The 57279-nt window shown below is 71.9% G+C and carries 52 protein-coding genes (1 of these 52 only partly in view); 36 read left to right on the top strand and 16 right to left on the bottom strand.

Annotated features, from left to right (window positions below; genetic code table 11):
- The 8 genes from carB to CF165_RS34375 all read left to right on the top strand — a co-directional run.
- A protein-coding gene (gene carB, locus CF165_RS34410) for a carbamoyl-phosphate synthase large subunit (protein WP_093951758.1) crosses the window boundary here: on the top strand, positions 1-3251 show its 3' portion. The gene continues 79 nt to the left of window position 1, outside the view; 3251 of the gene's 3330 nt are visible here — the last part of the coding sequence; its start codon lies beyond the left edge, outside the window; its stop codon occupies positions 3249-3251.
- On the top strand, positions 3248-4096 hold the full coding sequence (pyrF, locus tag CF165_RS34405) for an orotidine-5'-phosphate decarboxylase (protein WP_093951757.1): 849 nt from the start codon (positions 3248-3250) through the stop codon (positions 4094-4096). Before carB ends, pyrF begins: the two co-directional genes overlap by 4 nt.
- A gap of 107 nt (positions 4097-4203) precedes the next feature.
- Positions 4204-4521: an integration host factor, actinobacterial type gene (gene mihF, locus CF165_RS34400; protein WP_003096398.1), complete on the top strand. Its 318-nt coding sequence runs from the start codon at positions 4204-4206 to the stop codon at positions 4519-4521.
- On the top strand, positions 4518-5186 hold the full coding sequence (gene gmk, locus CF165_RS34395; RefSeq protein ID WP_093951756.1) for a guanylate kinase: 669 nt from the start codon (positions 4518-4520) through the stop codon (positions 5184-5186). Before mihF ends, gmk begins: the two co-directional genes overlap by 4 nt.
- A complete protein-coding gene (rpoZ, locus tag CF165_RS34390; RefSeq protein ID WP_005152353.1) occupies positions 5183-5452 on the top strand; it encodes a DNA-directed RNA polymerase subunit omega in 270 nt (89 codons plus the stop codon). Before gmk ends, rpoZ begins: the two co-directional genes overlap by 4 nt.
- A complete protein-coding gene (gene coaBC / locus CF165_RS34385; protein ID WP_167441642.1) occupies positions 5445-6665 on the top strand; it encodes a bifunctional phosphopantothenoylcysteine decarboxylase/phosphopantothenate--cysteine ligase CoaBC in 1221 nt (406 codons plus the stop codon). The genes rpoZ and coaBC overlap by 8 nt, the downstream gene beginning before the upstream one ends.
- A gap of 93 nt (positions 6666-6758) precedes the next feature.
- Positions 6759-7970, top strand: coding sequence for a methionine adenosyltransferase (gene metK / locus CF165_RS34380; RefSeq protein WP_167441648.1), 1212 nt, complete (start codon positions 6759-6761; stop codon positions 7968-7970).
- A 90-nt stretch (positions 7971-8060) separates the two neighbouring features.
- Positions 8061-10160, top strand: coding sequence for a primosomal protein N' (locus CF165_RS34375; protein WP_093951754.1), 2100 nt, complete (start codon positions 8061-8063; stop codon positions 10158-10160).
- Positions 10161-10365: 205 nt separating this feature from the next.
- Here CF165_RS34375 and CF165_RS34370 read toward each other — a convergent pair whose 3' ends face one another.
- Positions 10366-11718 carry a pyroglutamyl-peptidase I gene (locus tag CF165_RS34370; protein WP_093951753.1) on the bottom strand — a complete coding sequence of 451 codons (1353 nt, stop codon included), beginning with the start codon at positions 11716-11718 and terminating at the stop codon, positions 10366-10368.
- 137 nt (positions 11719-11855) lie between these two features.
- On the opposite strand from CF165_RS34370, the gene ggt reads away from it, so the two are divergent.
- The 4 genes from ggt (at position 11856) to CF165_RS34350 (ending at position 16701) form a co-directional block, all read left to right on the top strand.
- Positions 11856-13652: a gamma-glutamyltransferase gene (gene ggt, locus CF165_RS34365; RefSeq protein WP_093951752.1), complete on the top strand. Its 1797-nt coding sequence runs from the start codon at positions 11856-11858 to the stop codon at positions 13650-13652.
- A 207-nt stretch (positions 13653-13859) separates the two neighbouring features.
- Complete coding sequence (gene fmt, locus CF165_RS34360; protein WP_093951751.1) at positions 13860-14786, top strand: methionyl-tRNA formyltransferase; 927 nt, start codon at positions 13860-13862, stop codon at positions 14784-14786.
- Complete coding sequence (locus CF165_RS34355; RefSeq protein WP_093951750.1) at positions 14783-16207, top strand: RsmB/NOP family class I SAM-dependent RNA methyltransferase; 1425 nt, start codon at positions 14783-14785, stop codon at positions 16205-16207. The genes fmt and CF165_RS34355 overlap by 4 nt, the downstream gene beginning before the upstream one ends.
- Complete coding sequence (locus CF165_RS34350) at positions 16204-16701, top strand: flavoprotein (RefSeq protein WP_093951749.1); 498 nt, start codon at positions 16204-16206, stop codon at positions 16699-16701. The genes CF165_RS34355 and CF165_RS34350 overlap by 4 nt, the downstream gene beginning before the upstream one ends.
- Before the next feature lie 61 nt (positions 16702-16762).
- Here the strand turns inward: CF165_RS34350 and CF165_RS34345 are convergent, their stop codons facing one another.
- The 3 genes from CF165_RS34345 to CF165_RS34335 form a co-directional block, all read right to left on the bottom strand.
- Positions 16763-17863 carry a serine hydrolase domain-containing protein gene (locus CF165_RS34345; RefSeq protein ID WP_093951748.1) on the bottom strand — a complete coding sequence of 367 codons (1101 nt, stop codon included), beginning with the start codon at positions 17861-17863 and terminating at the stop codon, positions 16763-16765.
- A gap of 108 nt (positions 17864-17971) precedes the next feature.
- Positions 17972-18631 (bottom strand): response regulator transcription factor, encoded by a 660-nt coding sequence (locus tag CF165_RS34340; RefSeq protein ID WP_093951845.1) that lies wholly within the window; start codon positions 18629-18631, stop codon positions 17972-17974.
- A complete protein-coding gene (locus tag CF165_RS34335) occupies positions 18628-19827 on the bottom strand; it encodes a sensor histidine kinase (protein WP_093951747.1) in 1200 nt (399 codons plus the stop codon). Before CF165_RS34335 ends, CF165_RS34340 begins: the two co-directional genes overlap by 4 nt.
- Positions 19828-20010: 183 nt before the next feature.
- Here CF165_RS34335 and rpe point away from each other — a divergent pair, with 183 nt between their 5' ends.
- The 5 genes from rpe (at position 20011) to CF165_RS34310 (ending at position 23648) form a co-directional block, all read left to right on the top strand.
- On the top strand, positions 20011-20682 hold the full coding sequence (gene rpe / locus CF165_RS34330; RefSeq protein WP_093951746.1) for a ribulose-phosphate 3-epimerase: 672 nt from the start codon (positions 20011-20013) through the stop codon (positions 20680-20682).
- A gap of 68 nt (positions 20683-20750) precedes the next feature.
- Entirely contained in the window at positions 20751-21380 is a 630-nt protein-coding gene (locus CF165_RS34325; protein WP_093951745.1) for a riboflavin synthase, read from the top strand.
- Positions 21377-22705: a bifunctional 3,4-dihydroxy-2-butanone-4-phosphate synthase/GTP cyclohydrolase II gene (locus tag CF165_RS34320; protein ID WP_093951744.1), complete on the top strand. Its 1329-nt coding sequence runs from the start codon at positions 21377-21379 to the stop codon at positions 22703-22705. Before CF165_RS34325 ends, CF165_RS34320 begins: the two co-directional genes overlap by 4 nt.
- Positions 22702-23208 (top strand): 6,7-dimethyl-8-ribityllumazine synthase, encoded by a 507-nt coding sequence (gene ribH, locus CF165_RS34315; RefSeq protein ID WP_093951743.1) that lies wholly within the window; start codon positions 22702-22704, stop codon positions 23206-23208. Before CF165_RS34320 ends, ribH begins: the two co-directional genes overlap by 4 nt.
- On the top strand, positions 23205-23648 hold the full coding sequence (locus CF165_RS34310; RefSeq protein ID WP_093951742.1) for a PH domain-containing protein: 444 nt from the start codon (positions 23205-23207) through the stop codon (positions 23646-23648). The genes ribH and CF165_RS34310 overlap by 4 nt, the downstream gene beginning before the upstream one ends.
- A gap of 6 nt (positions 23649-23654) precedes the next feature.
- Here CF165_RS34310 and CF165_RS34305 read toward each other — a convergent pair whose 3' ends face one another.
- Positions 23655-24431: an exodeoxyribonuclease III gene (locus CF165_RS34305; RefSeq protein WP_093951844.1), complete on the bottom strand. Its 777-nt coding sequence runs from the start codon at positions 24429-24431 to the stop codon at positions 23655-23657.
- Positions 24432-24497: 66 nt separating this feature from the next.
- Complete coding sequence (locus CF165_RS34300) at positions 24498-25220, bottom strand: S1 family peptidase (protein WP_093951741.1); 723 nt, start codon at positions 25218-25220, stop codon at positions 24498-24500.
- Between the two features lie 165 nt (positions 25221-25385).
- Between CF165_RS34300 and uvrC the strand changes: the two genes are divergently transcribed.
- Genes uvrC through whiA form a run of 4 tightly spaced genes read left to right on the top strand, consistent with a single transcriptional unit; the run spans position 25386 to position 30236 of the window.
- On the top strand, positions 25386-27350 hold the full coding sequence (gene uvrC, locus CF165_RS34295) for an excinuclease ABC subunit UvrC (RefSeq protein ID WP_093951740.1): 1965 nt from the start codon (positions 25386-25388) through the stop codon (positions 27348-27350).
- Positions 27351-27392: 42 nt separating this feature from the next.
- Entirely contained in the window at positions 27393-28250 is an 858-nt protein-coding gene (rapZ, locus tag CF165_RS34290; RefSeq protein ID WP_003101350.1) for an RNase adapter RapZ, read from the top strand.
- 1 nt (position 28251) lies between these two features.
- Positions 28252-29244 carry a gluconeogenesis factor YvcK family protein gene (locus CF165_RS34285; RefSeq protein WP_093951739.1) on the top strand — a complete coding sequence of 331 codons (993 nt, stop codon included), beginning with the start codon at positions 28252-28254 and terminating at the stop codon, positions 29242-29244.
- The gene (gene whiA / locus CF165_RS34280) at positions 29244-30236 is read left to right on the top strand and encodes a DNA-binding protein WhiA (RefSeq protein WP_093951738.1); all 993 of its coding nucleotides are present in this window, start codon (positions 29244-29246) and stop codon (positions 30234-30236) included. The genes CF165_RS34285 and whiA overlap by 1 nt, the downstream gene beginning before the upstream one ends.
- Positions 30237-30240: 4 nt before the next feature.
- On the opposite strand, the gene CF165_RS34275 is transcribed toward whiA, so the two are convergent.
- Complete coding sequence (locus CF165_RS34275) at positions 30241-30762, bottom strand: hypothetical protein (protein ID WP_240521925.1); 522 nt, start codon at positions 30760-30762, stop codon at positions 30241-30243.
- Complete coding sequence (locus CF165_RS34270) at positions 30759-31625, bottom strand: hypothetical protein (protein ID WP_205661045.1); 867 nt, start codon at positions 31623-31625, stop codon at positions 30759-30761. The genes CF165_RS34275 and CF165_RS34270 overlap by 4 nt, the downstream gene beginning before the upstream one ends.
- 178 nt (positions 31626-31803) lie before the next feature.
- Here CF165_RS34270 and CF165_RS34265 point away from each other — a divergent pair, with 178 nt between their 5' ends.
- Positions 31804-32802: a glucosyl-3-phosphoglycerate synthase gene (locus CF165_RS34265; RefSeq protein ID WP_093951737.1), complete on the top strand. Its 999-nt coding sequence runs from the start codon at positions 31804-31806 to the stop codon at positions 32800-32802.
- Positions 32803-32818: 16 nt separating this feature from the next.
- On the opposite strand, the gene CF165_RS34260 is transcribed toward CF165_RS34265, so the two are convergent.
- Complete coding sequence (locus CF165_RS34260) at positions 32819-33679, bottom strand: sterol desaturase family protein (RefSeq protein WP_093951736.1); 861 nt, start codon at positions 33677-33679, stop codon at positions 32819-32821.
- A 70-nt stretch (positions 33680-33749) separates the two neighbouring features.
- Here CF165_RS34260 and CF165_RS34255 point away from each other — a divergent pair, with 70 nt between their 5' ends.
- Together CF165_RS34255 and CF165_RS34250 are read left to right on the top strand one after the other, a co-directional pair.
- Entirely contained in the window at positions 33750-34358 is a 609-nt protein-coding gene (locus CF165_RS34255) for a TetR/AcrR family transcriptional regulator (RefSeq protein ID WP_240521924.1), read from the top strand.
- Between the two features lie 252 nt (positions 34359-34610).
- A complete protein-coding gene (locus CF165_RS34250; protein ID WP_093951734.1) occupies positions 34611-34979 on the top strand; it encodes a hypothetical protein in 369 nt (122 codons plus the stop codon).
- Between the two features lie 98 nt (positions 34980-35077).
- Here CF165_RS34250 and CF165_RS34245 read toward each other — a convergent pair whose 3' ends face one another.
- The 3 genes from CF165_RS34245 to CF165_RS34235 form a co-directional block, all read right to left on the bottom strand.
- Positions 35078-37642, bottom strand: coding sequence for a PQQ-dependent sugar dehydrogenase (locus CF165_RS34245; RefSeq protein WP_093951733.1), 2565 nt, complete (start codon positions 37640-37642; stop codon positions 35078-35080).
- Positions 37643-37827: 185 nt separating this feature from the next.
- Positions 37828-38661 (bottom strand): coproporphyrinogen III oxidase, encoded by an 834-nt coding sequence (locus CF165_RS34240; RefSeq protein WP_093951732.1) that lies wholly within the window; start codon positions 38659-38661, stop codon positions 37828-37830.
- Positions 38662-38699: 38 nt separating this feature from the next.
- On the bottom strand, positions 38700-39137 hold the full coding sequence (locus CF165_RS34235; protein ID WP_093951731.1) for a PPOX class F420-dependent oxidoreductase: 438 nt from the start codon (positions 39135-39137) through the stop codon (positions 38700-38702).
- 86 nt (positions 39138-39223) lie between these two features.
- On the opposite strand from CF165_RS34235, the gene CF165_RS34230 reads away from it, so the two are divergent.
- Genes CF165_RS34230 through CF165_RS34215 form a run of 4 tightly spaced genes read left to right on the top strand, consistent with a single transcriptional unit; the run spans position 39224 to position 46781 of the window.
- Positions 39224-40681 (top strand): hypothetical protein, encoded by a 1458-nt coding sequence (locus tag CF165_RS34230; protein ID WP_093951730.1) that lies wholly within the window; start codon positions 39224-39226, stop codon positions 40679-40681.
- Complete coding sequence (locus CF165_RS34225; RefSeq protein WP_093951729.1) at positions 40681-41481, top strand: hypothetical protein; 801 nt, start codon at positions 40681-40683, stop codon at positions 41479-41481. The genes CF165_RS34230 and CF165_RS34225 overlap by 1 nt, the downstream gene beginning before the upstream one ends.
- Before the next feature lie 10 nt (positions 41482-41491).
- On the top strand, positions 41492-45952 hold the full coding sequence (locus CF165_RS34220; protein ID WP_093951728.1) for a coiled-coil domain-containing protein: 4461 nt from the start codon (positions 41492-41494) through the stop codon (positions 45950-45952).
- Between the two features lie 37 nt (positions 45953-45989).
- A complete protein-coding gene (locus tag CF165_RS34215; protein ID WP_093951727.1) occupies positions 45990-46781 on the top strand; it encodes a TIGR03620 family F420-dependent LLM class oxidoreductase in 792 nt (263 codons plus the stop codon).
- Here CF165_RS34215 and CF165_RS34210 read toward each other — a convergent pair.
- Positions 46778-47260, bottom strand: a complete 483-nt coding sequence (locus CF165_RS34210) for a YybH family protein (RefSeq protein ID WP_093951726.1) — start codon at positions 47258-47260, stop codon at positions 46778-46780. The genes CF165_RS34215 and CF165_RS34210 overlap by 4 nt on opposite strands.
- Positions 47261-47295: 35 nt before the next feature.
- Between CF165_RS34210 and CF165_RS34205 the strand changes: the two genes are divergently transcribed.
- Positions 47296-47640 carry an ArsR/SmtB family transcription factor gene (locus CF165_RS34205; RefSeq protein ID WP_093951725.1) on the top strand — a complete coding sequence of 115 codons (345 nt, stop codon included), beginning with the start codon at positions 47296-47298 and terminating at the stop codon, positions 47638-47640.
- Here CF165_RS34205 and CF165_RS34200 read toward each other — a convergent pair.
- The gene (locus tag CF165_RS34200; protein WP_093951724.1) at positions 47621-48265 is read right to left on the bottom strand and encodes a LysE family translocator; all 645 of its coding nucleotides are present in this window, start codon (positions 48263-48265) and stop codon (positions 47621-47623) included. The two genes, CF165_RS34205 and CF165_RS34200, sit on opposite strands and share 20 nt — an antisense overlap.
- A gap of 72 nt (positions 48266-48337) precedes the next feature.
- Here CF165_RS34200 and CF165_RS34195 point away from each other — a divergent pair, with 72 nt between their 5' ends.
- The 6 genes from CF165_RS34195 (at position 48338) to CF165_RS34170 (ending at position 53812) form a co-directional block, all read left to right on the top strand.
- Positions 48338-49519, top strand: coding sequence for a winged helix DNA-binding domain-containing protein (locus CF165_RS34195; protein WP_093951723.1), 1182 nt, complete (start codon positions 48338-48340; stop codon positions 49517-49519).
- 458 nt (positions 49520-49977) lie between these two features.
- Positions 49978-50982 (top strand): type I glyceraldehyde-3-phosphate dehydrogenase, encoded by a 1005-nt coding sequence (gap, locus tag CF165_RS34190; protein WP_093951722.1) that lies wholly within the window; start codon positions 49978-49980, stop codon positions 50980-50982.
- A 5-nt stretch (positions 50983-50987) separates the two neighbouring features.
- On the top strand, positions 50988-52217 hold the full coding sequence (locus CF165_RS34185) for a phosphoglycerate kinase (RefSeq protein WP_093951721.1): 1230 nt from the start codon (positions 50988-50990) through the stop codon (positions 52215-52217).
- The gene (gene tpiA, locus CF165_RS34180) at positions 52217-53002 is read left to right on the top strand and encodes a triose-phosphate isomerase (RefSeq protein ID WP_093951720.1); all 786 of its coding nucleotides are present in this window, start codon (positions 52217-52219) and stop codon (positions 53000-53002) included. The genes CF165_RS34185 and tpiA overlap by 1 nt, the downstream gene beginning before the upstream one ends.
- A gap of 127 nt (positions 53003-53129) precedes the next feature.
- Complete coding sequence (gene secG, locus CF165_RS34175) at positions 53130-53360, top strand: preprotein translocase subunit SecG (protein WP_013224669.1); 231 nt, start codon at positions 53130-53132, stop codon at positions 53358-53360.
- A gap of 107 nt (positions 53361-53467) precedes the next feature.
- The gene (locus tag CF165_RS34170) at positions 53468-53812 is read left to right on the top strand and encodes an RNA polymerase-binding protein RbpA (RefSeq protein ID WP_043788280.1); all 345 of its coding nucleotides are present in this window, start codon (positions 53468-53470) and stop codon (positions 53810-53812) included.
- A 237-nt stretch (positions 53813-54049) separates the two neighbouring features.
- Here the strand turns inward: CF165_RS34170 and CF165_RS34165 are convergent, their stop codons facing one another.
- Positions 54050-55249: a sensor histidine kinase gene (locus tag CF165_RS34165; RefSeq protein WP_205661044.1), complete on the bottom strand. Its 1200-nt coding sequence runs from the start codon at positions 55247-55249 to the stop codon at positions 54050-54052.
- A 291-nt stretch (positions 55250-55540) separates the two neighbouring features.
- On the bottom strand, positions 55541-56635 hold the full coding sequence (locus tag CF165_RS34160; protein ID WP_093951718.1) for an FAD-dependent oxidoreductase: 1095 nt from the start codon (positions 56633-56635) through the stop codon (positions 55541-55543).
- 80 nt (positions 56636-56715) lie between these two features.
- Here CF165_RS34160 and CF165_RS34155 point away from each other — a divergent pair, with 80 nt between their 5' ends.
- Positions 56716-57279: a TetR/AcrR family transcriptional regulator gene (locus CF165_RS34155; protein WP_093951717.1), complete on the top strand. Its 564-nt coding sequence runs from the start codon at positions 56716-56718 to the stop codon at positions 57277-57279.

Genomic DNA, 57279 nt, shown 5'->3' with positions numbered 1-57279 from the left:
ACTACTCCGGTACCCAGGCCTGCCGGGTGCTGCGCAGCGAAGGCCTGCGCGTGTCCCTGGTGAACTCGAACCCGGCCACCATCATGACCGACCCCGAGTTCGCCGACGCCACCTACATCGAGCCGGTGACGCCGGACTTCGTCGAGAAGGTCATCGCCAGTGAGAGTGAACGCGGGCAGCCCGTCGATGCTCTTCTGGCGACGCTCGGCGGGCAGACCGCGCTGAACTGCGCCGTCGCGCTGCACGAGCGTGGCGTGCTCGACAAGTACGGCGTCGAGCTGATCGGCGCCGACATCGACGCCATCCAGCGCGGTGAGGACCGGCAGAAGTTCAAGGACATCGTGCGCACCATCGGTGCCGAGGTCCCGCGCAGCCGCGTCTGCCACGACATGGACGAAGTCCGGGAGACGGTGAAAGACCTCGGCCTGCCGGTCGTCATCCGGCCGAGCTTCACCATGGGCGGGCTCGGTTCCGGCATGGCGCACACGCCGGAGGACCTCGAGCGGCTCGCCTCCACCGGGCTCGCGGAGTCTCCCGTCACCGAGGTGCTCATCGAGGAGAGCGTGCTCGGCTGGAAGGAGTACGAGCTCGAGCTGATGCGCGACAAGCACGACAACGTCGTGGTCGTCTGCTCGATCGAGAACATCGACGCGATGGGCGTGCACACCGGCGACTCGGTCACCGTCGCGCCGACGATGACCCTCACCGACCGCGAGTACCAGGTGATGCGGGACGTCGGCATCGCCGTGCTGCGCGAGGTCGGCGTCGACACCGGCGGCTGCAACATCCAGTTCGCGATCAACCCGCGTGACGGCCGGATGGTCGTCATCGAAATGAACCCGCGCGTGTCGCGAAGCAGTGCCCTGGCGTCGAAGGCGACCGGGTTCCCGATCGCCAAGATCGCCGCGAAGCTCGCCATCGGCTACACGCTCGACGAAATCCGGAACGACATCACCGGCGAGACGCCGGCGGCGTTCGAGCCGACTTTGGACTACGTCGTCGTGAAGATGCCGCGGTTCGCCTTCGAGAAGTTCCCGGGCGCGGACCCGACGCTGACCACGACGATGAAGAGCGTCGGCGAGGCGATGTCGTTCGGCCGCAGCTTCCCCGAGGCGCTCGGCAAGGTGATGCGGTCGATCGAGACCAAGGCGACCGGGTTCTGGACGCTGCCCGACCCGGAAGGCGCGACGGTGGAGTCCACTTTGGACGCGCTGCGCACGCCGCACGAGGGCCGGCTGTACGAAGTGGAGCGTGCCCTGCGGCTCGGCGCCACCGTCGAGCAGGTGCACGAAGCGAGTGGCATCGACCCGTGGTTCATCGACCAGATCGCCCTCGTCGGCGAGGTCGGCGCCGAAGTCCGCGACGCCCCGGTCCTGGACGGCGACCTGCTGCGGCGCGCCAAGCGCACGGGGCTGTCCGACCGCCAGATCGCCGCGCTGCGGCCGGAACTGGCCGGCGAGGACGGCGTGCGCGCCCTGCGCCACCGCCTCGGCGTGCGGCCGGTGTTCAAGACCGTGGACACCTGTGCGGCCGAGTTCGCGGCCAAGACGCCGTACCACTACTCGGCCTACGAGTCCGACCCCGACGCCCAGTCCGAAGTGGCCGTCCAGTCGGACAAGCCGAAGGTGCTCATCCTCGGCTCGGGCCCGAACCGGATCGGCCAGGGCATCGAGTTCGACTACTCCTGCGTGCACGCGGCGATCGCGTTGCGGGAGGCCGGGTTCGAGGCCGTCATGGTCAACTGCAACCCGGAAACCGTGTCCACCGACTACGACACGTCCGACCGGCTGTACTTCGAGCCGCTGTCCTTCGAGGACGTCCTCGAGGTCGTGCACGCCGAGCAGGCGTCCGGCACGGTCGCCGGCGTGATCGTCCAGCTCGGCGGCCAGACCCCGCTGGGCCTGGCGAAGAAGCTCGCCGACGCCGGTGTCCCGGTCGTCGGGACGCCGCCGGAGGCCATCCACCTGGCCGAGGACCGCGGCGCGTTCGGCGAGGTGCTCACGCAAGCCGGCCTGCCCGCGCCGCGCTACGGCACGGCGACGTCGTTCGAGGGCGCCAAGCGGATCGCCGACGAGATCGGCTACCCGGTGCTCGTCCGGCCGTCGTACGTGCTCGGCGGGCGTGGCATGGAGATCGTCTACGACGAGGAGTCCCTGGCCGGCTACATCCGCCGCGCCACCGAGGTCACGCCGGAGCACCCGGTGCTGGTCGACCGGTTCCTCGACGACGCCATCGAGATCGACGTCGACGCGCTGTTCGACGGCGAGGAGCTCTACCTCGGCGGCGTCATGGAGCACATCGAGGAGGCCGGCATCCACTCCGGCGACTCCTCGTGCGCGCTGCCGCCGATCACGCTCGGCCACACCGACCTGCAGGCCGTCCGCCGCTCCACCGAGGCGATCGCGCGCGGCGTCGGCGTGCGCGGGCTGCTGAACGTCCAGTACGCGCTCAAGGACGACGTCCTGTACGTCCTGGAGGCCAACCCGCGCGCGTCGCGGACGGTCCCGTTCGTGTCGAAGGCGACGGCCGTGCCGCTGGCCAAGGCCGCCGCGCTGATCATGACCGGCTCGACGATCAAGGACCTGCGGGAGAGCGGGGTCCTCCCGGCCGACGGCGACGGCGGGCAGATGCCCGCGGACTCGCCGGTGGCGGTCAAGGAGGCCGTGCTGCCCTTCCACCGCTTCCGCACGCCCGAAGGTCACGGCGTGGACTCCCTGCTGGGCCCGGAGATGAAGTCCACCGGCGAGGTGATGGGCGTCGACGTCTCCTTCGGCAAGGCGTTCGCGAAGTCCCAGAGCGGCGCGTACGGCTCGCTGCCGACGTCCGGCCGGGTGTTCGTCTCGGTGGCCAACCGCGACAAGCGCTCGCTGGTGTTCCCGGTGAAGCGGCTGGCGGACCTCGGGTTCGAGATCCTCGCCACGTCCGGCACCGCGGAAGTGCTGCGGCGCAACGGGATCCCGTGCACAGTGGTGCGGAAGCACTACGAGGGCTCGACCGAAGCCGAGCCGAACATCGTGGACGTCATCCTGAACGGCGATGTCGACATGGTGATCAACACGCCCTACGGGAACAGCGGTCCGCGCATCGACGGCTACGAAATCCGCACCGCCGCGGTGTCGCGCGACATCCCGTGCGTGACGACCGTCCAGGGCGCCGCGGCGGCCGTGCACGGCATCGAAGCGCTCATCCGGGGCGACATCGGCGTCAAGTCGCTGCAGGAGCTCCAGGCGGCCCTCAAGGCGAAGTCGTGAGCACGCCGGAGCGGTTCGGGGCGCGGCTGGCGAAAGCCGTCGCGGCCCGGGGCCCGCTGTGCGCCGGGATCGACCCCCACCCGGGCCTCGTCGAGGCGTGGGGGCTCCCGGTGGACGTCTCGGGCCTGGAACGGTTCGCGCTGTCCGCCACGGAGGTCCTGGCGGCGCACACGGCGATCGTGAAGCCGCAGTCGGCGTTCTTCGAAAGTTTCGGAGCGGCCGGGGTCCGGGTGCTGGAGCGGGTGGTCGAGACCGCGCGCGACGCCGGCGCGCTGGTGCTGCTGGACGTCAAGCGCGGCGACATCGGCTCCACGATGGCGGCCTACACCGCCGCGTACGTCGCCGACGGCGCGGCGATCGCGGCCGACGCCGTCACCGTCTCGCCGTACCTCGGGTTCGGCTCGCTGGAGCAGTGCGCCGCCACGGCCGTCTCGGCGGGACGCGGCATCTTCGTGCTCGCCCGGACTTCGAACCCCGAAGCGGGCGAGGTGCAGAACGCGAAACTGCCCGACGGGCGCACCGTGGCGCAGGCGATCGTCGACTCCGCGGCGGCACTCAACGCAGGCGCGGAACCGCTCGGCGATGTGGGTGTCGTCGTCGGGGCCACCGTTCCGCCGGGGGAGCTCGATCTCTCGCGGTTGAACGGTCCGGTGCTGGCACCCGGTTTCGGGGCCCAGGGAGCCACTGTGGCCGATTTGCGGGCTCTGTTCGGCGCGTCCCTGCCGGGCGTGCTGCCTGCCTCGTCCCGGGACATCCTGAAGCACGGTCCGGAGCAACCGGCTTTGCGCCAAGCGGTCGAACGAGTCGCCGAAGTGCTGGCCGACCCGCAGGAAAACGGCCAATAGCAGGGGCCGGAACGGGCCCCCACCAGGCACCCCCGCATTGTGGCCGGTGCTCACGGGTGGGTACCGTCGCGTCACCCACCCAGTTTTGAGAACTACCGGAGGAAAACGTGGCACTTCCCCAGCTGACAGAGGAACAGCGCGCTGCGGCGCTGGAGAAGGCCGCCGCCGCCCGCCGCATCCGTGCTGAGCTGAAGGAGCGGCTGAAGCGGGGCGGTACCACTCTGGTCGACGTGCTGAAGCAGGCCGAGGAGAACGAAGTCCTCGGCAAGATGAAGGTTTCGGCTCTGCTCGAGGCCCTACCGGGCGTCGGCAAGGTCCGCGCGCAGCAGACCATGGAACGACTGGAGATCGCCCCCAGCCGTCGCCTTCGCGGCCTCGGCGACCGGCAGCGCAAGGCGCTGCTGGCCGAGTTCAGCGGCGAGTGAACGGCGCCGGTCGTGACTACCCGGTGAACCCGGGCACCGACCGCGGCAGTGAGCCGGTGGCGGGGGACCTCCCCCGGCACCGGCTCACCGTCGTATCGGGGCCTTCGGGGGTCGGGAAGTCGAGCGTGGTGGGCGAGCTGCGGAAGCTGGAGCCCGACGTCTGGTTCAGCGTCTCGGTCACGACGCGCAAGGCACGCCCCGGCGAGGTCGACGGGGCGCACTACCACTTCGTCGACCGGGCGGAGTTCGACGCCATGGTCGCCGACGGCAGGCTGCTGGAGTGGGCCGAGTTCGCGGGCAACCGCTACGGCACCCCGCGCGAGCCCGTCGAGAAGGCGCTCGCCGAGGGCCGCCCGGCCGTCCTGGAGATCGAACTGCAAGGCGCCCGCCAGGTCCGCGCGGCGATGCCCGAGGCCCGGCTGGTGATGCTGATGCCGCCGTCCTGGGACGAACTGGTGGGCAGGCTCACCGGGCGCGGCACCGAAAACGAGGCCGCCGTGAAGGCCCGGCTGGCCGAAGCGGAGCGTGAGCTGGCCGCGGCCGGCGAGTTCGACCACCGCGTCGTCAACGCCGACGTGCGGGAGGCCGCCGAGCACTTGCTAAACTTGATTACCGGTGAGCAGCTTGCCGCCGGTAATCCACACGATTCGGAGCACCACGAGTGACGACTCAGGCGACCCTGCACGAAGAGCTCGAGGGCATCACCAACCCGCCGATCGACGACCTGCTCGAGAAGGTCAGCTCGAAGTACGCGCTGGTGATCTACTCGGCCAAGCGTGCCCGCCAGATCAACGACTACTACGCCCAGCTGGGCGAGGGCCTGCTCGAGTACGTCGGCCCGCTCGTCGAGCCGGGCCCGCGCGAGAAGCCGCTCTCGATCGCGCTGCGCGAGATCCACGGCGGCCTGCTCGAGCACACCGAGGGTGAGTAAACCCCGCGTTGTCCTGGGCGTGGGCGGCGGCATCGCCGCCTACAAGGCCTGTGAGGTGCTGCGCGGGCTGACCGAGTCCGGTCATGACGTCCGCGTGGTCCCCACCGAAGCCGCGCTGAACTTCGTCGGCGCGGCGACCTTCGAAGCTCTCTCCGGGCACCCGGTGCACACGGGCGTGTTCACCGAGGTGCCCGAGGTGCAGCACGTCCGCGTCGGCAAGGAGGCCGACCTCGTCCTGGTCGTCCCGGCCACGGCGAACCTCCTCGCTAAGGCCGCCCACGGCCTCGCCGACGACCTGCTGACCAACACCCTGCTCACCGCCCGGTGCCCGGTCGCCTTCTTCCCGGCGATGCACACGGAGATGTGGGAGCACCCGGCGACCCGCGACAACGTGGCCCTGCTGCGCTCGCGCGGCATGATCGTCACCGAGCCCGACGCGGGCAGGCTGACCGGTGCCGACACCGGCAAGGGACGCCTCGCGAACCCGGCCGAGATCGTCGACCTCGCCCGGCTGCTGCTGGCCCGCCCGGACGCCCTGCCGCGCGACCTCGAGGGTGTCCGCGTGGTCGTGTCCGCGGGCGGCACGCGCGAGCCGCTGGACCCCGTCCGCTACCTGGGCAACCGCTCGTCCGGCAAGCAGGGCTACGCGCTCGCCCGCGTTGCCGCCCAGCGCGGCGCCGACGTCACCCTGGTCGCCGCGCACACGGTCGCCCTGCCGGACCCTGCCGGCGCTGTCGTGCGGCACGTCTCGACCGCCGAGGAGCTGCGGCAGGCGGTGCACGCCGCGTCCGAAGCCGCCGACGTCGTCGTGATGGCCGCCGCCGTCGCCGACTTCCGGCCGGCGAACCGGGCCGAGCACAAGATCAAGAAGTCCGACGACCAGCCGGACCCGGTGATCACCCTGGACCGCAACGCCGACATCCTCGCCGAACTGGTGCGGAACCGCCGGCCGGGCCAGGTCGTCGTGGGCTTCGCCGCGGAGACCGGGGACGAGCAGGGGAGCGTCCTCGACCACGCCCGTGTCAAGCTCAAGCGCAAGGGCGCCGACCTGCTGGTGGTCAACGCGGTCGGCGACGGCAAGGCGTTCGGCACGGAGGACAATTCGGGCTGGCTGCTCGGTTCCGACGGAACCGAAATCGCCATCCCGCTGGGCGCGAAGGCCGAGCTCGCGTCCACATTGTGGGACGCTGTTGTGAGGTTCATGAAGCGTTGACCGCCTTTCAAGCGATAGTCAGTACGCTTGCACAGGTAAGGGGTCCCTAACTTGCGGGGAATCCGACGACTAGGTGAGGAAGTGACGGCCACCGTGACCGCGTCTAGCAGCAGATTGTTCACCTCGGAGTCGGTGACCGAAGGGCACCCCGACAAGATCTGCGACGCCATCAGCGACTCGATCCTCGACGGCCTGCTCTCGAAGGACCCGCGCAGCCGCGTGGCCGTCGAAACCCTGATCACCACCGGCCAGGTGCACGTCGCCGGCGAGGTGACCACGGAGGCGTACGCCGACATCCCGACGATCGTCCGCGACGTCATCCTCAAGATCGGCTACGACTCCTCGGCCAAGGGCTTCGACGGCAACTCCTGCGGCGTCAACGTCGCGATCGGCTCGCAGTCGCCCGACATCGCGCAGGGCGTCGACACCGCGTATGAGGCACGCGTCGAGACAGGGTCCTTGGTCGAGGACGAGATCAACCGCCAGGGCGCCGGCGACCAGGGCCTGATGTTCGGCTACGCCTGCTCGGACACCCCCGAGCTGATGCCGCTGCCGATCGCGCTGGCCCACCGGCTGTCGAAGCGCCTGACCGCGGTCCGGAAGGACGGCGTGCTGCCGTACCTGCGCCCGGACGGCAAGACCCAGGTGACCATCGAGTACGCCGGCGACCAGCCGGTCCGCCTCGACACCGTCGTGGTCTCCTCGCAGCACGCCGACGGCATCGACCTGGAGAAGATGCTGAGCGTCGACGTCAAGGAACACGTCGTCGGCCCGGAGATCGCGGCCCTGGGCATCGACACCGCGAACGCGCGCCTGCTGGTCAACCCGACCGGCCGGTTCGTCATCGGCGGCCCGATGGGCGACGCCGGGCTGACCGGGCGCAAGATCATCGTCGACACCTACGGCGGCATGGCCCGCCACGGCGGCGGCGCGTTCTCCGGCAAGGACCCGTCCAAGGTCGACCGCTCCGCCGCGTACGCGATGCGCTGGGTGGCGAAGAACGTCGTGGCGGCGGGGCTCGCCGGCCGCGTCGAGGTGCAGGTCGCGTACGCGATCGGCAAGGCGGCCCCGGTCGGCCTGTTCGTCGAGACCTTCGGCACCGAGAACGTCGACCCGGCGAAGATCCAGCAGGCCATCACCGAGGTCTTCGACCTGCGGCCGGCCGCGATCATCCGCGACCTCGACCTGCTGCGCCCGATCTACGCCCCCACCGCAGCCTACGGCCACTTCGGCCGCCCGGAGCTGGACCTCCCCTGGGAGAGCACGGCCCGCGCCGAGGCGCTGAAGGCGGCCGCGGGCGCCTGATGCACGATGCGGTGAAGGCCACCCCGGGCTTCCCCCAGGGTGGCCTTCCTGGCGTCCGGGCTGTCGGGGGTGTCTGGTAGAGATCACGGGGTGAGTAGCTCCGAGCCCGCTGCCCTCTGGGACCTCCCGGAGAAGCCGTCTTCGCCGAAGGCGGCCCCCTCGCGTGCCCGGAAGAAGACGCCGAAGCCCGGGGAGAAGGCGAAGGGCGCCCAGCAGCCCGCGCCCGAGCGGCCGGTCGCGCGGATCGTCGTCGACATCCCGCTGGCCCACCTCGACCGCACCTTCGACTACCTGGTGCCGGAGAAACTGCACGAGACGGCCGTGCCCGGCTGCCGGGTGCGCGTCCGGTTCGCCGGGCAACTCGTCGACGGCTACCTGATCGAGCGCGGCGAGACCAGCGACTACGGCAGCAAGCTCGCGTTCCTCGACCGCGTGACCTCGCCCGAGCCGGTGCTGCCGCCGTCGCTGCACGCGGTCTGCCGGGCGGTCGCCGACCGCTACGGCGGCACGCTGTCCGACGTCCTGCGCCTCGCGATCCCGCCGCGGCACGCCAAGGCCGAGGGCGAGCCCCCGCTTCCGCCCGCGGCTGCTCCTTCCGCACCGGACACCACGGCGTGGGCGCGGTACCAGCGTGGCCCGGCGTTCCTGGAGGCCCTCGCCGAGGGCAAGCCCGCCAACGCCGTCTGGCAGGCCCTCCCGGGCGAGGACTGGCCGCGCCGGCTGGCCGAGGCCGCGGCCACGGTGGCGGCTTCGGGCCGCGGCGCGGTGCTGGTGGTGCCGGACCACCGCGACCTGACCCGGGTGTACGAGGCGTGCGCGGCGTTGGTGGGCGAGGACGCCGTGGTGGCGCTGATCGCCGGGCTCGGGCCCGCCGAACGCTACCGGCGCTGGCTGGCGGTGTTGCGCGGCGCGGTGCGGGTGGTCGTCGGGACGCGGGCGGCGATGTTCGCGCCGGTCCACGACCCGGGCCTGTTCGTCGTCTGGGACGACGGCGACGACCTGCACCTCGACCAGCACGCGCCGTACCCGCACGTCCGGGACGTGCTGATGGACCGCGCGCACTCGGCGAAGGCATCACTGCTGGTCGGAGGGTTCGCGCGGACGGCGGAAGCCCAGCTTCTGGTCGAGTCGGGCTGGGCGGCGCCGGTGCTCGCGGACCGCGTGACGCTGCGAGCCGCCGCCCCGCGCGTGACGCCGGTCGGCGAAGACTTCGACGTCGCCCGCGACGAGGCCGCCCGCGTGGCGCGCCTGCCGGCGGTGGCGTTCGAAGCGGCGCGGCAGGCGTTCGCGGCGGGCTTCCCGGCGCTGGTCCAGGTGCCGCGACGCGGGTACGTGCCCGGCTTGGCCTGCGGGAACTGCCGCACCCCGGCGCACTGCCGCCGTTGCGCGGGGCCGCTGGCCCTGCCCGGCGGCTCGATCGACGGGCAGCCGAAACCCCCGGCGTGCCGCTGGTGCGGCGTCCCGGAAACGGCGTTCCGCTGCACGGCGTGCGGCTCGGTCCGGCTGCGCGCGGTGATCGTCGGCGCGAAGCGGACGGCGGAGGAGCTCGGCCGCGCGTTCCCGGGCATCCCGGTCCGCACGTCCGGAGCGGCGGAGGTCCTGGAATCGGTGCCGGGCAAACCGGCGCTGGTGGTGTGCACCCCGGGCGCGGAACCGGTGGCGGAGGGCGGCTACGGCGCGGCGCTGCTGCTCGACGGCTGGGCCCTGCTGGGACGACAGGACCTGCGCGCGGGCGAAGAGACCCTGCGCCGCTGGATGGCGGCGGCGGCCCTGGTCCGCCCGGCAACCTCCGGCGGACGCGTGATCGTCGGCGCCGAGGCGGGACTGGCGGTGGTGCAGGCCCTGGTCCGCTGGGACCCGGCGTGGCACGCGGGCCAGGAACTGGGGGAGAGGCGGGAGCTGGGCTTCCCGCCGGCGATGCGCATGGCGAGCGTGGAGGGCAGCCCGGACGCGGTGGCGGGGTTCCTCGACGACCTGCCCCTGCCGGAGTCGGGGGAGGTCCTGGGCCCGGTGCCCTTGGGCGAGCTGGACGAAGACGGCAACGCGGAGCGCGAGCGGGCACTGGTCCGCGTCTCCCGAGCGGAAGGCAAGGCCCTGGCGGCCTCGATCCACGCGGCGGCGGCCCGCCGCGACGCGAAGAAGGCCACGGAACCGATCCGCATCCAGGTCGACCCCCTGGACCTCATCTAGCCACCTGTGTCGTCCCCCCAATCACGAGTGATGCCCCTTCAATCACAGGTGATGCCCGCTCAATCACGAGTGATTCCCGTTGCCGCACCTCAGTTTCCGGTCCGGACCCGGCATTCGCGTGATCGAGGACGGAAGTCTTGTGATCGGAGACGCATCTCGCGTGATTGAAGGGGCATCATTCGTGATTGGAGGGGCGACACGGCGGTCAGCGGGTCAGGACCGTGCCCGGCAGGGACTCCACCGCCGCGCGCGGGGATTCCGTTGCCCAGTGCGGAGTTCCGGCGTCCGGGCCGGCCGCCGCGGCCGTTGCCAGGGTGATCACCTGGGCCGCGATCGCTTGGCGGCGGGCCTCGAAGTCCGCGTCCGTCAGCGCCGCCGGGTCCGCGGGCTGGCCCAGCACCGGCGTGTGCAGGTGCCCGCCCGCCACCGACGTCAGCCCCAGGCCGAGGCGGACGCGGTTGCTGCGGAACATCGACTCGTTCGAGAGGTAGTTCCCGCCGCCGCCGGAAGCCGCGATCTCGCCCGGGGCCGGCGCGTCCGAGCGGCACACCGCCGTTCCTGTGCCGGGGTGCGCCGGGTCCGGCCACACGCAGAACGCCTCGTTGAAGTTCACCGGGTACGCCCCGGCCGGCGCGGCCAGCATCCGCGAGTACGGCAGCGTCGTCTCGATGAACTGGACGTCCGGCTGCGGCCAGCCCGCGGCCGGGGGTACGCCACCGGTCACCGAGACGTTGTTGTTGTCCGGGAAGCCGCCGCGCCACGCGCCGGCCCAGCGTTCGATGTCGAACCGGCCCGGGCGGCCCTGGCTGATCGTCATCAGCACGTCCGGGCGGCGCGCGCGGTCGCGCAGAGCCGAGCCGTACGCCGCTTCCACGATGCCCTCGTCGAAATACCCCCACACGACCGGGAAGCTCACCGCTTGCACCACGGCCGGGCCGGACGGCGTGTCGAGAACCCGCCCGTCGAGCTGCAGCGCCGACGCCCCGGCCGGGTTCGAGATCCGGACGCCGGCGCCGTCGAGCTGGAACGGGTCGAACCCGCTCACCATGACCCGCCGTGTCTTCCCGGCCGGGAAGCGGATGTCGTCGAGGCCGCGCGAGCCGTGGTCGAACGCCGTGAGCAGGGCGGCCCGGTCAGGCACGCCGAACGACGGTGTCCACTGCCGGATCGCGCTGCTGAGCTGCAGCCGGGCCCAGTACAGCGGCCGGTCGTCGAAGCGGTCGAGCGTGCCGAGATCGGGACGGCGGCCCTGCGCGCGGTCGACGGCCGTCCGCCACAGCCGGTCACCGGCCCGCGTGACGACGTGTTCGGCCCGCCTCGGGGTACGTGCCGCGCAGAGATCGTGCTTCACCTCGGCGACCAAGGGGTCGAGCCCGGCCAGCCGGACGAGTTCGGGACCGACGGCGGGTCCGCCGGACGGCATCGTCGCGGTCAGCCGCTGTTCCTCGACGGTCAGCGGAACCGCCGTGTCGAAGCAGCGGGGCGTGGCCGTCGCGACGCCGGGAAAGGCGAACACCGGCACGGCGGCGAGCAACGGGAGCAGGGCGGAAAAGCGCACGGGTTTCCCTCCACGTCGTGGACGACCTCCGCCGCCGAGTCTTCCGGTTCGCCGGCCACGCGCCTAGGGGCATAAGTCGGGGGCATAAGTCGGTCGGCGACTTGAAGCCGCCCAGGGCAAGGGGCAGACTCGCCCGCATGTCCGCGCACCGGAGTCGCACCCTCGTCATCGCCGCCACGGCCGCGCTCGTCACGACCGTCGCGGCCGGACCCGCTTCAGCCGCCACCCCCACGCCGAAGTCGCCGGTCGCCGTCGGCTTCGGTGGCGCCGTGGCCAGCATCGACGCCGACGCCACCGCGATCGGCACCCAGGTCCTGCGGGACGGCGGGAACGCCGTCGACGCGGCCGTCGCGGTCGCCGCCGCGCTCGGGGTCACCGACCCGTTCTCCGCCGGCGTCGGCGGCGGCGGGTTCTTCGTCTACTACGACGCGAAGACCCACCGAGTGCACACCCTGGACGGCCGCGAGACCGCGCCGAAGACCGCCGACGCGAACCTGTTCGTCGAGAACGGCCAGCCGCTGCCGTTCAACGACGCCGTCACCAGCGGCCTCAGCGTCGGTGTGCCCGGCACGCCCGCGACGTGGGCCGAAGCCCTGCGCAAGTGGGGCACCCGGTCGCTGGCGAAGACGCTGAAGCCCGCGGAGAACCTGGCTCGCACCGGGTTCGTCGTCGACCAGACGTTCCAGACGCAGATCGCGAACAACGCCGCGCGGTTCTCGGCGTTCCCGTCGACGCGGTCGCTGTACCTGCCGAACGGCGCGCCACCGGCGCCCGGGACCGTCTTCAAGAACCCCGACCTGGCCGAGACGTACGCGCAGCTCGAACGCCGTGGCGTCGGCGCGCTCTACGACGGCCCGATCGGCGCGGACATCGCGAAGACCGTCCAGCAGCCGCCGAAGGATCCCGCTTCGCCACTGAACGTGCGGCCCGGCAAGCTCACCACCGCCGACCTCGCCGCCTACGACGTGATCGAGCGCCGCCCAACCCACGCGACCTACCGCGGGCTCGACGTCTACGGCATGCCGGCGCCGTCGTCCGGTGGGCTCACGGTCGGCGAGGCGCTCAACATCCTCGAGAACTTCGACCTGAAGCACGCGAGCAAGGCCGACTACCTGCAGTACTTCCTGGAGTCGACGCGGTTCGCCTTCGCCGACCGCAACCGCTGGATCGGCGACCCGGCCTTCGTCGACGTGCCGGCCAAGGAGCTGCTGAGCCAGCGCTTCGCCGACACGCGGGCGTGCCTGATCTCGAAGGACAAGGCCGCGACCAGCCCGGTCGCCCCGGCCGACCCCCGGCATCCGACGCCGTGCGCCGCGGGTGCCACTGCCGCGCCGACGCCGTACGAGGGCGAGAACACCACGCACCTCACCGTCGCCGACAAGTGGGGCAACGTCGTCGCCTACACGCTGACGATCGAGCAGGAGGGCGGCAGCGGCATCGTCGTGCCGGGCCGCGGGTTCCTGCTCAACAACGAGCTGACCGACTTCTCGTTCACGCCGGTGACGCCGGGGGTGCCCGACCCGAACCTGCCCGGCCCGGGCAAGCGGCCGCGCTCGTCGATGGCGCCGACGATCGTGCTCAAGGACGGACGGCCGTTCTTCGCCGCCGGCTCGCCGGGCGGCGCGTCGATCATCACGACGGTGCTGCAGGTGCTGACCGGCCGCATCGACCGCGGCCTGTCGCTGGAGGACGCCATCGCGGCCCCGCGCGCATCCCAGCGCAACTCGGCGGCGGCCCAGGTGGAGCAGGCGTTCCTCGACCAGCCCGAGACGGCGGTGCTGAAGGCCCGCGGCCAGGGCTTCTCGACGGCGCCCGCGGAGATCGGCGCGGCAACGGGGGTGGAGCACCTGCGCGACGGCCGCTGGCTGGCGGCGGCGGAACCGGTCCGGCGTGGTCAGGGGGCGGCCCAGGTGGTGTACCCCGCGAACTGGTAGCGCTGCCGTGCGGTGGGGTCTCGCCTGGCGAGGCCCCGCCTGGCGTGGCACGGCGTCATCACCTGGCGTGGCCTCACCCGGCGTGACCCCGGCTTGACCTGCGGGCCGGCACATCGGGGCACTGGCGCGCCCGGCACACCGGGGCCTTCTAGACTCAGCCTCGATGTTCCAGCCACCTGAAACCCTGCTCCCGCCGGGGGTGGGCCGATGAAGCTCGTCTTCGCCGGTACCCCCGAGCCGGCGGTTCCCGCCCTGCGCGCCCTGCTCGACTCCGGCCGGCACGATGTCGTCGCCGTCGTCACCCGGCCCGATGCGCAGGCCGGGCGCGGCCGGCGGGTCGTCCGGTCGCCCGTCGGCGCGCTCGCCGATGACCACGGCATCGAAGTCCTCACGCCCGCGCGGGCCGGTGACCCCGCTTTCCTCGCCCGGCTCACCGAGCTCGCGCCGGACGCCTGCCCGGTCGTCGCCTACGGGGCGCTGCTGCCGCAGGCCGCTCTCGACATTCCGCGGCTGGGCTGGGTGAACCTGCACTTCTCGCTGCTGCCGGCGTGGCGGGGCGCCGCCCCGGTTCAGGCCGCCATCCGAGCCGGGGACGAGATCACCGGTGCGTCGACCTTCCGGATCGTCAAGGAGCTGGACGCGGGCCCGGTCTACGGTGTCGTCACCGAGACCATCGGGGCCACCGACACCGCGGGTGTGCTGCTCGGGCGGCTCGCGGAGTCCGGGGCCAAGCTGCTGCTGTCCACCATGGACGGTCTGGCCGACGGCAGCCTGGTCGCGCGGGAGCAGCCCGCCGAGGGGGTCAGCTACGCGCCGAAGGTGACGGTCGAGGACGCGCGGGTGTCCTTCGCCGACCCCGCTTCGGCGGTCGACCGGCAGATCCGGTCGGTCACCCCGGAGCCGGGCGCCTGGGCGGAGTTCCGTGGCGAGCGGTTCAAGCTCGGCCCGGTCACGGTGCTCGACGAACCCGGCCCGCCGCCGGGCGAGATCGTGGTCGAACGCAAACGGGTGCTGGTCGGGACGGCGACGAAGCCGCTGCGGCTCGGCGAAGTCCAGGCACCCGGCAAGAAACGGATGGCGGCCACCGACTGGGCGCGCGGTACGAGGATTGACCAAGGAGAGCGCCTCCGGTGAACGACCACAGGGAACGACGCCCGTCACGGCCCCAGCGAGGCCGCCCGGCACCGCGCAAGGAAGGGCCGCGCCGCCCGCCGGAGGTGGACCCCGCCCGGCAGGCCGCCTACGACGTCCTGGCGGCTGTCCGGACGAAGGACGCCTACGCCAACCTGGTCCTGCCGGACCTGCTGCGCGAGCGGCGGATCACCGGCCGGGACGCGGCGCTGGCCACCGAGCTGACGTACGGCGCGTCGCGGGCGCAGGGCCTGCTCGACGCGATCATCGAGTCGTGCGCCGAGCGTCCGCTGTCCAAGACCGACCCCGCGGTGCTCGACGCGCTGCGCCTCGGCGTCTACCAGCTGCTGCGCACGCGCATCCCCGAGCATGCCGCCGTGACGTCCACTGTGGACCTCGTGCGCGCGGAAGCCGGTTCCTGGGCCACGGGTTTCGCGAACGCCATCCTGCGCAGGGTGTCCGAAAAGGACGAAGCGGCGTGGCTGGACGAGCTGGCGCCGGAGGAGACCACCGACCCGATCGGGGCCTACGCGCTGCGGACCGCGCACCCGCGCTGGATCGCGCGGTCGTTCGCCGAAGCGCTGGGTGACAAGGGCGCCGGGCTCAAGGCCGCCCTGGAAGCCGACGACGCGCGCCCCGAGGTGCACCTCGTCGCCCGCCCCGGCGAGATCAGCGCCGACGAGCTCGCCGCGATCACCGGCGGCGACCCGGCGCCGTATTCGCCCTACGGCGTGCGCCTGCCCGCCGGTGCCGGCGATCCGGCCGACGTCGAACCGGTCCGCGAACGGCTGGCCGCGGTGCAGGACGAGGGCAGCCAGCTCTGCGCGATCGCCGCGACGAAGGTGCCGCTCGAAGGCTCCGACGAGCGCTGGCTCGACCTGTGCGCCGGCCCCGGCGGCAAGGCCGCGCTGCTCGGTGCCCTCGCCGCGCTGAGCGGGGCGGCCGTGGACGCCGTCGAGAAGGCGCCGCACCGCGCGAAGCTCGTCGAGAAGGCCACGCACGGCTTGCCCGTGACCGTCCACGTCGGAGACGGCCGCGAAAGCGGACTGGAGCCGGGGTACGACCGGATCCTCGTCGACGCGCCGTGCAGCGGGCTCGGCGCGCTGCGGCGGCGGCCGGAGGCGCGCTGGCGCCGTCAGCCGTCCGACGTCGCGGACCTCACCAAGCTGCAGGGCGAGCTGATCACCGCGGCCTACGACCTGCTGCGGCCCGGCGGCGCGCTCACCTACGTCGTCTGCTCGCCGCACCTGGCCGAGACCGAAGGCGTCTTCGCGGAGACAGCCCGGCGGCTCAAGGCCGAGGTCCTGGACGCCCGCGAGTTCTTCCCGGGCGTGCCGGAGCTCGGCGACGGGCCGTACGTCCAGCTGTGGCCGCACCGCCACGGCACGGACGCGATGTTCTGCGCCGTGCTGCGCAAACCGTGAGGAACCTCGGGCTGGTCGCCGGCTCGTGCGGCGGGCTGGACGTCCGGTTCGCCGCCGAGCTGGTCGCACCCGCCGCGGCCCGCGGCTGGCGGACGGCGATCACGCTGACGCCGGCCGCGTACCGCTGGCTCGAGGCGGCCGGCGGCCTCGACGCGGTCGCCGCGGGCACCGACCTGCCGGTCCGCAGCGTCTCCCGGCTGCCGGGGGAGCCGCGGCCGCATCCGGACCCGGACGTGTTCCTCTTCGCCCCGGCGTCGGCGAACTCGGTCGCCAAGCTCGCCCTCGGCATCGCCGACAACCAGGCCCTGACCGTCCTCGGCGACGTGCTCGGCGCACCCGGGATCACGATGGTGGTGGCCTACCAGCTCCAGGACACCCGGGTGCACCACCCGGCGTGGCAGCGCCATCTCGACACCCTCGCGGGCGCCGGGGTGACGCTGCACCGGCTCGACGTCCGGCGGCCGTGGACCGAGGCCCTCGACCTGTTGCCTTGAGCACGCCGCGGGGGCGCCCCCCGTTTTCCACGCTACCGGCGGCCACCGACAGTTTCCGGGCCTAGGAGCACACCGCCGCCTCGGTGACGGCGAGCAGGTGCGCCGAGCCGTCCGGCGCCGGGTTCAGGTTGGCCACGACGGTGCTGCGCCGGCCCTGCGGGCCGACCCCCGCGAGGTTCGTGAAGCCGGGGATCCCGCCTTCGTGGCCCCAGAACTCGCCGCACGACAACGGGATGCTGCCCAGGCCCAGGCCGTAGCGTGCGCCGGGGACGCCGAGATCGGCCGGCACCGTGTGCCGCATCTCGGCCAGCTGGGCCGGGGGCAGCAGCCGTCCGCCGAGGAGGGCGCCGTAGAACCGGTCGAGGTCGGCGGGGGTGCTGACCAGGCCGCCCGCCGCCCCCGCGATCGTCGCGTCGAAGTCGCTGAAGTCCACCAGCTTGCCGCCGATCGGCGTATAGCCGACGGCGTGGGGAGCGGGCAGTTTCTCGTCCCCACGGCGTGGCAGGTACGTGTCGCGCAGGCCCAGCGGCCGGGTGATCCGGCGGGCGATTTCGTCGGACAGCGCGTGGCCGGTCACCTTTTCGGCGATCATCCCCGCCACGATGTAGTTCGTGTTGGAGTACGACCAGCTCGTGCCCGGCGGGAACAGCGCCGGGTGCTTCAGCGCCATCGCCACCAGCTCCGCCGGTTCGGCTCCGCGGTGCCGCAGGGCGTCCGGGTCGGTCCGGTTCAAGTCGTCCGTGTAGTTGTAGAGCCCGCTCGTGTGCTGGAGCAGCTGCCGCACGGTGATCCGCCGGTCCGGGAGCAGGCCCGGCAGGTACCGCTCGACCGGCGCGTCCAGCTTCACCCGGCCTTCCGCGACGAACTGCAGCACGACCGTGGCGACGAACGACTTCGTGACGCTGCCCGCGCGGAAGGAGCCGTTGCGCGGGAACGGTTTTCCGGTGGCGACGTCGCCGGCGCCGCTGCGCACGACCCGCGTTCGCGTGCCGTCCTGGACGACGGCTTCGGCGCCCGGGACGCCCTGCTGCGTGGTGAGCACGTCGAGGCTGTGCTGTACCGGGTCGACGGCGGCGAGCGCCGGTGCCGCGGTCGTCGCCGCGAGGAGCGCGACGAGCGTGCCGGCGGCGACGATCCGTCTGCCGGACAGTGACTTCCGCATGAAAGAACCCCCTGGTGTCTCGGTCCTTCCACGGTAGGGAGCCGGGACGCCGGGGGACATGGGGGAGACCACCGATATTCACTGAGGTTTACCCCACCACGAAGCGCTTCAGGGTTCGGTCAAGTGTCCCGGCCGGACCACCCCGGCTTCGTACGCGATGACCACCGCCTGGCTGCGGTTGCCGGCGCCGAGCTTCGCGAAGATGTTGCCCACGTGGGTCTTCACCGTTTCGAGGCTGATCACCAGCGCCGCCGCGATGTCCTGATTGGACAGTCCGGTGGCGATCAGCCGGAGCACCTCGGCTTCGCGGCGGGTGAGCGTCTTCGCCGCGCGCGTGTGCGTCCCGCCCGGGAGACGTCCGCTGACCAGGCGCCTGATCGCCTCTGGGAACAGCAGCGACTCCCCGGCGGCGACGGTCCGCACGGCGTGCGCGATCTCTTCCTTGCGCGCCCGCTTCAGCAGGAACCCGCTCGCGCCCGCCAGCAGCGCTTCGTGCACGTAGTCGTCGTTGTCGAACGTCGTGACGACCAGGATCTTCGGCGGTTCCGCCAGCGCCGCGAGCACCTGCCGGGTGGCTTCGATGCCGTCAGTGCCGGGCATCCGGACGTCCATCAGCACGACGTCCGGCCGGGTCCGCCGCACCTCGGGCAGCACCTCGCCGCCGTCGGCCGCCTCGCCGACCACCGGGAGGCCCTGCTGCTCCAGCAGGGCCCGCAGCCCGGTGCGGACCAGCGGCTCGTCGTCGGCGAGCAGCACGGTCGGGGTCATGCGCCCGCCCGCAGCGGGATGGTCGCGCTCAGCCGCCACCGGCCGTCGTCCGGGCCGGCGTCGAGCTCGCCGCGCAGGGCTTCGACGCGCTCGGCGAGCCCGGCCAGCCCGTGCCGCCCGGTCCGCGGCCGCTCGCCGGGCAGCGCGTTGACGACGGCGATGGCCAGCCGGTCCGGCCCGGCCTCGACCCGCACGTCCACCTCGCCGGGGCCGGCGTGGCGCAGCGCGTTGGTCAGGCCTTCCTGGACGATCCGGTAGCCCTCGCGCGACACCGCGGCGGGCAGGGCGGCGACCGGGCCGGTGACCGTCAGGCGGACGTCGAGCCCGGCTTCGCGGGCCCGCACGGCGAGGACGTCCACCTCGGCCAGTGTGCGCGTCGGCTCCTTCGCCGCCGGCTCCTCGCGAAGCAGGCCCAGTACGTGGTCGAGGTCTTCGAGCGCACTGCGGGACGCTTCTTCGATCGTGCCGAGCGCCCGCCGGACCTGGGCCGGGTCCGCCTCGACCAGCTCGGCCGCGGCCGCCGCCTGGATCGTCGACGTCGTGAGCGTGTGCCCGATGGAGTCGTGCAGCTCGCGGGCCAGGCGGTTGCGCTGGGCGAGGACGGCCGCGCGCTGCTCGGCGGCCGCCGAGAGCTCGGCCGCGGACGGCCCCAGCAGCGTCGTGGCGCCGACCCGGAAACCGATGGTGGCGGCCGCGGCGAGCACGAGCGCCAGGAAGACCATCGCGAGGCCGAACGGGATCGTCCACACGCCCAGCGGGACGTCGTTCCGGAAGAACGTGATGCGTGCCTGGCCGCCGGTCGGCCAGGCCAGCGGCACGAACAGCATGATCCCGAGGAAGGCCAGCCCGGTGAGCAGGACGCCGCTCGCCGCCGTGTGCAGCGCGAGCCACAGGCCCGAGCGCAGCCGCGAGCCGGCGTCCGGGCGCCGGGCCGGAGCGGGCAGGCCGGTGCCGAGCAACGCGTTCGCCAGGCCGATGCTGAGGCGCCGCACCGGTCCCAGCAGCCCCAGCAGACCCATCAGCACCGCCAAGGCGAGCAGGGCGATGACGGCGCGGATCCGGGAATCGGCGGGAAACGCCACCGCCACGGCGAAGGCGAAGGGAGCCACCGGCACCGTGATCGCGAGGCTCGAGACGGCGTACGGGAGGCTGCGGTAGCTGCCGATCCGCGGCAAGGACTGGAGGAAACCGGACATGCCGCCGAGCGTAGGGCCGCTCGCCCGCCCGTGACCTCCCTCTCCGGAGCCAGATCCTGGTCACAACCACGCTTTTCGGGGGTCCGGGTGGCGAAGCCCCCGGCCCGAGGCGAAGCCTCGGATGTCACCGGTTAGCGAGCGTTAGCGGCGTCCTCCTACACTCGGGACGTGGCAGACCGACCTTTGATCGCACCCAGCATCCTCGCGGCGGACTTCGCCCGGCTCGGCGAGGAGATCGCCGCCGTGGCCGCCGGTTCGGAGACCCGCGCCGACTGGGTCCACGTCGACGTCATGGACGCGCACTTCGTGCCCAACCTGACCCTCGGCCTGCCCGTCGTCCAGGCGCTGCTCAAGAGCACCGACGTGCCGATCGACTGCCACCTGATGATCGACGACCCGGACCGCTGGGCGATCGGTTACGCCGAGGCTGGCGCCTACAACGTCACCGTGCACGCCGAGGCGGCGAAAGACCCGGTCGCGCTGGCGAAGAACCTGCGCGCCGCGGGCGCGAAGGCCGGCCTGTCGCTCAAGCCGGGCACCGCGCTCGAGCCGTGGCTCGACGTGCTCAAGCACTACGACACGCTGCTCGTGATGTCGGTCGAGCCGGGCTTCGGCGGGCAGTCGTTCATCGTGGACGTCCTGGAGAAGGTCCGCACCGCGCGGCGGCTGGTCGACACCGGGCACCTCAAGCTCGTCGTCGAGATCGACGGTGGCATCAACAGCGAGACCATCGAGCAGGCCGCCGAGGCGGGTGTCGACTGCTTCGTCGCCGGATCCGCTGTCTACGGCGCCGCGGACCCGGGCAAGGCGGTCGCCGCGCTGCGCGAGCAGGCGGCCCGCGGCCGGGCCGGCTGACACCGGCGGCGGCACCGGGCCGCCGCGGGTGTTGGATGGAAGGACCGGCTCTCAAGGAGGCAGCGCACGTGTTCACCGGCATAGTCGAGGAGATCGGCGAAGTCACCGCGGTCGAGCAGCTGACGAACGCGGCCCGGCTACGGGTCCGCGGCCCGCTGGTCACCGGCGACGCCGGGCACGGCGACTCGATCGCGGTCAGCGGCGTCTGCCTCACGGTCGTCGAGGTGGCGGGCGGCGAGTTCACCGTCGACGTCGTCAACGAGACGCTGCAGCGGTCCAGCCTGGCCAAGGTCGCGGTCGGTGACCGGGTCAACCTCGAACGCGCCACCCCGGCCGGCGGCCGGCTCGGCGGGCACATCATGCAGGGACACGTCGACGGGACCGGCGTGTTCCTCGGCCGCGACGAGAACGGCGTCACGACGTTCGCGCTGCCGTCGCACCTGTCCCGGTACGTCGTCGAGAAGGGCTCGATCGCGGTCGACGGTGTCTCGCTGACGGTCGCGGCGATCACCGGCGAGCAGTTCGCGGTGGCCCTCATCCCGACCACCCTGGAAGTGACCACCCTCGGCCGCCGCGAGCCCGGCGACCTGGTCAACCTCGAGGTCGACGTGGTCGCGAAGTACGTGGAAAAGCTGGCCGAGGCACATATCCGCGACCAGGTGCACAATCGGGACGGCGGCACGGAGGAGCGGTCATGAGTGAGACGAGTGCGGCAGAGCCCGAAGCGGGCTGGACGCCGTGCGGCGCCGGGGCGGTGTTCGACGCCGACGCGATCGAGCGGGCGATCTCGGACATCGCGGCGGGCCGCCCGGTCGTCGTGGTCGACGACGAGGACCGCGAGAACGAGGGTGACCTCATCTTCGCCGCCGAGAAGGCGACGCCCGAGCTGCTGGCCTTCATGGTCCGCTACACCTCGGGGTACGTCTGCGTGGCGCTGACCGAAGCCGAGGCCGACCGCCTCGACCTGCCGCCGATGTACCACACGAACCAGGACGCGCGGGGCACCGCGTACAGCGTCACGGTCGACGCCGCCGAGGGCATCAGCACCGGCATCTCCGCGGCGGACCGCGCGCACACGATCCGGCTGCTGGCCGATCCTTCGTCCACCGCGAAGGACTTCCGCCGTCCCGGCCACGTCGTGCCGCTGCGCGCGAAGGAAGGCGGCGTGCTCCGGCGCCCCGGGCACACCGAGGCGTCGGTCGACCTGGCCCGGATGGCCGGGCTCGCGCCGGCGGGCGTGCTCTGCGAAATCGTGTCCCAGAAGGACGAAGGCGACATGGCGCGCCGCGACGAGCTCGAGGTGTTCGCCGCCGACCACGACCTCGCGATCATCACCATCGCCGACCTCATCGCCTACCGCCGCCGCACCGAGAAGCAGGTCGAGCGCGTCGCCGAGGCGCGCATCCCGCTGGCCGCGGGCACGTTCCGCGCGGTCGGCTACGACTCCCTCCTGGACGGCATCGAGCACGTCGCGTTCGTCTACGGCGAGATCGGCGACGGCCAGGACATCCTCGTGCGGGTGCACTCCGAGTGCCTGACCGGCGACGTCTTCGGCTCGCTGCGCTGCGACTGCGGCCCGCAGCTGGAGGCCGCGCTGGAAGCGGTGGCCGCCGAGGGCCGCGGCGTCGTGCTCTACATCCGCGGCCACGAGGGCCGCGGGATCGGCCTGCTGCACAAGCTGCAGGCCTACCAGCTGCAGGACGACGGCGCCGACACGGTGGACGCCAACCTCGCGCTCGGCGTCCCGGCCGACGCCCGCGACTACGGCACCGGCGCGCAGATCTTGTGCGACCTCGGCGTCCGCACCATGCGGCTGCTGTCGAACAACCCGGCCAAGCGGATCGGCCTCGAGGGCTACGGCCTGCGCGTCACCGGCCGCGTCCCGCTGCCGATCTCCCCGAACCCGGAAAACCTGCGCTACCTGCGGACCAAGCGTGACCGGATGGGCCACGACCTGGCCCAGCTGGAGCACTACGACCAGGTCGGCGCCGGCCCCGAGCACCCCGACGGAGGAGCGCTGTGAGCGGCGAAGGCCGTCCGGACGTCAAGCTGGACCTCTCCGACTGCAAGGCGCTGAAGCTCGGCATCGTCGCCACCCGCTGGAACGCGGACATCACCGACGTCCTGCTGGAGCGGGCGCTGGTCGCGGCGAAGGAGGCCGAGCTCGAGGAGGAGCCGACGGTCGTCCACGTCGCGGGCGCGGTCGAGCTGCCGGTGGTGGCGCAGGCGCTGGCCCGCAACCACGACGCGGTGGTCGCGCTCGGCGTGGTCATCCGCGGCGGCACCCCGCACTTCGAGTACGTGTGCGACGCGGTGACGGCGGGCTTGACGCGGGTGGCGCTCGACGAGAGCACCCCGGTCGGCAACGGCGTCCTCACCTGCGACACACACGAGCAGGCCGTCGACCGGTCGGGCCGCCCGGGCTCGAAGGAAGACAAGGGCTACGAGGCGACCGTGGCGGCCCTGGACTCCGCGCACGTGCTGCGGAGCCTGCGCCAGCCGTGGACCGAGCGGGGTTTCGTGTGAGCGTGAAGACTCTCCTGGTGATCCGCCCGCGGCGGGCGATGATCATGTGCGGCGTGCTGGCGGTGGCGCTGCTGGCGGTGTTCGTGGTCGTGGCGGTGCTGCTGCGCAACGGCGACACGGGAGTGCGTTTCCAGCGTTCCGACCAGGCGGCGATGGTCGGCATCGGGATCCTGCTGGCGTGCGGGGTGATGCTGTTCTCGATCGCGCGCGTGCGGGCCGACGCCGAGGGCATCGAGGTCCGGAACGTGCTGATCACCCGGCGGTTCGCGTGGAACGAAGTGCTGTCGGTGAGCTTCCCGGACGGCGCGTCGTGGGCACGGCTGGAGCTGCCGGACGACGAGTACCACGCGGTGATGGCGATCCAGGCGGTGGACCGGGACCGGGCGGTGGAAGCGGTGCGCGCATTGCGGAAGCTGCACCGCGCCGCCACGGGCGGCTGACAGACGTCAGAGGTCCAGGTCCACCACGATCGGCGCGTGGTCCGACGGCCCCTTGCCCTTGCGAGCGTTGCGGTCCACATAGGAATCCGTCACCGCACCGGTGAACGCCTTGTTCCCGTACACCAGGTCGATCCGCATGCCCTTGTTGTTCGGGAAGTTCCCGGCGCGGTAGTCCCAGTACGTGAACGGGTGGTCGTACTTCAGCGGACGCGGGAACACATCCGACAACCCGAGGTCCCTCAGCCGGGCCAGGGCGTCGCGCTCCGGCTTCGTCACGTGCGTCGACTCCGCGAACAACGCGATGTCCCAGACGTCCTCGTCCGTCGGCGCCACGTTGAAGTCGCCCAGCACCGCGAACGGCCCGTCGGAAACCTCCGAAGCCACCAGGGACCGCAGGGCTTCCAGCCACTCCAGTTTGTACGCGTAGTGCGGGTTGTCCGGCTCACGCCCGTTGGGCACGTACACCGACCACACCCGCACACCGCCACAGGTGGCGCCCACGGCGCGCGCCTCCGCGGCACCTTCGAACGACGGCTCGCCCGGCAGCCCGCGCACCACGTCGGACAACCCCACCCGCGACACGATCCCGACGCCGTTCCAGCGCCCCAGCCCGTACGCCGCCACCTCGTACCCGAGCGCCTCGACCTCGGCCAGCGGGAACTTCTCCGTCGTGGTCTTCAGTTCCTGCAGGCACAGCACGTCCGGCGCCGTCTCCTCCAGGAACCCCAGCACGCGGGGCAGGCGAGGGACGATGGAGTTCACGTTCCAGGTGGCGATCCGCATGCCCGCGAGCATCCCACACGCCACCGACAAAACCGGGGCGGCGCCGAAGCGCCGCCCCGGCGAAGATCACACGCCCGCGGTCGTCCGGATCCAGGACCGGCTCGCCGCCACGCTCGCGTAGTTGTTCGTGCCGCGCGTGTTCGACCCGCTCTGGTTCTGGACCGTCGACGCGACGCCGACCTGGACCCCGTTCGCGACCTCGGGGCCGCCCGAGTCGCCCTTCCACGCCGAGCCGTTGATGCCGACGCTCTGGATCGCGCGGCCGCCGTAGGCGTCCGTGGAGCGGCCGGTCACCTGGACGTTCGCCGTCTTCAGCGACGTCGCCGGCGGCCCGGTCGGGGTCGTGCGGCCCCAGCCGTAGAGCTGGTTGGTGCTGCCGGTCGCCGGGTCCGAGCTGCCCAGCGAGATCGGCGCGGTGCTGGTCGCCGCCGCCAGGTGCAGCAGCGCGATGTCGCCGTTGGGGGACTCGTACTCGCCGTCGACGGCGATCTTCGTGCCCGACAGCAGCGTGTTGCTGCCGACCCGGACGGACATGCCCGAGCCGTCCTGGTCGAGGCAGTGCACCGCCGTCATGACCCAGCGCGAGGCGATGACCGTGCCCGAGCAGTTGAAGCCCTGGTAGTCGCGCCCGGGCGTGTTCACGTACACCTGGGCACCCCAGGAGACCGTCGGCGCGGTGGTGCCGCCGACGATGTTCGGCTGGACGCCCGCGGAGGCGACCGCGCCACCGGCGAGGGTCAGCGCGACAGCGGCGGCGGAAGCGGCGCCGAGGAGACGGAGAGAGGTCACGGCGGTGATCCTTTCGGACGGGGACCGGAGCGGCCGGTCGGAAAGTAACCACCGCGTCACAGGTGCGGACACCGACGAAGGTCGTAAACGGACGAACACCCTACTTCCGGCGGGGCGCCCGGGGGTGTGCGAGAACTGTCGGTGCCGCCCCATAGTCTTGACAACGTGGCTGACCCGACCACCTACCGTCCCTCGCCGGGGAGCATCCCGGATGCCCCTGGCGTGTACAAATTCCGTGACGCGACCAAGCGGGTCATCTACGTCGGCAAGGCCAAAAGCCTCCGCAGCAGGCTGAACTCCTACTTCGCCGACCTCTCCGGCCTGCACCCGCGCACCCGCCAGATGGTGACGACCGCGGCGAGCGTCGAGTGGACCGTCGTCGGCACCGAGGTCGAGGCACTCCAGCTCGAGTACAACTGGATCAAGGAGTTCGACCCGCGGTTCAACGTCCGCTACCGCGACGACAAGAGCTACCCGATGCTCGCGGTGACGCTGACCGAGGAGTTCCCCCGCCTGCACGTCTACCGCGGCGCGCGCAAGAAGGGCGTCCGGTACTTCGGCCCGTACGCCCACGCGTGGGCCATCCGCGAGACGCTCGATCTGCTGCTGCGGGTCTTCCCGGCCCGCACCTGCTCGGCCGGGGTGTTCCGGCGGCACGGCCAGATCGGCCGGCCCTGCCTGCTGGGCTACATCGACAAGTGCTCGGCACCGTGCGTGGGCCGGGTCTCGGCGGACGAACACCGGGACATCGTCGAGGACTTCTGCGACTTCCTGGCCGGCAAGACCGACGTCATGATCAAGCGCCTCGAAGCCGAGATGGCCGCCGCGTCGGAGGAGCTGGAGTTCGAGCGCGCGGCCCGGCTGCGCGACGATCTCGGCGCGCTGCGCCGCGCGATGGAGAAGCAGGCCGTGGTGCTCGGCGACGGCACGGACGCCGACGTCGTCGCGTTCGCCCACGACGACCTGGAAGCCGCCGTCCAGGTCTTCCACGTGCGCGGCGGCCGGGTCCGCGGCCAGCGCGGCTGGGTCATCGACAAGGCCGAGGAGATGGACGTCCCGGCGCTGGTCGACCACTTCCTCACCCAGTTCTACGGCGACGAGGCCGAGCTGGACGCGCGCGACGACGTCGACGCCGGGCCGGTCGTCCCGCGCGAGGTCCTCGTGCCGGAGCTGCCGGCCGACGCCGCCGCGGTCGCGGAGTGGCTGACCGGGCTGCGCGGGTCGCGGGTCCAGCTGCGGGTGCCGCAGCGCGGCGACAAGAAGGCCCTCGCCGAGACCGTGCAGCGCAACGCGGGGGAGGCGTTCACCCAGCACAAGCTGCGCCGCGCGGGTGACTTGACGGCGCGCTCGGCGGCGCTGACCGAGCTGCAGGAGTTCCTGGGCCTCGACTCCGCGCCGCTGCGCATCGAGTGCATCGACATCAGCCACATCCAGGGCAGCGACGTCGTCGCGTCGCTGGTCGTCTTCGAAGACGGGCTCGCGCGCAAGTCCGAGTACCGGCGCTTCGCGCTGCGGGAGGCGGCCACGGAGGGTGACGTCGCCTCGATCGCCGAGGTCGTCCGGCGCCGGTTCCACCGCTACCTCAAGGAAACCGCCGAAGGCGCCGAGGAGTCGTCCAAGCCGGGCCTCGACCCGGAGACCGGGCGGCCGAAGAAGTTCGCCTACCCGCCGAACCTGCTGGTCGTCGACGGTGCGGGCCCGCAGGCCACCGCGGCCGCGGACGTGCTGGCCGAGCTCGGCATCACCGACATCTCGGTGGTCGGGCTGGCCAAGCGGCTCGAAGAGGTCTGGCTGCCCGCGGACCCCGATCCGGTGATCCTGCCCCGGACGTCGGAGGGGCTGTACCTGCTGCAGCGGCTGCGTGACGAGGCCCACCGCTTCGCCATCGCCTACCACCGCGAGAAGCGCTCCAAGCGCCTGGTGACGTCCGAATTGGACAGTGTGCCAGGGCTGGGGCAGGCTCGCCGCACCGCGCTGATCAAGCACTTCGGCTCGGTGAAGAAGCTCAAGCAGGCCAGGGTCGAAGAGATCGAGGCGGTGCCCGGCTTCGGCAGGCGCACCGCGGAGGCCGTGGTCGCCGCGCTGGCCGGGGAGTCCGGCGCGAGCAACGGCACAGGAGCAGGGGAGTAGGGAAACACAGTGAGTGCGCAAGAGGAGATCCGCGGCTCCGGCATGGAGGTCGCGGTCGTGTCCGGGTTGTCGGGGGCGGGCCGCAGCACGGCGGCCAAGTGCCTGGAGGACCTGGGCTGGTTCGTCGTCGACAACCTGCCCCCCGAGCTGATCGCCACCATGGTCGAGCTGGGCGCGCAGGCACGCGGCGCGATCACCAAGGTGGCGGTGGTGATGGACGTGCGCTCGCGCGCGTTCACCGACGACCTGGCCTCGGTCATCAAGGACCTCGACGCCCGCGGTTACAAGCCGCGCGTGTTGTTCCTCGAAGCGACCGACGCGGTGCTGGTGCGGCGCTTCGAAGCCGTCCGCCGCGGTCACCCGATGCAGGGCGACGGCCGGCTCGCCGACGGCATCACGGCCGAGCGGACGCTGCTGGAGCCGCTGCGCGAAGAAGCCGACCTGGTGCTCGACACGTCGTCGCTGTCGGTGCACGACCTGCGCGCCAAGATCGAGGACGCGTTCGGCTCCGAGGCGAGCACCCAGACCCGGGTCACCGTGCTGTCCTTCGGCTACAAGTACGGCCTGCCGATGGACGCCGACCTGGTGATGGACGTCCGGTTCCTGCCGAACCCGTTCTGGATCCCGGAGCTGCGCGAACACACGGGCCTCGACGGCGAGGTCCGCAACTACGTCCTCTCGCAGGAGGGCGCCGAGGAGTTCCTGGACCGCTACCACCAGCTGCTGCGGCTGATCGGCGCCGGCTACAAGCGCGAGGGCAAGCGGTACCTGACGCTCGCCGTCGGCTGCACCGGCGGCAAGCACCGCAGCGTGGCGCTGTCCGTCGAGCTCGCCCAGCGTCTGTCCAAAGAGGACGGTATGGCCGTGAAGGTGGTGCACCGCGACCTTGGTCGTGAATAACGTGCGCGCGGTCGCCCTCGGGGGCGGCCACGGGCTGCACGCCACGTTGTCCGCGGTGCGGCGGGTGACCCCCGACGTCACCGCGATCGTCACCGTGGCCGACGACGGCGGATCGTCCGGCAGGCTGCGGCGAGAACTCGGGCTCCTGCCGCCGGGCGACCTCCGGCAGGCCTTCGCGGCCTTCGCGGCGGAGGACGGCGGCACGCTGTGGGCCGAAGTCTTCCAGCACCGCTTCGGCGGCGACGGCGCGCTGGCCGGCCACGCGGTGGGGAACCTGCTGCTGGCCGGGCTGTTCGAGGTCCTCGGCGACCCGGTCGCCGCGCTCGACGAGGCCTGCCGGCTGATGGGCGTCTCGGGCCGGGTGCTGCCGATGTCGCCGGAGCCGCTGGACATCGAGGGCGAGGTCAGCGGCCTCGACAGCGAGGACCCGTCGGCGCTGCGCACGATCCGCGGCCAGGTCGCGGTGGCCACGACACCGGGGCAGGTGCGGCGGGTCAGCCTGCGCTCGCCGGGCCGGTCCGGGCGGCCGCCACTGGCGTGCGACGAAGCGGTGGAAGCGGTGCTGAACGCCGACGTCGTGTTCCTCGGCCCGGGCTCGTGGTTCACCAGTGTTCTCCCGCACCTGCTCGTGCCGGGGCTGCGTGACGCGCTCGTCCGGACGACCGCGACGAAGGCGCTCGTGCTCAACCTTGTCCCCCAGCCGGGGGAAACCGCGGGATTCTCCCCGGAGCGGCATCTCGACGTACTCTTCGAGCACGCGCCCGATCTGAAGGTCGACGCGGTGATCGCGGACCGCGATTCCGTGCCCGACCCGGCGAATCTCCGGCGCGCGGCGGAACGGCTCGGCGGCCGGGCGCACCTGGGGGCGGTGGCCGACCCGGAAGTGGCGGGACGGCATGATCCTGATGCGCTCGCGCGGACGATGCGGGAGGCTCTCGGTCTCGGCAGGGGCGGGGAGCACGGGGGAGGAGCGAAAGGCAGGGAGGGGCAGTAATGGCGATGACCGCTTCGGTGAAGGACGAACTGAGCCGGCTGGAGATCACGAAGATCGGGCCGCGCCGGGCGGAGGTCGCGTCGCTGCTTCGCTTCGCCGGCGGCCTGCACATCGTGGCCGGCCGGGTGGTCGTGGAGGCGGAGCTGGACACGGGTTCCGTCGCGCGACGGCTTCGCAAGGAGATCCACGAGCTGTACGGCCACCATTCGGACGTCCACGTCATCACGGCCAGCGGCGGGCTGCGCAAGGGCACCCGGTACGTCGTGCGCGTGGTGAAGGACGGTGAGGGCCTGGCCCGGCAGACCGGGCTGATCGACCAGCGCGGCCGCCCGGTGCGCGGGCTGCCCGCGGCCGTGGTCTCCGGCGGCGTGGCCGACGCGGAAGCGGCGTGGCGGGGCGCGTTCCTCGCGCACGGGTCGCTGACCGAACCGGGCCGTTCGTCGTCGCTCGAGGTGACCTGCCCGGGCCCGGAGGCGGCGCTGGCGCTCGTCGGCGCGGCCCGCCGGATGGGCATCCAGGCGAAGTCGCGCGAGGTCCGCGGCGCCGACCGCGTGGTGGTGCGCGACGGCGACGCGATCGGCGCGCTGCTGACGCGCCTGGGCGCGCACGCGAGCGTCCTGCAGTGGGAGGAACGCCGCATGCGCCGCGAAGTCCGCGCGACGGCGAACCGCCTGGCCAACTTCGACGACGCGAACCTGCGCCGCTCGGCCCGCGCGGCGGTGGCGGCGGCGGCCCGGGTGGAGCGGGCACTGGATATCCTCGGCGACACGGCCCCGGACCACCTCCTGGCGGCGGGCAAGCTGCGGCTGTCGAACCGGCAGGCGTCGCTGGAGGAGCTGGGCCAGCTGTCGGACCCGCAGATGACGAAGGACGCGGTGGCCGGGCGGATCCGCCGCCTGCTGGCGATGGCGGACAAGCGGGCCAAGGACCTGAACATCCCGGACACCGAGTCCGCGGTCACGCCGGAGATGCTCGAAGAGGAAGACGCCTGAGGAGTCAGCGGTCGCCGTCGGGGCCGTGGTTCGGGCATTCGGCTTCGTGCTTCGCCTGCCAGGCGGCCCGCATCACTTCCTGCTGCCGCTCGAACTTGGCGTCGCGACGCGCTTGCCAGGGTGACGGGGCCAGGCGGCGGGTGACCAGCAGCTGGTCGGGTGCGTAGTCGTTGCCGCTGCCGGTGACCTCGAGGCCGGCGGCGGTGAGGATCTTCCGCATCGCCTCGGCCATCGCCTCGCCGATCGCGGCCGCCAGCTTCCCGAACGCCGCGCACTCAGCCCCTTCCTGGAGCGGGTCCTCGGCCCACGCCTCTTGGCTGGCGTCCCAGAAGACGGTGTGTTCCTGCCAGTCGACCGTCACGCCGCGCAGGTCCGGCACGTCGACCTGCACTTCGGCGCCGGCCACGCCGACCGGGTTGTCGCCGGGCACCACCGGCAGCCCGGCTGCCACCAGCTCCTCCTGGACGAGCGTGACGAGAACGTCCAGGCGGAACCGCCGGTCCTTGTCGTCGTTCGCAGTTGTCATGTGTCCCCCTTTGCTACCCGAAGACGCCTGACGAGGTCCCGCAGCCACGGCTCGGCGATCGCGGGTTCGCGGCTCATCGTGCGGGCGAGCCGTTCACGGACGGCCGGCGTGCGCCCGGCTTCGACGATCGCGACCGCTTCGGCCAGCGCCCGGCGGGTGTTGTCATCCCGGCCGGGGTCGCGCACTCCGTCGTCGGCCCAGAGGTCCCGGCCGAACGACCGCGTCAGCTTGACCTGGTAGTCGGCCAGGTAGCTGAACAGGGCCGACTCGACGGAGACGTTGCGGATCGCGCCGGGGACGAGGTCGCGCACCCAGCCGGCGTGCTGCTGCCACCGGTAGGTGTTCGGGCTGGTGCGCCTGCGCCGGGTCAGCCCGACGATCCGGACCCGCCGGAGCACGGCAGGCCAGTCCGCTCGTTCGTCGCCTGCCCAGTCGCGAAGGATGTCCAGCAGCTGCTTCATGGTGCCGCCCGTCGACACGACGTCGGCGAAGACGATCGGCCGGGCACCCCGGGCGAGCGCGGCGGGGCTCAGTCCGTGCGCGGACAGGTTCGCCCGCAGCTGCGCCACTTCGGCCGGGTGGAGCCGTCCGCGAAGCCAGCTGTCCATCGACGCGGTGGACAGGGGCAGCAGGTGCAGCCGCCCCGGGTCCGGCAAGGCACCGCCGAGCAGGTCGAAGACGGAGTCCGCGGACCGGCCGACGAAGTACAGCTCGCCGTCGCCGGAGCGCGCGAGCACCTTGGCGGCGCAGTCGGTCAGGTCGTCGAGGAACCACAGGTCCGGCTCGGGGAGGCCGTCGAGCAGGGAGCCGAGCTGGTCGGGCCGCACCAGGTCCCAGCGGAACGGCCGGATCGCTTCGAGCACGCGCGGTTCCCCCTTCGGTTCGCCGCGAGCCTAGAGCGCGCGGCGTTTCCGGTCAGCCGATTTTCGGCCCGCCGCGTTAACGCGACCCGCCATTTCGTAACACCGCGGTAGCGCCGGGGACCGGCCGCCGAAACGCGGGACCTCGAACCTCGGAGGCGAACGAGGGAAGGGGAAACGCATGCTGCAGGTTTCGCCGGAGATCGGCACCTGGCTCACCCGCCGCAGCAGTAAAGCGGGGGACTGGTCCATCGCCGATCTCGTCGCGGCCAAGCGCGGTACCACGGTGTCCGTCGTCATCCCGGCCCGGAACGAGGAAGCCACCGTCGGCGCGATCGTCAGCGCCATCCGCGAAGAGCTCAAGGGCAAGGTGGTCGACGAGATCCTCGTCGTCGACAGCCACTCCACCGACGCCACGGCGGAGGTCGCCGCGGCCGCGGGGGCGGACGTCGTCGCGCAGGACGCCGTCTTCCCCGCCCTCGCGGGCCTGCAGGGCAAGGGTGAGGCCCTGTGGAAGGGCGTCGCGGCGACGACCGGCGACCTCGTCGTCTTCGTCGACGGTGACCTCTACGACTTCACCACGACCTACGTCACCGGGCTGCTCGGCCCGCTGCTCACCGACCCGTCCGTGGCCTACGTCAAGGGCTTCTACCACCGCCCCCTCAACGGCGCGGCGGGCAGCGAGCCCGAAGGCGGCGGCCGCGTCACCGAGCTCGTCGCGCGGCCGCTGCTCAACATGTTCTGGCCGGAGCTGTCCGGGTTCGTCCAGCCGCTCGCCGGCGAGTACGCGGGGCGGCGCGAGGTGCTGGAGGGCATCCCGTTCGTCGTGAACTACGGCGTCGAGATCGGGCACCTCATCGACCTGGTGGAGCTGCGCGGCCTCGACGCGCTGGCCCAGGTCGACCTCGGCCACCGCGTGCACCGGCACCAGAGCACGCAGGCGCTCGGCCGGATGTCCGGGCAGATCATGCAGACGCTGTTCGACCGCCTGGAGCGCTACGACCGGCTGGTCACGGCCATCCCGCCGGCCACGATGCTGGCGCAGTTCCAGCGCGGCGCGTCGGCGGACGGCGTCGAGCGGGAACTGGTGCTGACCGACCTGACGTCTCCGCAGCGCCCGCCGCTGGACAGCCTGCCGGCGTCGATCCGGCCGGAGAACGCCCTGCAGGAAACCGCATAGTCAGGAAGCAGCACAGTCAGGTGAGCGCGTGTTCGGGCTGCCAGCCCGGCGGCCCGAACACGTAGCCCGCGCGCTCCCGCCAGGTGCGCGCCGCGCGGAGGTCGCGCAGGATCGAGCCGTACTCGTGGAAGCCGACCTTGAGCAGGTTGTACGTCTCGATGTTCTTCGTCAGCCCGTACGTCGGCCGCTTGCCTTCGGGGACGAAGCTGCCGAACAGGCGGTCCCAGACGATCAGGATGCCGCCGTAGTTGGCGTCCAGGTACTCGGCGTCGCTGCCGTGGTGGACGCGGTGGTGGGACGGGGTGTTGAAGACGTACTCGAACCAGCGCGGCAGCTTGCCGACCTTCTCGGTGTGCACGAAGAACTGGTAGACCAGGTCGATCGACAGCCCGGTCAGGATCATCCACGGCGGGATCCCGCAAAGCGCCAGCACCGACCAGAACGGCAGCTGGAAGTACGGGGTCCACTTCTGGCGCAGCGCCGTCGAGAAGTTGTAGTGCTCGCTGGAGTGGTGCACCTGGTGCCCGGCCCACAGCAGCCGCACGCGGTGGCTGGCGCGGTGGTAGGCGTAGAACACCAGCTCCTGGCCGAGCAGCATGAGCACCCACGTCCACCAGTCGCGCGGGTCGAACCGCACCGGCGCCAGCTCGAACAGCGCCGCGAACACGACCAGCATCACCAGCCGGAACAGCGCGTTGACCCCGACCGCGACCGTGCCCATCAGCATGCTCGTCCGGGTGTCGGCGACGCTGTAGCCGACGACGTTGTCGTCGTGGCCGAGCACGTGCACCGCGACGACTTCGATCGCCACGAACAGCACGAACACCGGAATCGCGAACAGCACGGGGTCGCGCAGGTGCGCCAGGAACTCGGCCACGTCGCCTCCTCGGATCTGACCATACGGTAACTTACCCTCGGGTCACTTTACGCACGGTAGGCTCTCGCGCGTGACGGAGTCAAGGGCGGTCGGGACCAAGGGGATGCCCCGCGAAGAGCGCGAGGCCCAGCTCGTCGTGGCCGGCACCGAGGAGTTCGGCCGGGCGGGGTACTCGGGTGCGTCCATGGTCGAGATCGCGCGGCGGGTCGGGGTCACCAAACCGTTGCTGTACCAGTACTTCGGCTCGAAGGACGGGCTGTACCTGGCTTGCCTCCACCGCGCGGGCGGCCGGCTCACCGAGGGCGTGGCGACGACCATGGCGGCCGGCGGCGAGCCCGACCAGATGCCGCTGAAGGTCCTTTCGGCGATCTTCACGACGTTCGACCACGACCGCTACGCGTGGCGCCTCCTGCGCGACGCGACGGTGCCGTCGGCGGGTGACATCGCCGCGGCGGCCGCGGACTACCGCCGCCGCCTCGACGCGTTCGCCGTGCTCGGCGCCACGCAGCTGCTGACGTCCCGCGGCCTGGCCGACCCGGCGGACATCGAGGCGGTCGCGCAGGTGTGGACCGGGGTGGTCGACTCGCTGATCAGCTGGTGGATCGACCGCCCGGACGAAGACGCCGACGCGATGACGGCCCGCTGCGCCCGGATCATGGGTGGCCTGTTCGGCTGGTAAGCCCTGGTCGTCGAACGGCGCCCCGCGCTCGTCGTGGACGTAGATCTGTCCATAGTGGATGCGAACGTCGCCGTGGACCACGGTTCGCATGCCGGCCGGCGGGCCGGCGGACACCGACAGTTTCGGTTCGCCGCTTTTGCCCGCTTCTGGCGACACGGAGAGTGCTCGTCGCAGATTCGTTGCTCGAATGGCGTAGCGAAACCGGCCCTCTTCGCGATTAATCTGGGAAGCCGTCCCGTCGAGAGGTGTCCCATGCCCGAACCAGCCGCATCCGTCCCGGCCGATCCCCGGCTCGCCGCGCGGTTCACCGAGGACCTGCTCGACGGCTGCCGGGTCCTGGCCAAGGATTACGGCTACCGCCCCGCCCAGTTCGAACGCATGGTGCGCGAGCACGGCGGCGTCGAGGCGGCCCGCCTGCTCCTGCGCGGGGCGGGCACCGCGGGCGGGTTCACCGTGCTCTGGGAGAAGAACCAGCTGGGCCGCAGCTCCGAGGCGGTCATGCTCCGCGAGGAGTACGCCGAGCTGTTCACCCCCGACGAGCTCCTGCTGGCCCGCCGCCGGCTCGAGGAACACGGCTTCGACGTCGACGCCCACCTGCGCCGGATTTCCGAGCCGAACTGACGGACAGGGCGGCAGTGTCACGAAAAGAGGGCGGCAGTGTCGTGAAAGAGGGCGGCAGGGGGTGACCGGCGCCGCTCCGGTCACCCCCTGCCGGGCTTCTAACCGGCCGACGCGCTGGACTTGCCGCGCAGCTTGACGTTGGCCGTGGAGGCGCCCTTGATCGCCGTTTCGATCTGGGCCATCGTCGAGGACGACGTCAGGCCCGGGACCGTGGCCGTGTTCAGGGCGTAGAGCGTGAACGTGTACGGATGGCTGGAACCGCCTGGGCAGGGGCCGAAGAACTTCTGCGCGTTCGCCCCGCTGCCCATGGCCTTCTGCTTGGCGCCGCCCTGGTTCGGCACCGTGTACCCCGCGCCGAGACCCTCCGGTAGCGAGCGAGTGGTCGCCGGGACGTCCCAGATCGCCCAGTGCAGCTTGTTGCCGTCGTTGGCGACGTCGGCGAACACGATCGCGTAGCCCTTCGCGCCTTCGGACGCGCCCCACGCGAGCGGCGGGGACGGGTCCTGACCCGCCGTGCCGTCGCCGGCGCAGGTGTACTTGTCCGGGATGGTGGCGTTGTCGGCGAAGGCGGAGCTGGTCAGCTTGAAGCCGCTCGGCGCACCGCCGGGGAACTTCAGGCGCACGATCACGTTGTCCAGCACCGACGGCGTGCCGCCGTTCTTGTCGTTGTTCGTCGACGTCAGCCACAGCCCGCCGTCCGGGGTCTTCGTGACCGAGCGCAGGCGGCCCCAGCGGCCGGAGAACAGGGTCGACACCGTGCCGACGCCGGTGCCGGCTGAGTTGATCTGGGTGGCGAACAGCTGCTCACCGGTGACGCCGGCGATGTAGATCCAGTCGTTGACGATCTCCACCCCGGACGGGCCCGCCTGCGAGGTCGGCCAGGTCTTCTTCGGGGCGACGAAGCCGCTGCAGCTGCCCTGCGTGCCTTCGCAGCTCGGCCAGCCGTAGTTGCCGCCCTTCTGGATCAGGTTGAGCTCGTCCTGGCTGCTCTCGCCGAACTCCGCCGCCCAGAGCTGGCCGCGGGAGTCCCACGCCAGGCCCTGCGGGTTGCGGTGGCCGTAGCTCCAGACGTACCGGGCGTTGCCGCCGGTGGCGTTGAACGGGTTGTCGCTCGGGGCCGAGCCGTCGGGGTTGAGCCGCAGGATCTTCCCGTTGAGGGAACTCTTGTTCTGCGCGTTGTCGCTGTTCTTCGCGTCGCCCACGGTGGCGTACAGCTTGCCGTCCGGGCCGAACTTGAGGCGGCCGCCGTTGTGGTAGCGGTTCTTCGCGATCCCGGTCAGCACCGGCGTCGACGTCGACGACAGCGTGGTGCCGTCGTAGGTCATCTTCACGATCCGGTTGTCGCCGGACGCGGTGTGGTAGAGGTAGATCGCGTGGTCACTCGCCCAGTTCGGCGAGATCGCGAGGCCGAGCAGGCCGCCTTCGCCGTTGGTGCCGACCGCGCCCGGCACCTTGCCCAGCGTGGTCTTCTGGCCGGACGGCGTCACGAGCAGGATCTCGAACCGGTCCCGCTCGGTCACCAGCGCGTTGCCGTTCGGCAGGAAGTCCACCGCCCAGCCGAGGTCGACCTTCGCGATGTCCCGGTCGTATTCCGGGATGCCGCCCGCTCCGCCCGAGGCGCTGGTCTTGACGGTGACCGCGTTGCTCGCCGCGGACGTGTTGCCGTCGGGGTCGCGGGCTTTCACGGTGAAGGTGTAGGAGGTGTTCGGGCTGAGGTCGGTGACCGTCGTCGAGAGCGACGTCGTGGTCGCGACCTTCGTGGCGCCCTGGTAGACGTCGTAGCCGGCGACGGTGCCGCCGTTGTCGGTGGAAGCGTTCCACGCCAGGGAGACGCTGTTCGCGGTGACGCCGGTGGAGCGCAGGTTGCCCGGCACGCTGGGCGGGGTGGTGTCGTCGCTCGGCGGCGTGGTGAAGGTGACCACGTTGCTCTGCTGCGACGGGTTGCCCGCGGCGTCGAACGCGCCGACCGAGATGTCGTAGGCGGTGTTCGGGGTCAGGTTGTCGACGGTCGCCGTGGTGGTGTTCCCGTCGACGGTCTTGAGGATGTTCCCGCCGCGGTTGATCTCGTAGCGGACGACGCCTACGTTGTCCGTCGCGGCGGTCCAGGTGAAGGTCGCCGCGGTGGGCAGGATGTTGCTCGCCTTGAGGTTCGTCGGCGGCGTCGGCGGTTCGGGGTCGACCGGCGCGGTGAAGGTGTCGGTGAGCTTGTCGGCGTTCGGGCCGCCGTTGGCGGTGGTCGCGGTGGTGCGGACCTTGTTGACGCCGGCGGTCAGCTGCACGGTCGCGGTGACGGTCTTCCACGTCGTCCACGCGCCGGTGGCGGGGAAGTCGACGGTGCCCTTGTCGCCGCCGTCGACGGTGAGCTTCACCGGCCGGTTGTCGGCGGTTCCGTTGGCGTAGCGGAAGGTCAGCGTGTGCGTGCCCGCCTGGGCGGCGTTCACGGAGTATTCGACGTAGCTGCCGACGACGTTGTCGAAGTTGACGAACCCGGTGCCGGAGTAGCCGGCGTGGTTCGACTCGACCGCGCCCTGGGAGATGGTGGCGGCCTCGGACTCGTAGTCGGTGTCCGCGGCGAAAGCGCTTACCGGGCTGAGTGCGGTGAGGCCGAGCGCCGCGACGGCGGTACCGGCCAGTACCGCGCGCCACGGTGGACGGGGTGCCACTGGGAGCCTCCTGCGTGGGTCGGGGGACAGGGGGTGACCGGGGCGGATCTGGTCGGCGGACCACCGGCGGCAATAGTTAGGAAACTTTCCTATCTATGGAACAGATCACACACCCTCCGAGCGGGCCCTGTCAATACTCGACACGATGGGTCACGCACCGTGTCAATGGTTTCCCGCTCAGCGGGTCACCCTGCTGTCACCGGGGTTTCGGCCGCCCAGTCACGCGGGACGAGGAAGGACGCCAGCTCCGCCTCGGCGCTGCCCGGCTCGGGCGTGAACTCGGACTCCCAGCGCGCCAGCGGCGGCAGCGCCGTGAGGATCGCTTCGGCGTCGGCCTGCACCGCGGTCGCCGCGTCGTGGACGAGCGTGAACTCGACGTACCGGCCGCGGCGGTAGAGCTGCCACTGCCGCTCGCGCTCGCCGTACGCAAGGTCCTTGCGCCGCCGCACGATCGGGAAGTACGCCGGGGCGATCGCGGCGATGCCCGCCGCCGTGAACGCGGCCGAACGGCGCCAGCCGTCCGGTCCGGGCAGGCTCAGGTGGTCGAAGAGGATGCCGCCGATGCCGCGGGCCTCGTCGCGGTGCGGGAGGCGGAAGCGGTCGTCGCACGCCCGTTTCGCCTGCGCGTGGAACGCCGGGTCGAGCGTGTCGCAGTGGTTCTTCAGGACGCGGTGGAAGTGCGTCGCGTCCGAAGCGAAGCCGTAGCACGGCAGGAGGTCGACGCTGCCGCCGAACCACCACGCGTCCGCGGCTTCGCGGTAGCGGAAATGCGCTTGGAACGCCGGGACGTACGGGTTGCGCGGGTGGAGCACCACCGACAGCCCGGCCGCGAAGAACTCGTCCGAAAAGGCCGCGCTGACGACGGCGCGTTCGAAGACGTCACCGTTCTCGAGGAGCCGCGTGCGACCGGACCGGCCGAAGCGGCCACCGCCGTCGAGGCGTTCCAGCTCGGCCACCAGCTCCCGCTGGCCCGCGCTGACGATCGCCCTGACGGCGTCGCGTCTGTCCCCTGAAGGCATACCCCCACCCCCGGAGGCAGATTACCAGCGAACCGGGGTCAGCCGGCGATGTCGGCCCGCGCGATCACCTTGGTGATCTTCGCCCGGACGAGGGATTCTTCGGGGACGGCGTTGCGCTTGCCGTACGCCTCGGCCTGCTCGGCACCCATGTACCGGCCGCCCAGCTTCGTCGCCCACTCGAGCATCTCGTCGTAGTCGTGGGTGAGCCGTGCTTCGGCGGTGAACTGGACGTAGGAGAACGGCGGCTTCTGGTCGTCGACGGCGAGCGAGATGCGCCCGTCGCGGGCGATGGCCTTGCCCTTGAGCGTCTCGGTGCCGGTGGTGAAGATCAGCTCGTCACCGTCCGAGCCTTCGTTCAGCAGGAACCACACCGGCGTCACGATCGGGGCGCCGTTGGCCCTGACCAGGCCGAGCATGCCCGTCCGCGTACCTTCCGAAGCGAACTTCCACCACTCTTCACGGCTCATCTCACGCATAGGAGGGACGTTAGCCCGTCACCCGCGCGTGCGCAGAGGGTGGCCGACTAGCCTGGCCTGCTGTGCGAGACGACGACAGGGCCGCCATGGGACTGGCCGACGAGGGGCTGACCCGCCGCCTCAAGGCGCTGGCCTGCACTGCGCCGCTGCACGACCTGGATGCGCGCAAGGCGAAGCTCGACTGGGCCGACGCCACGATCTACCAGATGGCCGAGATCGCGCTGCACACGATCGACCAGGTCACCATCGCGATGGACTTCGACACCGGCGCCGGCCACGACGAGGTCATCGACCGGCTGCTGCCGTTCATCGCGCAGCAGGCGCCGTCGCGGATGCCCGAGGAACACGTCCGGGTCGCCAAGTGGGTGCTCGACAACCTCATCAACGTCGGGACGACCGACCGCGGCTTCCGGCGCGTCTACGGCTCCATGGGACCGGGTGGCTACCAGCGCCGTCAGTTCGACTTCAAGCTGCTCGTCGAGCTGGCCGCCCCGGACGGCGAGGTCTACCTGCGTGCCACCGACGAGGCCATCAACGTGCTCGTCGGCGCGCTCGACACCGACGTCGAGTCCGCGCAGATCGCCGCCGAGGTCAAGCTCGAGAACCTGATCAACCGCGGTCGCCTCGCCGACGCCAAGCTCGCCGCCGAGCAGGCCCGCTACCGGACCGTCCAGTACGGCGAGACCTTGCGCGCGAAGCTCGACGCGACCCGCCGCGACGTCCGTTCGGTCGACTGGGAACGCGAGGTCCCGGAACTCCTCGACAGCGCGCTGAGCCACATCGAAGCGCGGTTCCGCGCCGAGAACGCGATCCTCAAGAACATCACCACCGCCCGCGACGAGACCGAAGACCTCGACCGCAAGCGCCGCGCCGCCGAGCTCGTCGACATCGTCGGCGACTGCATCCGCCGCCACACCCGCCTGCAGTCCCGGCTGGCCGACGCGGGCGCGGTGTTCCGCGCCGAACAGGACCGCCAGCAGTTCTCGGGGCCGCCCCAGCGCGCCACGATCGACCTGTTCGGCCAGCTCCTCGTGCCCACCCTGGGCCTGCCGCTGGCCGACGCCGTCGCCCCGGCCGAGCACTTCTTCCACGCCGTCGCGGGCATCTCCGCGCCCGTCGTGCCGTCCCTCTCGTCGCTCGTTTCGCTGCTGCTGCGGCCCGCGCCGGAACGAGACCAGCTGGTCGGGGAGATCCCGGAACCCGAGCTGATGCCCGCCGAGGTCACCGACAAGTTCGGCGACGACGTCTGGCGCGCCGCCGACGAACTCCTCGACCTGCCCGAGGTGCCGCGACGGCTGTCCGGACTCCTCGAAGAAGCGCGCCGCAGCCGCCAGCCCGGGCTCGCCGCCCTGGTCGCGCTGCGCGCGGTCCACGCCTACAGTCCCGGGGTCGGCGCGGCCCGCCGCCAGGGCGACCGGCAGGTCCTCCTGGCCGTCGACGACGGCACGCTCCTGGACGACCCGGACTTCGGCGGCGCCGACCTGCTCCTGTCCACCGCCGCCGTAGAGCGGGCCGACGAAGAGGAAAACGAGGAGGTCGCGTAATGGCGCTGTCCCACAGCAGCGTGGACGCCGAGGCCGCGGCCCGGCTGGTCGCCTTCGGCATGCGGCCGAAGCAGCTGCCCGCGCGTGACGTCGTCTACGGCGACCTCGTCCGCCGCTACGGCGAGGACAACGCGTTCAAGGCCCTCACCCACGCCGTCGCCGCCGGGCTCGGGCTCATGGTCCTCGAGGTCAACCAGCAGGCCGGCGCCGTGCTCGCGGCCACCGACGAGTCCGTCTTCGAGATCAAGATGGACTCCTACGCCCGCCAGGCCAAGATCCGCGAGCGCCGCGAGACCGAGAAGGTGCTGCACGGCCTGATCCACCTCGCCACCGCCGCGCTCGGCTACCCGCGGCCCGACGACCTCGCCAACGACACCTACATCGGCCGCGTCAGCGTCGAGCAGGTCGACGCGATGGTCCGCGAAGCCGCCCGCATGCTCGACGAACGCGCCGCGCAGGCCGAGGCCAACAACGACCCCCTGGCCGACGCGCCCGAGCTGGAACAAGCGTGGCGCGCGTACGCCCGCCGTCCCGCGGCCGCCGCGACCAAGGACGGCCGCCTCGCCGCCGACACCACCCGCGGCATGGTCAGCCGCGCCCTGCGGTTCCTCGCCGACCAGGGCTTCCTGGTCCCGGTGAGCGACGAGCAGGGCGGCACGTACCGGACCACGCCGCGCTACCAGATCCAGGTCCGCGAACTCGCCGCCGACGCCGCCTTCGACGACTTGCTCGCGCTCGACGTCGTGGCCGTCGCGACCGCCGGGGGCACGCTGCGCGCAGCGGCGTCCGACACGCTGTAGAGGGGAATCGATGTACGAGCTTTCGCGGGTCCGCCTGCACTCGGTGGGCCCGGCGGGTGCCCGCTACCAGGACGTCGTGCTCGACTTCAGCGGCGTCGGCGCCAAGATCACCGCGCCGAAGCAGGACGCGCTGTTCAGCGCGGGCATCCACGCGACCGGCCCGGCCGAGCTGCGCCGCCCGTCCCCGGCGAGCGTGCTGTTCCTCGAAAACGGCGGCGGCAAGTCCGTGCTCATCAAGCTGATCTTCTCGGTGATGCTGCCGGGCCGCCGCCAGGTCGTGGGCACCACCAGCACCAAGGTGCTCGAGAAGTTCGTCGCCGCCAAGGACGTCTCGCACGTCGTGCTGGAGTGGCTGCACGTCGAAAGCGGGCACCGGATCATCACCGGCAAGGTGTCGGAATGGCGCGGGCACGTCGTGTCCGCCGACTCCGAGAACCTCGTCGACTCCTGGTACTGCTTCCGCCCGACGTCCGCGCTGGGGCTCGATTCCCTGCCGATGACCCAGGACGGCCGGCTGCTCACCATGTCCGGCTTCCACGACAAGCTCACCGCGGCCCAGCTGGCCGAACCCGAGCTGGAGCTGTCCTGGACGCGCCGTCACCACGAGTGGACCGGCCGCCTCGACAGCCTCGGCCTCGACACCGAGCTGTTCCGCTACCAGCGCGCGATGAACGCGGGCGAAGGCGAGGCGGCGGACGCGTTCGCCTTCGGCACCGACGACGCGTTCGTCGAGTTCCTGTTGCGCGCGGTCATTTCCGAAGAGGAACCGAAAGACCTCGCCGAGGTCGTCGCGACCTACGCCCACAACCTGGCCCAGCGCGGGGATCTCCTCTCCGAACGCGACTTCGTGGCCGGCGCCCTGGAGCTGCTGGGGCCTCTGGCCGCCGAAGAGGGCGTCGCCGCGGAGTCGCGAAAGATCGCGGAGTCCGCGAAGGCCGACATGGCCGAGCTGGCCGGCCGCGTCGTCGCGCGCAACGAACTCGAGAACGCGCGGCTGTCCGGGCTCGAAGACCACGTCACCGAGGTCAAGTCCGCGGAGAAGCTCGCCGAGGGCGACCACCGGCGGCTCGCCGCGGCCGTCACGGAGCTACGCCGTCTCGTCGCGGTGCTGCGCCTGGACGAGGCGCAGGAGGCTCGCAAGCGCGTCGACGCCGAGCTGGCGTCGGCGAAAACCGAGGCGGAGGCCTGGCGCGAGACGGCGACCGTCCTCAACTCCTTGAATGCGGCGCGCAAGGCGAAGGACCTGCGGGAGCTCGTCGGCAGCCGTGAGGAGAAGGCACGTCCGGCGCTCCAGGCTCGCAACGACGCCGCTTCGGCGCTTGCCCGCGGGTTGCACGCGCTGGCGCAGGACGCCCAGCGGCAGGCCGACAAGGCCGAGGCGCACGCGGGCGCGTTGCGCGCCGAAGCGGAGAAGGCGCAGACCGAACGCGACGAAGCCGCCAACCTCGCGGCCGCCCGCCGGGCCGAGGCACGCGGGTTGACCACGCGGATCACCGAACTGCGCGAAGAGGTCCAGGCGGCGGTTCGCGCGGGCTTGCTGCCTTCGGGCGCCGACGTCGCCGACGCGTCGCGGGCCGCGCGTTCGGCCGCCGAATCGGCCACCGCCGAGCTGGCCCGCCGCGAGCAGGAACTGGACCGCGTCGCCACGGATCTCCAAGTGGCGCAACGGGCCGTGAACGAGGCCCATCAGCTCGCGGGTACCACCCAGGACCGCTTCGAGCGCGCCACGGAAGACCTCGACCGCGCGCACCGCCGCACCGACGCGCTCGCCGCCGAGGGGCGCCTGGTCGAGCTGCTCGGCGCGGACGACGTCACCCTGGAAAGCGACCTCCCGGTGCTGCTGGAACGGCTGCGCGAGGCGAGCGCGGCCGTCGAGAAGGAGCAGACCGCGCTGCGGATGGAGGAGTCCGCCGACGAGCGGGCCCTGGCCGCGCTGGGGTCCGGCGGCCTGCTGCCGCCGCCGGAGGACGTCCAGGCGGCCCTGGACGCTCTCGAAGAAGCCGGGATCACCGCGTGGTCCGGCTGGCGGTATCTGTCCAAACTGGACGCTGGACGGCGTGCGGAGGTGCTGGAGACCTTGCCGCAGCTGGTGTCCGGCGTGCTGCTGAACGACGCCGCGCACGTGGACCGCGCCCGCGAAGTGCTCACGAAACGGCGGTTGCTGCCGAGCGCGACCATCGCCGTGGGCACCACCGAAGCGCTCCTGGCGGAGGCGCCCACTGCGCCCGGCGTCGAGTTCCTCGTGCCGCCGAACCCCGCGATGTACGACGAAGAAGCCGCCGACGCCGAGCGGGAAGCCGTGGCCCGGCGGCACACCGAGCGGCAGCGGCGCCTCGAAGCGTTGTCCGCCAAGCTGTCCGCGGACGGCGCCTTGACGTGGAAGCTCACGACGTGGCGTGAGGACTACCCGCCCGGCGCCATCGCGACCCTCGCCGAACAGGCCCAGGCGGCCCGGACCGCGCGGGAGACGGCCCGCACCGCGCTGGCGCAGGCCGAGGCGGAGTTCGCGCGGTTGAGCGAAAAAGCCGTGTCGCTGCGGGAGCGTGTCCCGGAGCTGCGGGCGGCCGCCGCCGAGGCCGAGGAACGTGCCCGGCGGCTCGGTGAGCTGGGCGCCCGCAGCGCCCGGATCGCGGAGTGGACCGAAGAGGCCGAGCGGGCGACCGAGATCGCCGAGCGCGCCGACCTCCAGGCGTCCGACGCGGCGGGCAAGGCCGCGCGGCTGCGTGAGCAGGCGGGGGAGGAGCAGCGCACCGCCGACGGTCACCGCCGGACCGCGACCACCGCGCGCGCCGAACTGGCCGAGGTGCCCGGGGCGGCCGACGCCACCGAAGGCCCGGCGCCGTCCGAGCCGGTGGACGCGCTGCGCCGCACATACCTGTCCGCGTCCGAGTCGTACGCGAAGGTCGAGGTCGGCAGCGACCTGCGCAGCGAGCTGGAGCAGGCCGAGTCCGCCGAAGCCGCGGCAGGTTCGGCTGTCGAGTCCATGGACGAGGCCGTCCGGGCGCGCGCGGCCGAACTCCTGGAGACACCCGACGGCTCCGACGCATCGGCCCGGGCGGCCGCGCTGGCGCGCGCCCGCCGTGTCGTCGACGGCCTCGAGGACGAGCGCACCGAAGCGATCGGGCTCGTCTCGACGCGGCGCGCGGAGCTGGACGCGCTGCCGCTGCAGAACGGCGTCAACGGCGAAAAGCCGCGGGACATCGAGCACGGCCTGGAGCTGATCGACGCGGCCGGGCTGGAGGCGTCCGCGGCGGCGCGGAAGTGGGAAGAGCTGCAGGAACGCCGGGCCGCGGCGGAAGCGACGCTGGAGTCGGCCCGCACCTCGGCCTCCGGGTTCTCGCTGCTCGCGGAGTCGATGGCGCACCTGGTGACCGACACCGACGCCGCCGCCTACGACGGTGACGTCGACACCGCGCGTGCTCAGCACGCCCGGCTGAACGCCACCTTCAACGCGGCCCAGGAAGCCGCCGACGCGGGCGACCGGCGCGTGCGCGCGGCCGCGGACCAGCTCGCGCAGTACGCGACGGAAAAGCGGTTCGAGAAGCTGAGCACGCCGGTGCGGCAGCAGGTCATCTCGGTCAAGCGCGACCAGCTCCCGGCGCACGCCGCCGAGTGGGCCGAAGCGCTGCGGCCGCGCCTGCGGTCGCTGACCGACGACCTCGCGCAGATCGACCGGCACCGCGGCGGCATCATCACGCGCCTGCAGGGCATGGTCGACGGCGCACTCCGGACGTTGCGCTCGGCCCAGCGTGTCTCGCGGCTGCCGGACGGCCTCGGCGACTGGTCCGGGCAGGAGTTCCTCCGCATCCGCTTCACCGAGCTGGAGGACAACGCGCTCACCGAGAAGCTCGGCGAGGTCGTCGACGAGGCCGCCGTCGGCAAGACCGCGGACGGCCGCGACGTCAAGCGCGACGGGCTTTCCCTGGTGCTGCGCGGAGTCCGCGCGGCGGCGCCCAAGGGGTTCCGCGTCGACATGCTCAAGCCGGACTCGGTGCTGCGCACCGAACGCCAGCGCGTCTCGGAGATCCGTGACGTCTTCTCCGGCGGCCAGCAGCTGACCGCGGCGATCATCCTGTACTGCACCCTGGCGGCGCTGCGGGCCAACAACCGCGGCAAGGTCCGCAACCGGCACTCGGGGGTGCTGTTCCTGGACAACCCGATCGGCCGCGCGTCCGCGGGCTACCTCCTGGAGCTGCAGCGGGCGGTGGCCGAAGCGCTGGGCGTGCAGCTGATCTACACGACGGGCCTGTTCGATGCGGGCGCGCTGTCGGAGTTCCCGCTCATCGTGCGGCTGCGCAACGACGCCGACCTGCGCGCGGGCCGGAAGTACCTGTCGGTCGACTCGACGATCCGCAACTCCCTGGAGGAGCTGGGCGAGCCCGACGGCGTCGCGCGGCTTTCGGCGACCCGGATGTTCACCCGGACCGCCGGCGATCCCGCCGATTCCGCCGAGGACGAACAAACGGCGTGACGGGAACAACCCGGCGTCCTCCGGGGTTGCCGGGCGCATGACGAACTTCGGGCCGCTGGGGGCCACGCACAGCTCGCTGGACACCGATGCCGCCGTGGCGACCGCGGCGGAGCTGGAGGAACTGGGCTTCGCCACGCTGTGGCTGGCCGGCGGCCAGGGGAACAACCTGCCGCGGATCACCGAGGTCGTCCGGGGGACTTCGCGGATCCAGGTGGCGAGCGGGATCCTGTCGGTCGACCGGGTGCCGTCGGCCGAGGTGGCCGCCGCGTACGCGGACCTGCCCGCCGGGCGGTTCGTCGTCGGCCTCGGCGGGGCGCACGGCCCGCGTCCGCTGGCGGCGTTGAACGACTACCTCGACGAGATCGAGGAGGCCGTCCCACCGTCCGCGCGGATCCTCTCGGCGCTCGGGCCGCGGATGCTCGAGCTGGCGCGTGACCGCGCCTCGGGCGCGTACCCGTACCTGGTGACGACGGACTACGTCGCCTCGGCGCGCGAGATCCTGGGCGCGGGCCCGCAGCTGGCGGTGCTGATGAACGTCGTCGCGGAGACCGGCCAGGCCGAGGTCCGCGAGGTCGTGCGGGGTGGCTCGCTGAAGTTCCTGGCCGGGCTGCCGGGCTACGCGGCCAGCTTCCGGCGGATGGGCTTCACCGACGCGGACATCGCGGACCTGTCGGACCGGCTGGTCGACGGCCTGACCGTGTGGGGTGACTTCGACGGCGTCGTCGCGCGGCTGCGGGAGTACCGGGCCGCGGGGGCCGACCAGGTCGTCGTCCCGCTCGACGGCGTACCGCGCGAGTGGTGGCCGGAGCTGGTGAAGGCCCTGGTCTAGCCGCGGATCGCCTGCTGGTATGCGGCGAGCGCATCGGCGTCGTCGATGCTGCCGTGGTGGTGGACCTGCACCCAATGGCCGTCTTCGTAGGCGAAGAACCGCGTCGTGCGGATGTTCAGGGGGACGGTTTCGGTCACGCGGTACTCGCCGGTCTCGCGGCCGGCGAACACCGCGTGGCCGTCGCCGGAGTACTCCACGATGTCGCCGAAGGTGACGGTGACGCGGGCCGGGCCGTGGAAGACGCGGTCGTACAGCTCGGTGATCGCTTCGCCGCCGCGGAGGATGCCGCCGAGCGGGTTGTTCAGCTGGGCCAGCGGATCACTCGTCCAGACTCGGCGGAACGCTGCGAGATCGCGCTGGTTGAAGGCGTAGTAGAAGGATTCGAGAGCGGCCAGCGCGCCCTCGCGGCCGGGCTTGCCTGCTTCGTCGAGCCGGTTGCGCGCGTCGAGGCCGAAGGCGGCGTCGAGGTGTCGGGGCACGGTTGCTCCTAGAGTGTTCGACGGAGGTCGACCGGATGAGTGTACGACAGTCATCGAACACTGCACGGGCGCGCGGGCTCACGCACGCGCTCCCGGCGAAGGTTTCGTTGCAGGACGCCCTGGCCGCGGTCGCCGACCCGGTGCGCCGCAGCATCCTGCGCGAGCTGGCGGCCGTCCCGGAGTGGACGAAGGCGTGCGGCACGTTCGACCTGCCGGTGGCCAAGGCGACCCGCAGCCACCACTTCGCCGTGCTGCGCGCGGCGGGCCTGATCGAGCAGCGCGACGAGGGCCCGCGGCGGCTGAACCGTTTGCGCCGTCCCGAATTCGACGCCGCTTTCCCGGGTCTGCTCGACCTGGTGCTCAGTCACCCCGGCCCGTGAAGGCCAGGGTGGTGCCCAGGCCGATCATGACGAGGCCGCCGGTGCCGCCGACCATTTCCAGGCGCTTCGGTGACCGGGCGAACCACGCGCGGGCGGTGCCGGCGACCAGCGCCCACGCGCTGTCGGTGGCCAGCGCGATCGCGGGCAGGCACAGGCCCAGGACCAGCATCTGGGCCGGCACCGAGCCGGCGGCGGGGTCGACGAACTGGGGCAGCAGCGCCGCCAGGAACACGATCGACTTCGGGTTCGCGAAGCCGACGACGAAGCCGTCGCGCAGCACGGTCAGCACGCGTCCGGGCGTGGCGCGCACCTTCACGGCCATCGCGTCGGTCAGCCTCCGGCGGTGGCGCACGGCCTGGATCCCCAGGTACACCAGGTAGATCGCGCCGGCGACCTTGATCGCGGTGAACACCGCCGCGGACGTCGTGACGAGCACGCCGAGCCCGAACGCGACCGCGACGACCTGCGTGTACACCCCGGCGGCGTTGCCCACGACGGTGAGCAGCGCGTCGCGCCGCCCGACGGTCAGCGCGCGGCTGATCGTGAACAGCACGCTCGGCCCGGGGACCACGACCATGAGGAATGTCAGCGCGGCGAAGGCCGCCAAGTGCGTGCCGGAGACCATCTCCCGAGGCTATCGCCTGGTCGTGCCAGACGACCAGGCGTTTTTGTCGGTGCGGGGTGGTAGGAAAAACGGGTGTCTCCGAAGATCAGCGCCGACCAGCGCCGGGCCCGCCTCGCCGTCCGCCACCACCTCGCCGCGCCCGCGGCCTCGGTGGCGGACGCCGTCGCCGGGGTCGTCGCGTTGCACGCCACCGACCCGGCCACCGTCCACCTGTCCGCTTCCGCCCGGCTGGCCGGTCCGGCCGTGTCTTCGGTGGAGCAGGCGCTCTACGAAGACCGGACGTTGCTGCGGCTGCTCGGCATGCGGCGCACGGTGTTCGTGACGGACGTAAACACCGCGGCGCTCGTGCAGGCGGGCTGCTCGGCGGACATCGAGGTCAAGCAGCGGAAACTCCTCGAGCAGCACCTCGGGCAGCAGGGGCACCCGGAGAACGTGCCGGAGCCGGCGAAATGGCTGGCCGACGTCGAGACGTCGGTCGAGGCGGCCCTGCGCGCCCGCGGCTCCGCGACGGCGCAGCAGCTGAGCGAGGACGAGCCCCGCCTGCGCCAGCAGCTGCTGATGGCGGCGGGCAAGCCGTACGAGGCGATCGGCAACGTGACGAGCCGGGTGCTGTTCCTGCTGGCGGCGGGCGGCCGGATCGCCCGCGGCCGTCCGCGCGGCAGCTGGCTGAGCACCCAGTACGTCTGGCACCCGCTGGACGAGTGGATCCCGGGCGGCCTGCCACCGTGGAGCGCGGACGAGGCCCGGGCGGAGCTGGCCCGGAGGTGGCTGCGCGCGTACGGCCCGGCCCCGGTGTCCGACCTGAGGTGGTGGACGGGCTGGACGGCGGGCCAGACGAAGAAGGCCCTCGCCGCGCTGTCCCCGGCGGAGGCCGACCTCGACGGCGTGCCGGGAGTGGTGCTGGCGGACGACGTGGCACCGGTGCCGGAGCCACCGCCGTGGGTGGCGTTCCTGCCGGCCCTGGACCCGACGCCGATGGGCTGGCAGGACCGCGACTGGTTCCTCGGCCCGCACCGGGCGGCCCTGTTCGACCGCAGCGGCAACATCGGCCCGACGATCTGGGCTTCCGGTCGGGTGGTCGGCGGCTGGGCCCAGCGAGCCTCGGGGGAGGTGGTTTTCAGGCTGTTGGAGGACGTGGGCGGGGAGACTCGCGCGATGGTGGCGTCGGAGGCGGAGAAGTGCGCGGAGTGGTTCGGTGAGATCCGGGCGACGCCGCGGTTCCGGACTCCGCTGGAACGGGAGCTGACCGGCTGAGGGAGCACTGGTGGTGTGGGGGCAGCCGTCCGGCGGTGAAGCTTCCGCCGCGGGCCGCCTCCGCCGTGTCGCTGGATCGGTCGAGTCATCGACCTCACGCCCGCTCCGGAGCCGGGAGGAGCCTGCTTCGGCGCGGGCGTGCGCGGCCGCGGAGCGCCCATTCGACTGAATCGTTCGAGATGCTCGACGCGGTCGTCGCCGTTCGCGCGAGCGGACCCGGCGTGATCAGCCGGAACCGGTCCCGGCACCCGGGCCTTCCGCGCCCGCGGATCCGCCGTGGTCCACCCTCGGAACACCGTCGGTGGCGCACTCGCTTCTTAATCGATTCTTGACCCGTTCGCCAAGTGGTGGAAGTCTCGTCAGGGCAGTCAGGGACGCGCATGCCCGCACGCTAGGGTGGCCGCGAGCCCGCAAGTCACGGCCGGGGGTCCCGGCCGATCCTCAGAGGAGTGGCAGCAGTGACCGTTCGCGTAGGTGTCAACGGCTTCGGCCGCATCGGCCGCAACTTCTTCCGCGCCGTGCAGGCCAGCGGCCACGACATCGAGGTCGTCGCCTTCAACGACCTCGGCGACGTCGCCACCATGGCCCACCTGCTGAAGTACGACTCCATCCTGGGCCGGTTCCCGGGTGAGGTCAGCGTCAGCGACGAGGGCATCGTCGTCGACGGCAAGACCATCAAGGCCCTCGCCGAGCGCGACCCGGCCAACCTGCCCTGGGGCGACCTGGGCGTCGACGTCGTCCTCGAGTCGACCGGCTTCTTCACCAACGCCGACGCCGCCAAGGCGCACATCGCCGGCGGCGCCAAGAAGGTCATCATCTCCGCGCCCGCCAAGGGCGAGGACCTGACCGTCGTCCTCGGCGTCAACGACGACAAGTACGACGGCTCGCAGGTCATCATCTCGAACGCCTCCTGCACCACCAACTGCCTCGGCCCGCTGGCCAAGGTGCTGAACGACGCGTTCGGCATCGAGCAGGGCCTGATGACCACGGTGCACGCCTACACGCAGGACCAGAACCTGCAGGACGCCCCGCACAAGGACCTGCGCCGCGCCCGCGCCGCCGCCCTGAACGTCGTCCCGACGTCGACCGGCGCCGCCAAGGCCATCGGCCTCGTCCTGCCGGAGCTGCAGGGCAAGCTGGACGGCTACGCGCTGCGTGTCCCGATCCCGACCGGCTCGGCCACCGACCTCACCGTGACGCTCTCCAAGGCCGCCACGGTCGAGGAGATCAACGCCGCCTACAAGGCCGCCGCCGAGGGCCCCCTCGCGGGCATCCTGCGCTACTCGGACGACCCGATCGTCTCGGCCGACATCGTCACCGACCCGGCGTCCTGCATCTACGACGCGCCGCTGACCAAGGTCATCGGCAACCAGGTCAAGGTCGTCGGCTGGTACGACAACGAGTGGGGCTACTCCAACCGCCTCGCCGACCTGGTCAAGCTCGTCGGTTCGAAGCTGTCCTGAACCCGATGAGCGTCAAGAACCTCGACGACCTGCTGGGCGAGGGCGTTCAGGGCCGCTACGTGCTGGTGCGCAGCGACCTGAACGTCCCGCTCGACGGGGACCGCATCACCGACGACGGCCGGGTCCGCGCCGCGCTGCCGACGATCAAGAAGCTCGCCGACGCGGGTGCCAAGGTCGTCGTCACCGCGCACCTCGGCCGCCCCAAGGGCGAGCCGGACCCGAAGTACACCCTCGCGCCGGTCGCGAAGCGGCTGTCCGAGCTGCTCGGCGCCGAGGTCGCGCTGGCCGGTGATCTGGTCGGCGAGTCCGCCAAGGCGCTGACCGGCGGCCTGGCCGACGGCGGCGTCGTCCTGCTGGAGAACGTGCGTTTCGACGCGCGCGAGACCAGCAAGGACGCCGTGGACCGCTCCGAGCTGGCCGCCGAGCTGGGCGCGCTCGTCCCGGGCGGCGCGTTCGTCTCCGACGGCTTCGGCGTCGTCCACCGCAAGCAGGCCTCGGTCTACGAGGTCGCGTCGGTGCTCCCGGCGTACGCGGGTGGCCTGGTGCTGGCCGAGCTGGACGTGCTGAAGAAGCTGACCGACGACGTCCAGCGGCCGTACGTGGTCGTGCTCGGCGGCGCGAAGGTGTCCGACAAGCTCGGCGTCATCGCGAACCTGCTGACCAAGGTCGACCGGCTGCTGATCGGCGGCGGCATGGCGTACACCTTCCTCAAGGCCCAGGGCCACGAGGTCGGCAACTCGCTGCTGCAGGCCGACCAGCTCGACCAGGTGAAGGGCTTCCTCGCCGAGGCGGAGAAGCGTGGCGTCGAACTGGTGCTGCCGGTGGACGTCCTGGCCGCGACGGGCTTCGCCGCCGACGCCGAGCACGAGGTCGTCGCCGCGACCGCTATCCCGGCGGACCGCGAGGGCCTCGACATCGGCCCGGAGACCCGTGAGCTGTTCGCGGGCAAACTGGCCGACGCCGCGACCGTCTTCTGGAACGGCCCGATGGGCGTGTTCGAGTTCGAGGCCTTCTCGGGCGGCACCCGCGCCGTCGCGGAGGCGCTCGTGAAGAGCGACGCGTTCACCGTGGTCGGCGGCGGCGACTCGGCGGCCGCGGTGCGGCAGCTGGGCCTGCCCGAAGACGGCTTCTCGCACATCTCCACCGGCGGCGGTGCCTCGCTGGAGTACCTCGAAGGCAAGGAACTGCCGGGCGTCTCCGCCTTGGAAAAGGTCGCCCTGGAGGAGAAGAACTAGTGGCACGCAAGCCGTTCATCGCCGGCAACTGGAAGATGAACCAGAACCACCTCGAGGCGATCGCGCTGGTGCAGAAGATCGCCTTCGCGCTGCCGGAGAAGTACTACGCGAAGGTCGACGTGGCGGTGCTGCCGCCGTTCACCGACATCCGCAGCGTGCAGACCCTGGTCGACGGCGACAAGCTGTCGCTCACCTACGGCGCGCAGGACATCGCGCCGCAGGACTCCGGTGCCTACACCGGTGACATCTCGGGCCTGATGCTGGCCAAGCTGGGCTGCAAGTTCGTCGCCGTCGGGCACTCGGAGCGGCGCGAATACCACGCCGAGACCGACGAGCTGGTCAACAAGAAGGTCAAGGCCGCGCTCAAGCACGGCATCACGCCGATCCTCTGCATCGGGGAGAAGCTCGAGGTCCGCGAGGCCGGCGAGCACATCCACCACACCACGACGCAGCTGATCGAGGGCCTGAAGGGTCTCAAGGCCGAGCAGGTCAAGGACGTGGTGGTCGCGTACGAGCCGGTCTGGGCGATCGGCACCGGCAAGGTCGCGTCGTCCGCCGACGCGGAAGAGGTCTGCAAGGCCATCCGCGCCACCCTCCAGGAGAAGTACGGCGACGAGGTCGCTTCGTCCGTCCGGGTGCTCTACGGGGGATCGGTGAAGTCGGGGAACATCAGCGAATTGGTGGCTTGCGACAACATCGACGGTGCCCTGGTCGGCGGAGCGAGCCTCGACGGTGAGGAGTTCACGAAACTCTGCGCACTCGCCGCGGGCGGGCCGCTGCCCTGATCGAGGCCACGACCGGGTAGCCTGTGTATCCGGTCCGTCACACAGCAGTGGACGAGTCCAGGGGTACGGTGGTGGTCGGAAACGACCATGCCGTACCCCTGCATTCTCCTAGAGCCCAGAGGATGACATGAAGCTGTTCCTGCAAATCCTGTTGATCGTCACCAGCGTCTTCCTGGTGGTCGCGGTGCTGCTGCACCGGGGCCGGGGCGGTGGCCTGTCGTCGCTGTTCGGCGGCGGGATGCAGTCGAGCCTGGCCGGGTCGAGCGTGGCCGAGAAGAACCTCGACCGGATCACCCTGGGGCTGGGCGCGGTTTGGCTGATCAGCATCGTGGGCCTGGGTCTGCTGCTCAAGGTGTGAGGCGTCCGGCGTTCCGTCGCCGGCCGCGACCGGGTCCGGACGGCGGTGCGCAGCGATTCGGCGTGCCTATTGGGGGGCGCGCCGCCGATTCCTAGGTGTGAGGATTCATGGTTGGCGGTAACGCGATTCGAGGCACCCGGGTGGGTGCCGGTCCTACGGGCGAATCGGAACGGGGTGAGTCGGCGCCACGGCGCCGTATTTCCTACTGGTGTGCCAACGGCCACGAGGCCCGGCCGTCGTTCGCGCTCGACGCGGAGATTCCCGACGAGTGGGACTGCCCCCGCTGCGGGCTCCCGGGCGGGCAGGACGAAAAGAACCCGCCGGCCGCGCCGCGGACCGAGCCGTACAAGACTCACCTGGCCTACGTGAAGGAGCGGCGCAGCGACGCCGACGGCGAGGCCATTCTGGCGGAGGCGCTCGACCGCCTGCGCAAGCGCCGGGAAATCCTCTAGCTTTTCGCAGCGGCAGCCACCCCGGGACACCCCGGGGTGGCTTTTCGCGCGCTCGAACGGTCAACACGCGTGACGGGACAGTCGACACGAGTGATTGGAGGGTCGACACGGCCCCGGCATCGTGTCGACCCTCCAATCACGTGAGTCGACTCCTCAATCACGCGTGTCGACCCTCTGATCACGGGACCGGCGGAGATGTCGGTGCCCGCCGGTAGGCTGGAAACCGGGGGCCGGAGGTCAGCGGTCCAGCGGATACCGCGCGCGGACGCGGAAGCCGCCGTCCTCCGTTCCCGATGTCTCGAAGCTTCCGCCCAGCAGGCGGGCGCGCTCGGCCAGTCCCGTCAGCCCGTGGCCGCCCGAAGGCAAGCCCTCTCCCGGACGGCTGGCCCGCTCGTTGCGGACCTCGATCTTGAGCGCTCCGTGCTCACCCTGGATGCGGATGGTCGCCGTCGCGCCCGGGGCGTGCTTGTGGACGTTCGTCAGGCACTCCTGGACCGTCCGGTAGGCCGCCGCGGAGACCTGGTTCGGCAGTGCCTCCGGCAGGTGCTCCACCGTCAGGTGCACCGGCACTTCGGAGGTGCGGATCAGCCGGTCCAGCTCGTTGATGCCGGGGCGCGGGCCGTCGTCGTCCGAACCGGCCCTCAGCACGCTGACCAGCGAACGCAGCTCCTCCAGCGTCCGCTTCGACAGCGTGCGGATGACCTGCGCGGTCTCCTGCGCCCGGTCGTCGGTGCTCTGGGCCTGCAGCGCGCCGGCCTGCATCGCGATCAGCGTGATCTGGTGCGAGACGACGTCGTGCATTTCGCGGGCCAGCCGCGCGCGTTCCTCGGCGCGGACGGCGTCGGCGTGGAAGCGGCGCTCGCGGTCGCGGCTCGTGGCCAGCTCGGCGAGCTTGTTCGCGACCTCGGTCCGTGCGCCGATGAGCAGGCCGATCGCGATCGGCATGCCCGCGACGAGGACGCCGTAGATCCCGTCGAGGATGTGTTCGCGCCAGCTGAGCTGGGCGAAGTCCTCCAGCGGCCACTGCACGAACCGGCACATCCACACCAGCGCGGCACCGACCCAGGTCTGCCAGTGCAGCTGGCGGCGGGTGGCGAGCATGCCGAGCGTGATCATCGACGCGAGCTGGGCCCAGCCGGCCAGGAAGCCGGGGACCGCGACGAGCACGGCGAGGAACGGGAGCTTCCGGCGGAACACCACCGCGAGGCAGGCGGCGCCGGACAGGTAGATCGAGTACGGCTGGGCCTTCTCGGGGATCACCAACCAGACGTCGAGCACGGCGAGGATGACCGCGGCCGCCTCGATGGCGAACGTGACCACGGCGGGGCGGGGCACCGAGCCGAACAAGCTCAGGCCGCGCTTGCGGACGCGCTCGGCGGCGGATGGTCCCGTACCGGCGACCGCGATACCTGGAATCGAGAGTCCCTCTGTACTCATGGCTGGCGACCCCATTCGTCTTGTGGACTTGTTGGTGAGAGGTGCTCAGGGCCCGATCGGGACGCGCAGCCGCCGAGAAATGTGCGGATGCTAACGAGGTGGCGTACGAAGACGGTAAGTTTCACCCGCCGCCCGCGCCGTGGCGTCCGAATTCCGCAATCGGCTGGTCCGTCCGGGCGAGGGACGTGGAGGGTTGCTACCAACAGTGGGTGTGCTGTTTCCCAGCGTGTGCCAAGACGACCACATCGTGGGAATCAGGTTACCCACGTGTGGTCGTTCGGCGGAAGTTTGTCACGCGGCGACGGGGCGGACGTCGTCGCCGAGGAGGTGGCCGAGGCCTGCGGCGCACGCCTTCGCGGTCTCGATCGAGCGTGGCAGCATGCGGCTCTCGTACTCCCGGACCGCTTCGCCGAGGCTGGCGGCGGTGGCGACGGCGGTGCCGAGTTCCGTGCCGTCCAGCAGGGCGAGGTTCGCGCCGACCCCCAGCGGCGGCATCAGGTGCGCCGCGTCGCCGAGCAGGGTCAGGCCCGGCGTGTGCGTCCAGGCGTGGGGGACCGGCAGGACGTACAGCGGCCGGTGCGTGAAGCCGCCGTCGTTTTCGGTCAGGAAGCGCAGCACGTCCGGATGCCACCCGGCATAGCGTTCCAGCAGGTTCGCGCGCACGGCGGCAGTGTCGGCGAAGTCGAGGCCGGCGTGCCACCCCTCGGCGGCGTAGAAGATCGCGTAGCAGCGGATGTGCCCGTTGCTGTTTCGCTGCGCGAAGAGCGCTTGGCCGCCGAGCTTCGCCATCGTCGTTCCCTGGCCGGTCAACGCCGCCAGGGCCGGGTGACGGCGGTCGGCGTCGTCGAGCCCGAACTCGACGAACGTGACCCCGCTGTACTCGGGTGGGACGCCGGTGAGCGCGCGGCGGACGCGTGACCACGCGCCGTCCGCGCCGACGACCAGGTCGTAGTCCCCGGTGGTGCCGTCGGCGAAGGTCAGCCGGCCGGGCGCGGTGACCTCCGCGACCGGCCGTCCCCAGCGGACGGTGCCGGGGGAGAGCGAGTCCAGGAGGATCCCGCGGAGCTGGCCGCGGTCGATTTCCGGGCGGAGTTCGTCGTCCTCGGCGGGGATCTCGTGGACGACGGCGGCGGTGCGGGCGTCGAGGGCGCGCATCTGCTGGCCTTCGGGGCGGGCGAGTTCGCGGAACCGCTCGTACAGGCCGGCCGTGCGGAGGGCGACCTGACCGGTGTCGGCGTGCATGTCGAGCGTGCCGCCTTGTGGCCGCGCGCCGGCGGAGGGCTCCTGTTCGAAGACGGTGACGTCGAGGCCGTGGAGTTGCAGGACGCGGGCGCAGGCGAGTCCGCCGAGGCCGGCGCCGGCGATCGCGATACGTGAGGAAGTCATGCGGCCAGAAAAGCATAGTGACTCAAAAAGTGCAACGACTACACTTTTGTAGTGAGTTCACCGTTGCGTATGCTGGGGGCATGACCGAAGTGATCGGACGCCGCGAGCGCAAGAAGGCGCAGACCCGGAAGGCGCTGGCCGACGCCGCCCTCGAGCTGTTCCTCGAGCGCGGTTACGACGAGGTCGGGGTGAAGGAGGTCGCGGAGGCCGCGGACGTCTCGGTCACGACGCTGTTCAAGCACTTCCCCAGCAAGGAAGCCCTGGTGTTCGACCTGGAGAAGGACATCGAGGCGGCGCTGACCGGCGCGGTGCGCGGGCGGCCGCCGGGGCAACCGGTCGTGGACGCGCTGCGCGAGCACATCCTGCGGGACGTCTCCGACGGCGGCCCGGGCGAAGAGTTCCTGCGGCTGACCGAGAGCACGCCCGCGCTGCGCGACTACGGCAGGCGGATGTGGATGCGCCACGAGACGGCGCTGGCACGGGCGATCGCCGAGGAGACCGGCGCGCCGAGCGACGACGTCGCCTGCGCGGCCTTGGCGAGGTTCGCGCTGGCGTCGCGGGACCTGATCGTGGGCCACAAGCATCCGCGACGCGCGGCGGAGGAGATTTTCGGCCGCCTGCAGCGCGGCTGGCGGACGAAGTAG

The sequence above is a fragment of the Amycolatopsis vastitatis genome (genome assembly GCF_002234595.1).
In the GTDB taxonomy this organism is placed as follows: Bacteria; Actinomycetota; Actinomycetes; order Mycobacteriales; family Pseudonocardiaceae; genus Amycolatopsis; species Amycolatopsis vastitatis.
This window is presented reverse-complemented; position numbering and strand designations above follow the sequence as displayed.

What these genes read in the sequence shown, in the direction of transcription:
- ggt (WP_093951752.1), top strand. Translation starts at nt 11,856, where the DNA reads ATGTCCGCGCACCGGAGTCGCACCCTCGTCATCGCCGCCACGGCCGCG.
- fmt (WP_093951751.1), top strand. Translation starts at nt 13,860, where the DNA reads ATGAAGCTCGTCTTCGCCGGTACCCCCGAGCCGGCGGTTCCCGCCCTG.
- CF165_RS34345 (WP_093951748.1), bottom strand. Translation starts at nt 17,863, where the DNA reads ATGCGGAAGTCACTGTCCGGCAGACGGATCGTCGCCGCCGGCACGCTC.
- CF165_RS34340 (WP_093951845.1), bottom strand. Translation starts at nt 18,631, where the DNA reads ATGACCCCGACCGTGCTGCTCGCCGACGACGAGCCGCTGGTCCGCACC.
- CF165_RS34335 (WP_093951747.1), bottom strand. Translation starts at nt 19,827, where the DNA reads ATGTCCGGTTTCCTCCAGTCCTTGCCGCGGATCGGCAGCTACCGCAGC.
- CF165_RS34320 (WP_093951744.1), top strand. Translation starts at nt 21,377, where the DNA reads ATGAGTGAGACGAGTGCGGCAGAGCCCGAAGCGGGCTGGACGCCGTGC.
- CF165_RS34305 (WP_093951844.1), bottom strand. Translation starts at nt 24,431, where the DNA reads ATGCGGATCGCCACCTGGAACGTGAACTCCATCGTCCCTCGCCTGCCC.
- rapZ (WP_003101350.1), top strand. Translation starts at nt 27,393, where the DNA reads ATGGAGGTCGCGGTCGTGTCCGGGTTGTCGGGGGCGGGCCGCAGCACG.
- whiA (WP_093951738.1), top strand. Translation starts at nt 29,244, where the DNA reads ATGGCGATGACCGCTTCGGTGAAGGACGAACTGAGCCGGCTGGAGATC.
- CF165_RS34275 (WP_240521925.1), bottom strand. Translation starts at nt 30,762, where the DNA reads ATGACAACTGCGAACGACGACAAGGACCGGCGGTTCCGCCTGGACGTT.
- CF165_RS34265 (WP_093951737.1), top strand. Translation starts at nt 31,804, where the DNA reads ATGCTGCAGGTTTCGCCGGAGATCGGCACCTGGCTCACCCGCCGCAGC.
- CF165_RS34250 (WP_093951734.1), top strand. Translation starts at nt 34,611, where the DNA reads ATGCCCGAACCAGCCGCATCCGTCCCGGCCGATCCCCGGCTCGCCGCG.
- CF165_RS34240 (WP_093951732.1), bottom strand. Translation starts at nt 38,661, where the DNA reads ATGCCTTCAGGGGACAGACGCGACGCCGTCAGGGCGATCGTCAGCGCG.
- CF165_RS34235 (WP_093951731.1), bottom strand. Translation starts at nt 39,137, where the DNA reads ATGCGTGAGATGAGCCGTGAAGAGTGGTGGAAGTTCGCTTCGGAAGGT.
- CF165_RS34230 (WP_093951730.1), top strand. Translation starts at nt 39,224, where the DNA reads ATGGGACTGGCCGACGAGGGGCTGACCCGCCGCCTCAAGGCGCTGGCC.
- CF165_RS34225 (WP_093951729.1), top strand. Translation starts at nt 40,681, where the DNA reads ATGGCGCTGTCCCACAGCAGCGTGGACGCCGAGGCCGCGGCCCGGCTG.
- CF165_RS34220 (WP_093951728.1), top strand. Translation starts at nt 41,492, where the DNA reads ATGTACGAGCTTTCGCGGGTCCGCCTGCACTCGGTGGGCCCGGCGGGT.
- CF165_RS34215 (WP_093951727.1), top strand. Translation starts at nt 45,990, where the DNA reads ATGACGAACTTCGGGCCGCTGGGGGCCACGCACAGCTCGCTGGACACC.
- CF165_RS34205 (WP_093951725.1), top strand. Translation starts at nt 47,296, where the DNA reads ATGAGTGTACGACAGTCATCGAACACTGCACGGGCGCGCGGGCTCACG.
- CF165_RS34200 (WP_093951724.1), bottom strand. Translation starts at nt 48,265, where the DNA reads ATGGTCTCCGGCACGCACTTGGCGGCCTTCGCCGCGCTGACATTCCTC.
- CF165_RS34185 (WP_093951721.1), top strand. Translation starts at nt 50,988, where the DNA reads ATGAGCGTCAAGAACCTCGACGACCTGCTGGGCGAGGGCGTTCAGGGC.
- secG (WP_013224669.1), top strand. Translation starts at nt 53,130, where the DNA reads ATGAAGCTGTTCCTGCAAATCCTGTTGATCGTCACCAGCGTCTTCCTG.
- CF165_RS34170 (WP_043788280.1), top strand. Translation starts at nt 53,468, where the DNA reads ATGGTTGGCGGTAACGCGATTCGAGGCACCCGGGTGGGTGCCGGTCCT.
- CF165_RS34165 (WP_205661044.1), bottom strand. Translation starts at nt 55,249, where the DNA reads ATGAGTACAGAGGGACTCTCGATTCCAGGTATCGCGGTCGCCGGTACG.
- CF165_RS34160 (WP_093951718.1), bottom strand. Translation starts at nt 56,635, where the DNA reads ATGACTTCCTCACGTATCGCGATCGCCGGCGCCGGCCTCGGCGGACTC.
- CF165_RS34155 (WP_093951717.1), top strand. Translation starts at nt 56,716, where the DNA reads ATGACCGAAGTGATCGGACGCCGCGAGCGCAAGAAGGCGCAGACCCGG.